This is a genomic window from Mycobacterium sp. 236(2023) (assembly GCF_029623955.1).
GTDB lineage: Bacteria > Actinomycetota > Actinomycetes > Mycobacteriales > Mycobacteriaceae > Mycobacterium.
Map to the genome: position 1 here is coordinate 398,030 of NZ_JARSBP010000001.1, position 55,444 is coordinate 453,473.

At 67.1% G+C, this 55,444-nt stretch carries 60 protein-coding genes and 2 riboswitches (2 of these 62 cut by a window edge); of the genes, 33 read left to right on the plus strand and 27 right to left on the minus strand.

Features of this window, described 5'->3' with window-relative positions; genetic code table 11:
• Window positions 1-694: the 5' portion of a DUF899 domain-containing protein gene (locus P9A17_RS01875; RefSeq protein ID WP_278036896.1), read on the minus strand. Its footprint begins 29 nt before the window's first position; only the first 694 of its 723 coding nucleotides appear in the window; the start codon lies at window positions 692-694; its stop codon lies beyond the left edge, outside the window.
• Window positions 695-771: 77 nt separating this feature from the next.
• Between P9A17_RS01875 and P9A17_RS01880 the strand changes: the two genes are divergently transcribed.
• From P9A17_RS01880 to P9A17_RS01910, 7 genes are read left to right on the plus strand one after another with little or no spacing between them, the layout of a single operon-like run.
• Window positions 772-1,101 (plus strand): metalloregulator ArsR/SmtB family transcription factor, encoded by a 330-nt coding sequence (locus P9A17_RS01880; RefSeq protein WP_278036897.1) that lies wholly within the window; start codon window positions 772-774, stop codon window positions 1,099-1,101.
• Complete coding sequence (locus tag P9A17_RS01885; RefSeq protein ID WP_278036898.1) at window positions 1,098-1,544, plus strand: SRPBCC domain-containing protein; 447 nt, start codon at window positions 1,098-1,100, stop codon at window positions 1,542-1,544. Before P9A17_RS01880 ends, P9A17_RS01885 begins: the two co-directional genes overlap by 4 nt.
• A 47-nt stretch (window positions 1,545-1,591) precedes the next feature.
• Window positions 1,592-2,086 carry a GNAT family N-acetyltransferase gene (locus P9A17_RS01890; RefSeq protein ID WP_278036899.1) on the plus strand — a complete coding sequence of 165 codons (495 nt, stop codon included), beginning with the start codon at window positions 1,592-1,594 and terminating at the stop codon, window positions 2,084-2,086.
• On the plus strand, window positions 2,083-3,021 hold the full coding sequence (locus P9A17_RS01895) for an LLM class flavin-dependent oxidoreductase (RefSeq protein ID WP_278036900.1): 939 nt from the start codon (window positions 2,083-2,085) through the stop codon (window positions 3,019-3,021). Before P9A17_RS01890 ends, P9A17_RS01895 begins: the two co-directional genes overlap by 4 nt.
• Complete coding sequence (locus P9A17_RS01900; RefSeq protein ID WP_278036901.1) at window positions 3,018-4,139, plus strand: LLM class flavin-dependent oxidoreductase; 1,122 nt, start codon at window positions 3,018-3,020, stop codon at window positions 4,137-4,139. The genes P9A17_RS01895 and P9A17_RS01900 overlap by 4 nt, the downstream gene beginning before the upstream one ends.
• A gap of 32 nt (window positions 4,140-4,171) precedes the next feature.
• Complete coding sequence (locus tag P9A17_RS01905; RefSeq protein WP_278036902.1) at window positions 4,172-4,801, plus strand: LLM class flavin-dependent oxidoreductase; 630 nt, start codon at window positions 4,172-4,174, stop codon at window positions 4,799-4,801.
• 10 nt (window positions 4,802-4,811) lie between these two features.
• Window positions 4,812-5,102, plus strand: a complete 291-nt coding sequence (locus tag P9A17_RS01910; RefSeq protein WP_278036903.1) for a hypothetical protein — start codon at window positions 4,812-4,814, stop codon at window positions 5,100-5,102.
• On the opposite strand, the gene P9A17_RS01915 is transcribed toward P9A17_RS01910, so the two are convergent.
• On the minus strand, window positions 5,094-5,828 hold the full coding sequence (locus tag P9A17_RS01915) for an MBL fold metallo-hydrolase (RefSeq protein WP_278036904.1): 735 nt from the start codon (window positions 5,826-5,828) through the stop codon (window positions 5,094-5,096). The genes P9A17_RS01910 and P9A17_RS01915 overlap by 9 nt on opposite strands.
• 23 nt (window positions 5,829-5,851) lie before the next feature.
• Here P9A17_RS01915 and fgd point away from each other — a divergent pair, with 23 nt between their 5' ends.
• Genes fgd through P9A17_RS01935 form a run of 4 tightly spaced genes read left to right on the plus strand, consistent with a single transcriptional unit; the run spans window position 5,852 to window position 11,134 of the window.
• On the plus strand, window positions 5,852-6,862 hold the full coding sequence (gene fgd / locus P9A17_RS01920) for a glucose-6-phosphate dehydrogenase (coenzyme-F420) (RefSeq protein WP_278036905.1): 1,011 nt from the start codon (window positions 5,852-5,854) through the stop codon (window positions 6,860-6,862).
• An 18-nt stretch (window positions 6,863-6,880) separates the two neighbouring features.
• Window positions 6,881-7,861, plus strand: a complete 981-nt coding sequence (locus tag P9A17_RS01925) for an endonuclease/exonuclease/phosphatase family protein (RefSeq protein WP_278036906.1) — start codon at window positions 6,881-6,883, stop codon at window positions 7,859-7,861.
• A gap of 16 nt (window positions 7,862-7,877) precedes the next feature.
• Entirely contained in the window at window positions 7,878-9,971 is a 2,094-nt protein-coding gene (pta, locus tag P9A17_RS01930; protein ID WP_278036907.1) for a phosphate acetyltransferase, read from the plus strand.
• Window positions 9,968-11,134 carry an acetate kinase gene (locus tag P9A17_RS01935; RefSeq protein ID WP_278036908.1) on the plus strand — a complete coding sequence of 389 codons (1,167 nt, stop codon included), beginning with the start codon at window positions 9,968-9,970 and terminating at the stop codon, window positions 11,132-11,134. The genes pta and P9A17_RS01935 overlap by 4 nt, the downstream gene beginning before the upstream one ends.
• Here P9A17_RS01935 and P9A17_RS01940 read toward each other — a convergent pair.
• Complete coding sequence (locus P9A17_RS01940) at window positions 11,054-11,512, minus strand: STAS domain-containing protein (RefSeq protein ID WP_278036909.1); 459 nt, start codon at window positions 11,510-11,512, stop codon at window positions 11,054-11,056. The two genes, P9A17_RS01935 and P9A17_RS01940, sit on opposite strands and share 81 nt — an antisense overlap.
• A gap of 337 nt (window positions 11,513-11,849) precedes the next feature.
• Between P9A17_RS01940 and P9A17_RS01945 the strand changes: the two genes are divergently transcribed.
• From P9A17_RS01945 to P9A17_RS01955, 3 genes are read left to right on the plus strand one after another with little or no spacing between them, the layout of a single operon-like run.
• A complete protein-coding gene (locus P9A17_RS01945) occupies window positions 11,850-12,710 on the plus strand; it encodes an SDR family oxidoreductase (RefSeq protein ID WP_278037012.1) in 861 nt (286 codons plus the stop codon).
• Between the two features lie 13 nt (window positions 12,711-12,723).
• Window positions 12,724-13,794, plus strand: coding sequence for a dihydrodipicolinate reductase (locus P9A17_RS01950; RefSeq protein ID WP_278036910.1), 1,071 nt, complete (start codon window positions 12,724-12,726; stop codon window positions 13,792-13,794).
• 16 nt (window positions 13,795-13,810) lie between these two features.
• Window positions 13,811-14,422, plus strand: coding sequence for a TetR/AcrR family transcriptional regulator (locus tag P9A17_RS01955; RefSeq protein WP_278036911.1), 612 nt, complete (start codon window positions 13,811-13,813; stop codon window positions 14,420-14,422).
• On the opposite strand, the gene P9A17_RS01960 is transcribed toward P9A17_RS01955, so the two are convergent.
• Genes P9A17_RS01960 through glnX form a run of 3 tightly spaced genes read right to left on the minus strand, consistent with a single transcriptional unit; the run spans window position 14,412 to window position 19,047 of the window.
• Entirely contained in the window at window positions 14,412-16,730 is a 2,319-nt protein-coding gene (locus tag P9A17_RS01960; protein ID WP_278036912.1) for a serine/threonine-protein kinase PknG, read from the minus strand. The two genes, P9A17_RS01955 and P9A17_RS01960, sit on opposite strands and share 11 nt — an antisense overlap.
• Window positions 16,730-17,728 (minus strand): glutamate ABC transporter substrate-binding protein, encoded by a 999-nt coding sequence (locus P9A17_RS01965; RefSeq protein ID WP_278036913.1) that lies wholly within the window; start codon window positions 17,726-17,728, stop codon window positions 16,730-16,732. Before P9A17_RS01965 ends, P9A17_RS01960 begins: the two co-directional genes overlap by 1 nt.
• Window positions 17,728-19,047: a protein kinase G-activating protein GlnX gene (gene glnX / locus P9A17_RS01970; protein ID WP_278036914.1), complete on the minus strand. Its 1,320-nt coding sequence runs from the start codon at window positions 19,045-19,047 to the stop codon at window positions 17,728-17,730. The genes P9A17_RS01965 and glnX overlap by 1 nt, the downstream gene beginning before the upstream one ends.
• A gap of 138 nt (window positions 19,048-19,185) precedes the next feature.
• Here glnX and P9A17_RS01975 point away from each other — a divergent pair, with 138 nt between their 5' ends.
• Window positions 19,186-19,677, plus strand: coding sequence for an NUDIX hydrolase (locus P9A17_RS01975; protein WP_278036915.1), 492 nt, complete (start codon window positions 19,186-19,188; stop codon window positions 19,675-19,677).
• Here P9A17_RS01975 and thiE read toward each other — a convergent pair whose 3' ends face one another.
• Window positions 19,678-20,325 carry a thiamine phosphate synthase gene (thiE, locus tag P9A17_RS01980; protein ID WP_278036916.1) on the minus strand — a complete coding sequence of 216 codons (648 nt, stop codon included), beginning with the start codon at window positions 20,323-20,325 and terminating at the stop codon, window positions 19,678-19,680.
• Between the two features lie 35 nt (window positions 20,326-20,360).
• Window positions 20,361-20,469, plus strand: a riboswitch (TPP riboswitch).
• Here thiE and thiO point away from each other — a divergent pair.
• From thiO to P9A17_RS02030, 10 genes are all read left to right on the plus strand, one after another.
• Complete coding sequence (gene thiO, locus P9A17_RS01985; RefSeq protein WP_278036917.1) at window positions 20,461-21,477, plus strand: glycine oxidase ThiO; 1,017 nt, start codon at window positions 20,461-20,463, stop codon at window positions 21,475-21,477. (Overlaps the previous riboswitch by 9 nt.)
• Complete coding sequence (gene thiS / locus P9A17_RS01990; RefSeq protein ID WP_278036918.1) at window positions 21,474-21,671, plus strand: sulfur carrier protein ThiS; 198 nt, start codon at window positions 21,474-21,476, stop codon at window positions 21,669-21,671. Before thiO ends, thiS begins: the two co-directional genes overlap by 4 nt.
• 16 nt (window positions 21,672-21,687) lie before the next feature.
• Window positions 21,688-22,431: a thiazole synthase gene (locus tag P9A17_RS01995; protein WP_278037013.1), complete on the plus strand. Its 744-nt coding sequence runs from the start codon at window positions 21,688-21,690 to the stop codon at window positions 22,429-22,431.
• Entirely contained in the window at window positions 22,431-23,186 is a 756-nt protein-coding gene (locus tag P9A17_RS02000; RefSeq protein ID WP_278036919.1) for an SGNH/GDSL hydrolase family protein, read from the plus strand. Before P9A17_RS01995 ends, P9A17_RS02000 begins: the two co-directional genes overlap by 1 nt.
• Window positions 23,183-24,088, plus strand: coding sequence for an ATP-binding cassette domain-containing protein (locus P9A17_RS02005; RefSeq protein ID WP_278036920.1), 906 nt, complete (start codon window positions 23,183-23,185; stop codon window positions 24,086-24,088). The genes P9A17_RS02000 and P9A17_RS02005 overlap by 4 nt, the downstream gene beginning before the upstream one ends.
• Complete coding sequence (locus P9A17_RS02010) at window positions 24,085-24,840, plus strand: ABC transporter permease (RefSeq protein ID WP_278036921.1); 756 nt, start codon at window positions 24,085-24,087, stop codon at window positions 24,838-24,840. The genes P9A17_RS02005 and P9A17_RS02010 overlap by 4 nt, the downstream gene beginning before the upstream one ends.
• Before the next feature lie 10 nt (window positions 24,841-24,850).
• A complete protein-coding gene (locus P9A17_RS02015) occupies window positions 24,851-26,275 on the plus strand; it encodes an NAD(P)/FAD-dependent oxidoreductase (RefSeq protein WP_278036922.1) in 1,425 nt (474 codons plus the stop codon).
• Window positions 26,272-27,183 (plus strand): alpha/beta fold hydrolase, encoded by a 912-nt coding sequence (locus tag P9A17_RS02020; RefSeq protein WP_278036923.1) that lies wholly within the window; start codon window positions 26,272-26,274, stop codon window positions 27,181-27,183. Before P9A17_RS02015 ends, P9A17_RS02020 begins: the two co-directional genes overlap by 4 nt.
• Window position 27,184: 1 nt before the next feature.
• Entirely contained in the window at window positions 27,185-28,699 is a 1,515-nt protein-coding gene (locus tag P9A17_RS02025; protein ID WP_278037014.1) for a M28 family metallopeptidase, read from the plus strand.
• A 41-nt stretch (window positions 28,700-28,740) separates the two neighbouring features.
• Window positions 28,741-30,162 carry a M28 family metallopeptidase gene (locus tag P9A17_RS02030; RefSeq protein ID WP_278037015.1) on the plus strand — a complete coding sequence of 474 codons (1,422 nt, stop codon included), beginning with the start codon at window positions 28,741-28,743 and terminating at the stop codon, window positions 30,160-30,162.
• Here P9A17_RS02030 and P9A17_RS02035 read toward each other — a convergent pair.
• Both P9A17_RS02035 and P9A17_RS02040 read right to left on the minus strand, forming a co-directional pair.
• Complete coding sequence (locus tag P9A17_RS02035; RefSeq protein ID WP_278036924.1) at window positions 30,116-31,408, minus strand: solute carrier family 23 protein; 1,293 nt, start codon at window positions 31,406-31,408, stop codon at window positions 30,116-30,118. The genes P9A17_RS02030 and P9A17_RS02035 overlap by 47 nt on opposite strands.
• Before the next feature lie 7 nt (window positions 31,409-31,415).
• Window positions 31,416-32,579, minus strand: a complete 1,164-nt coding sequence (locus P9A17_RS02040; RefSeq protein ID WP_278037016.1) for an amino acid permease — start codon at window positions 32,577-32,579, stop codon at window positions 31,416-31,418.
• Between the two features lie 97 nt (window positions 32,580-32,676).
• On the opposite strand from P9A17_RS02040, the gene P9A17_RS02045 reads away from it, so the two are divergent.
• On the plus strand, window positions 32,677-33,903 hold the full coding sequence (locus P9A17_RS02045) for a TetR/AcrR family transcriptional regulator (RefSeq protein WP_278036925.1): 1,227 nt from the start codon (window positions 32,677-32,679) through the stop codon (window positions 33,901-33,903).
• On the opposite strand, the gene P9A17_RS02050 is transcribed toward P9A17_RS02045, so the two are convergent.
• The 6 genes from P9A17_RS02050 to thiC all read right to left on the minus strand — a co-directional run bounded on the left by P9A17_RS02050 (window position 33,870) and on the right by thiC (window position 39,360).
• A complete protein-coding gene (locus P9A17_RS02050) occupies window positions 33,870-34,136 on the minus strand; it encodes a hypothetical protein (protein WP_278036926.1) in 267 nt (88 codons plus the stop codon). The two genes, P9A17_RS02045 and P9A17_RS02050, sit on opposite strands and share 34 nt — an antisense overlap.
• Window positions 34,137-34,145: 9 nt before the next feature.
• A complete protein-coding gene (locus P9A17_RS02055) occupies window positions 34,146-35,633 on the minus strand; it encodes an NAD(P)/FAD-dependent oxidoreductase (RefSeq protein ID WP_278036927.1) in 1,488 nt (495 codons plus the stop codon).
• A gap of 31 nt (window positions 35,634-35,664) precedes the next feature.
• Window positions 35,665-36,390 carry a DUF4190 domain-containing protein gene (locus tag P9A17_RS02060; RefSeq protein ID WP_278036928.1) on the minus strand — a complete coding sequence of 242 codons (726 nt, stop codon included), beginning with the start codon at window positions 36,388-36,390 and terminating at the stop codon, window positions 35,665-35,667.
• Window positions 36,391-36,404: 14 nt separating this feature from the next.
• Window positions 36,405-37,019: an alpha/beta family hydrolase gene (locus P9A17_RS02065; RefSeq protein ID WP_278036929.1), complete on the minus strand. Its 615-nt coding sequence runs from the start codon at window positions 37,017-37,019 to the stop codon at window positions 36,405-36,407.
• A complete protein-coding gene (gene thiD / locus P9A17_RS02070; RefSeq protein ID WP_278036930.1) occupies window positions 37,016-37,849 on the minus strand; it encodes a bifunctional hydroxymethylpyrimidine kinase/phosphomethylpyrimidine kinase in 834 nt (277 codons plus the stop codon). The genes P9A17_RS02065 and thiD overlap by 4 nt, the downstream gene beginning before the upstream one ends.
• Window positions 37,846-39,360: a phosphomethylpyrimidine synthase ThiC gene (gene thiC / locus P9A17_RS02075; RefSeq protein ID WP_278036931.1), complete on the minus strand. Its 1,515-nt coding sequence runs from the start codon at window positions 39,358-39,360 to the stop codon at window positions 37,846-37,848. The genes thiD and thiC overlap by 4 nt, the downstream gene beginning before the upstream one ends.
• Window positions 39,351-39,460: riboswitch (TPP riboswitch) on the minus strand. It overlaps the preceding gene by 10 nt.
• An 82-nt stretch (window positions 39,461-39,542) precedes the next feature.
• Between thiC and P9A17_RS02080 the strand changes: the two genes are divergently transcribed.
• Entirely contained in the window at window positions 39,543-41,297 is a 1,755-nt protein-coding gene (locus P9A17_RS02080) for an MFS transporter (protein ID WP_278036932.1), read from the plus strand.
• On the opposite strand, the gene P9A17_RS02085 is transcribed toward P9A17_RS02080, so the two are convergent.
• Window positions 41,273-41,653, minus strand: coding sequence for a hypothetical protein (locus tag P9A17_RS02085; protein ID WP_278036933.1), 381 nt, complete (start codon window positions 41,651-41,653; stop codon window positions 41,273-41,275). The two genes, P9A17_RS02080 and P9A17_RS02085, sit on opposite strands and share 25 nt — an antisense overlap.
• A gap of 8 nt (window positions 41,654-41,661) precedes the next feature.
• Complete coding sequence (locus tag P9A17_RS02090) at window positions 41,662-43,347, minus strand: HNH endonuclease signature motif containing protein (protein WP_278036934.1); 1,686 nt, start codon at window positions 43,345-43,347, stop codon at window positions 41,662-41,664.
• A 126-nt stretch (window positions 43,348-43,473) separates the two neighbouring features.
• Here P9A17_RS02090 and P9A17_RS02095 point away from each other — a divergent pair, with 126 nt between their 5' ends.
• The gene (locus P9A17_RS02095) at window positions 43,474-44,772 is read left to right on the plus strand and encodes a hypothetical protein (protein WP_278036935.1); all 1,299 of its coding nucleotides are present in this window, start codon (window positions 43,474-43,476) and stop codon (window positions 44,770-44,772) included.
• On the opposite strand, the gene P9A17_RS02100 is transcribed toward P9A17_RS02095, so the two are convergent.
• The 6 genes from P9A17_RS02100 to P9A17_RS02125 are packed head-to-tail and all read right to left on the minus strand — an operon-like array spanning window position 44,740 to window position 48,840.
• Window positions 44,740-45,333, minus strand: coding sequence for a hypothetical protein (locus P9A17_RS02100; RefSeq protein ID WP_278036936.1), 594 nt, complete (start codon window positions 45,331-45,333; stop codon window positions 44,740-44,742). The genes P9A17_RS02095 and P9A17_RS02100 overlap by 33 nt on opposite strands.
• The gene (locus tag P9A17_RS02105; RefSeq protein ID WP_278036937.1) at window positions 45,330-45,893 is read right to left on the minus strand and encodes a hypothetical protein; all 564 of its coding nucleotides are present in this window, start codon (window positions 45,891-45,893) and stop codon (window positions 45,330-45,332) included. Before P9A17_RS02105 ends, P9A17_RS02100 begins: the two co-directional genes overlap by 4 nt.
• Window positions 45,890-46,525 carry a hypothetical protein gene (locus tag P9A17_RS02110; RefSeq protein WP_278036938.1) on the minus strand — a complete coding sequence of 212 codons (636 nt, stop codon included), beginning with the start codon at window positions 46,523-46,525 and terminating at the stop codon, window positions 45,890-45,892. The genes P9A17_RS02105 and P9A17_RS02110 overlap by 4 nt, the downstream gene beginning before the upstream one ends.
• 2 nt (window positions 46,526-46,527) lie before the next feature.
• Window positions 46,528-47,352, minus strand: a complete 825-nt coding sequence (locus P9A17_RS02115; protein ID WP_278036939.1) for an exodeoxyribonuclease III — start codon at window positions 47,350-47,352, stop codon at window positions 46,528-46,530.
• A 4-nt stretch (window positions 47,353-47,356) separates the two neighbouring features.
• Window positions 47,357-48,244 (minus strand): GNAT family N-acetyltransferase, encoded by an 888-nt coding sequence (locus P9A17_RS02120; protein WP_278036940.1) that lies wholly within the window; start codon window positions 48,242-48,244, stop codon window positions 47,357-47,359.
• 2 nt (window positions 48,245-48,246) lie between these two features.
• Window positions 48,247-48,840: a peptide deformylase gene (locus tag P9A17_RS02125; protein ID WP_278036941.1), complete on the minus strand. Its 594-nt coding sequence runs from the start codon at window positions 48,838-48,840 to the stop codon at window positions 48,247-48,249.
• A gap of 151 nt (window positions 48,841-48,991) precedes the next feature.
• Between P9A17_RS02125 and P9A17_RS02130 the strand changes: the two genes are divergently transcribed.
• Genes P9A17_RS02130 through P9A17_RS02150 form a run of 5 tightly spaced genes read left to right on the plus strand, consistent with a single transcriptional unit; the run spans window position 48,992 to window position 52,263 of the window.
• Window positions 48,992-49,300, plus strand: coding sequence for a DUF3263 domain-containing protein (locus P9A17_RS02130; RefSeq protein WP_011778008.1), 309 nt, complete (start codon window positions 48,992-48,994; stop codon window positions 49,298-49,300).
• A gap of 31 nt (window positions 49,301-49,331) precedes the next feature.
• A complete protein-coding gene (locus P9A17_RS02135) occupies window positions 49,332-49,787 on the plus strand; it encodes a LytR C-terminal domain-containing protein (RefSeq protein WP_278036942.1) in 456 nt (151 codons plus the stop codon).
• A 10-nt stretch (window positions 49,788-49,797) separates the two neighbouring features.
• A complete protein-coding gene (locus P9A17_RS02140) occupies window positions 49,798-50,505 on the plus strand; it encodes a superoxide dismutase family protein (RefSeq protein ID WP_278036943.1) in 708 nt (235 codons plus the stop codon).
• The gene (locus P9A17_RS02145; RefSeq protein WP_278036944.1) at window positions 50,486-51,628 is read left to right on the plus strand and encodes a glutamate--cysteine ligase; all 1,143 of its coding nucleotides are present in this window, start codon (window positions 50,486-50,488) and stop codon (window positions 51,626-51,628) included. The genes P9A17_RS02140 and P9A17_RS02145 overlap by 20 nt, the downstream gene beginning before the upstream one ends.
• A 2-nt stretch (window positions 51,629-51,630) precedes the next feature.
• The gene (locus P9A17_RS02150) at window positions 51,631-52,263 is read left to right on the plus strand and encodes an LON peptidase substrate-binding domain-containing protein (protein WP_278036945.1); all 633 of its coding nucleotides are present in this window, start codon (window positions 51,631-51,633) and stop codon (window positions 52,261-52,263) included.
• Here the strand turns inward: P9A17_RS02150 and P9A17_RS02155 are convergent, their stop codons facing one another.
• From P9A17_RS02155 to P9A17_RS02170, 4 genes are all read right to left on the minus strand, one after another.
• Entirely contained in the window at window positions 52,264-52,761 is a 498-nt protein-coding gene (locus P9A17_RS02155) for a hypothetical protein (protein WP_278036946.1), read from the minus strand.
• Window positions 52,762-53,018: 257 nt separating this feature from the next.
• Window positions 53,019-54,383 (minus strand): WXG100 family type VII secretion target, encoded by a 1,365-nt coding sequence (locus P9A17_RS02160; protein ID WP_347403821.1) that lies wholly within the window; start codon window positions 54,381-54,383, stop codon window positions 53,019-53,021.
• Between the two features lie 3 nt (window positions 54,384-54,386).
• Window positions 54,387-54,671 carry a type VII secretion target gene (locus tag P9A17_RS02165; RefSeq protein WP_278037017.1) on the minus strand — a complete coding sequence of 95 codons (285 nt, stop codon included), beginning with the start codon at window positions 54,669-54,671 and terminating at the stop codon, window positions 54,387-54,389.
• 81 nt (window positions 54,672-54,752) lie between these two features.
• On the minus strand, window positions 54,753-55,444 hold the 3' portion of the coding sequence (locus tag P9A17_RS02170) for an SAM-dependent methyltransferase (protein WP_347403822.1). 64 nt of this gene lie beyond the right edge of the window; the window shows 692 of its 756 coding nt (coding positions 65-756); its start codon lies beyond the right edge, outside the window; the stop codon is at window positions 54,753-54,755.

The window sequence follows — 55,444 nt, forward strand, 5'->3', positions numbered from 1 at the left end:
ATGCGGCCGTTTCGTGCGAATCCTCGTAGGAATCACTGTGGCGCCACCACTGATACGGCGCCGTCTGTGGGTGACCGTCGGGAGAGTCTTCCCACGTCTCCTGGCGGCCGAGTGCCGTGATGTCGAGGAAGTTCCACGTGTTGACGAACGCCTCGTCGCCGCGCGCGTCGACGAAGTAGGTGCGGAAGATCTGATCGTCCTGCCGGATGAAGGCGTTGGTGCCGTGCCACTCGTCGACGCCGAAATCGACGTCAAACCAGCCGTGCTCTCCGGGAAGCATTGTGTACCAAGGGTGTTGCCACCCCATCTGGAGTTTCAACCGCGCGATGTCGGACTGCGGCGCGCGCGAGGTGTAGACGAGCGTCGTGTCGCGGGCGTTGAGGTGCGACAGGTTCGGAATGTGATCGGCCATCAGGGAACAGCCCACGCAGCCGTGCTCGGGCCACCCGCTCACCCCCGGATCCATGAACGCCCGGTACACGATGAGCTGACGCAGGCCTGCGAACAGGTCGAGCAGCGAGACCTGGCCGTCGGGTCCGTCGAATCGGTACTCGCGTTCCACAGGGGTCCACGGCATCCGTCGGCGCAGCGCGGCCATGGCATCGCGCGCCTTGGTGAACTCCTTCTCCTTGACCAGCATCTCGGTCAGTGCGGCGTTCCAGTCCTGCGCCGAAACGATGTGAGGCGTTTCCACGGGCAATCCAATCGTTAAACAAACTCGTTGAATATCTGTTCTCCAGCAGAACACGCACCGCGGTTATAGTCAACAGAATGGTTGAAGATCTGCTCGACCGTGCCTACGCGGCCCTCGCTGATCCCACCCGCCGCGGGCTGCTGGAAACCCTGCGCTCGGGGGACGCCCGCATCACCGACCTGGCTGCGCCGCTTCCGATGACCTTCGCGGGAGTGTCTCGGCACATCGGCGTGCTCGAATCCGCGGGCTTGGTGCGACGCGAGGTGCGCGGACGTGAGCACTGGTTGTCGTTGCAACCCGACGGCCTCTCCGAAGCTCAGCGGTGGATCGGTGAGCAGACCGAGTTCTGGTCGAGCCGCGCTGACGCACTGTCGGAGCGGCTGCGCAAGAAGGCGCGCGAGCGATGACCGACGAACCGGTGGTGCGCGTGCGGAGGGTGATGCCGGCGACGCCCGCGGTGGTGTTCGACGAATGGCTGGACCCCGAGGCGCTCGCGGAATGGATGTGCCCGCGTCCGTCGCGATGCGTCGCGATCACGATCGAGCCACACGTGGGCGGCCGGGTCCGGTTCGACGTCGATGACGGCGACAACAGCCCGATCGTGCTGATCACCGGCCAGTTCCTCGACATCGACCGGCCGAACCGGCTGCGGTTCACCTGGAGTCACTCCGGCTGGTCGGACCCGACGGTGCAGAGCATCGTCGAGGTCGGGTTCGAGCCACATGGTGACGATGAGACGCTGATGTCGATCGAGCATTCGCTGCTCCCGGCGGAGGCCTTCGACGACCACGATCACGGTTGGTCGCTCACCGCGGATCAGCTCCGACATCGGATCACGGTGAGCAAATGAGCCGCCCCGGAAATGCCAAGGGCGCACCTGCGTTAAACATGTAGGTGATGTCCGTTTCAGCAGTCGGCGAGTTGCGCTTCGTGGCGGTCGGTCAGGACGATCCGCTGGCCGCGCCGCTGATCGACGAGCTCGCGGTCGAGTACGCCGACCGCTACGGCGGACAGCGCGACCGGGTGCATGCGTGGCTGCGTGGTTATCCGGCCGACGAATTCGCGGCGCCCGGTGGCGGATTGGTGGTGGGGTTGCTCGACGACAGGCCGGTCACCGGCGGCGCCTTCCGCCGGTTCGACGACACCACGGCCGAACTCAAGCGGATCTGGACCGACAGCGGGCATCGGCGTCGCGGGTACGGCCGCGCGCTGGTGGCCCGCCTGGAAGCCGACATCACCGCGCTGGGCTACACGCGGATCTACCTGACAACCGGTGACCGCCAGCCCGAGGCCGAGGCGTTGTACCAGTCGATGGGTTACACCCGTCTCGACGATCCGCTGCCCGCCGAGGGAGAGGTCTACCCGATCGCCTTCCTGAAGGTGCTGCCATGACCGGTCTTCACGTCGGGGTCGCGCTGGAAGGCTACGGATGGCATCCCGAAGCGTGGCGGCAGGCCGATGCGCTTCCGGTGGCCGGCGGCCGCTACTGGTCGGACCTCGTGGCGACCGCCGAGCGGGGACTGCTCGACTTCGTGACGTTCGACGACTCGCTGAGCCCGCAGCGCAGGCGGCGGCCCGACATCGAACCGCGCTGGCTGGCGGGACGTCCCGACGCCGTGCTGCTCGCCGCGCACGTCGCGCCGGCCACCCGCCATATCGGTCTGATCCCGGTGGTGATCGCCACGCACGCCCAGCCGTCCTGCATCGTGAAATCCCTTGCCGCGCTCCATGACGTCTCGAAGGGGCGTGCGGGCTGGCAGGTGAGGATCAGCAGCGCCCCGCACGAAGCCGCTTTATTTGGCCGGCAAGAACACGCAGCCGATCTGTTCGCTGACGCCGCGAACACCGTCGCCGCGGTACGCGAGAGCTGGGACAGCCCCGGCGGTCCACCTGTCGTCACCGCGCTGGCCCACAACCTCGGTGTCTACGAATTCGCCTCCGACAGTGCAGATCTCGTGTTCATCACGCCGAAAGGTGACGAAGCGGTGGGTTCGATCCTCGCCGAGGTGGCCGACGCCGGTGGCCGGCATCTGCAGGTGTACGCCGACATCTACGTCACCTTCGGGGGTGTGGTCGACAAACGCTCCGACGCCGAAGTCTTCGACGGCACACCGAACGAACTCGCCGAGAAGATCAGCCGCTGGCATGAGCTCGGGCTTGCCGGCGTGCGGCTGCGGCCCGCGGTGGCCGCGGCGGACCTTCCCGTCATCGTCGACGAGGTCGTCCCACTACTCCAGCGCGACAACGGCTTCCGCACCAACTACGACCCGGGTGAGACGCTACGTCAGCGACTCGGCCTTGGGCTCGGATTGGAGAGGACCCCATGACCGTCCCGCTGTCCATCCTCGACCTGTCCCCGGTGCCCGCAGGGTCGGATCCCGCCACTGCGCTGCGCAACACCGTGGACCTCGCCCAACACGCCGAGAACTGGGGATACCGACGGTTCTGGGTCGCCGAGCACCACTTCGTCTCGGTGGCCAGTTCATCACCGGCCGTGCTGATCGGTCAGATCGCCGCTTCCACCAGCACGATTCGCGTCGGCGCGGCCGCGGTCCAGCTGGGCCAGACCACCGCCGTCGCCGTCGTGGAGAGCTTCGGCATGCTGGACGCCTTCCATCCCGGCCGCATCGATCTGGGCGTCGGGCGCTCCGGTCAGCGCCGCCGGGAAGCTCAGAAGGAGGGGGAGCGCAAGCGCGAGCCCAAACCCATTCCGCCGTGGCGCGAGGTGGACGGCGTCGTGGTCCCGCCACCGTTCGACATCACCGTGCTCATGCGCAACCCGCGGCTGAAGGCCAAGATGTCGGTGCTGCAGCAACCCGAAGCAGTGGCACCGGATTTCGGCGAGCAAGTCTCCGACATCCTGGCGATGATCGCCGGCACCTATGACATCGACGGCGTCGACGCGCACGCGGTACCCGGGGAAGGTGCAGCGCTGACCCCGTGGGTCTTCGGCAGCAGCAAGGGGCAGAGCGCGCGGGTGGCCGGGGCGAACGGACTGCCGTTTGTCGCGAGCTATCACATCACCCCGGCGACCGCACTCGACGCGATCGACGTCTACCGATCCGAATTCCGGCCCTCGGCAGCGCTTTCCGAACCCCACGTCGTGGTATCCGCCGACGTGGTCGTCGCCGCCGACAGCAGGACCGCCAAGCATCTGGCATCCAGCTACGGACATTGGGTGTACGCGATCCGCGCGGGCGATGGTGCCGTGCCCTACCCGGACCCCGAAACCGTGACGCCCTTGACGCCCGAGCAGGCCGCTCTCGTGAAGGACCGCACCGCAACGCAATTCGTCGGGGACCCCGACGAAGTCGCGCACGGACTGGACAATCTGCGGCGGGTCACCGGCGCCGACGAACTGGTCGTCACATCGGTCACCCACGACCATGCCGACCGTCTGAATTCCCATCGACTGATCGCGCAACGCTGGGGGATCGCGCGTTGACAGGAAGGTCTCACAGTCAGATTCACCTCGGCGTGCAGACGCCGGCAGGTTTCGACGCGGCTGCGCGAGTGACGAGCACCGCCGAACGCGGGCTGTTCGACTTCGTCGTCGCCGATGACTTCGCCGTGCTGGCCGCTCTGGCCGCTATCACGAACAGCATCGGGCTGGTGGCGGCGGTCGACACGACCGGCAGCGCGCCGTTCGACGTCGCACGCCGACTGGCCACCCTCGACCACCTTTCCGAAGGGAGGGCCGGCTGGATGGTGTCCAGCGGGCTCGAGGCGGAGTTCGTCGCCGTGGTGACCGGGTTCTGGGACAGCTGGGCGCCCGGCGCCGTCGTCGCCGATCGCGACAGCGGTCGCTACGTCGACTCCGATCGCATCCAGGTGTTCGAACACCGCGGGCCCCGGTTCGACGTTCGGGGCGTCGCCACCCTGCCGGCGCGGCCGCAGGGACATCCCGTTCTGGTGCGCGGCTTTTCGTTCCTCGAAGCCGGCACCGCAACACCCGACGAGGTCGACCGGGACGAGCACGCCGGCTTCGTGCTGGCGCCGGCAGATCTCGACGGGTTCGTCGACACCGCCGTCCCGCTGCTGCAGCGGCGGGAAAGATTCCGCACCGAGTACGCCGGCGACACGCTGCGGGCCCACTTGGGGTTATAAGCTTGCCGATGTGTCGCAAGCGACCGTGGGTTGGTTGTTGCTGGCCGCTGCCGCACTGACATTCGTGTTCGGCGGCGTCTCCCGCCTCTACATCGGCAGCAGGCGCGACACCAAAGCGGTGCGCGGTATCGTGCACGCGTTCCGCCGCACCGGCATCGCCAGGGTGTTGTTCGGTCGCTTCGAGGACGACATGCTCGACGACGACGAGCTCGACGCGATGATCCTGATGCCGTCGATCGTCGTCGCCTGCGGCCTCGCCCTGACCGCGATCTTCCTGCTGGGCTATCAGACGCTAACGTGACGCGGCTGCTCTAGCTGCCTCCCTGACCGGTCCGCGCCACACCGGACCGTGCCCGGGCAGCAGGACCTCGGTGTCGAGCATCGCCAGCGCCTCCAGGCTGCGCACGCATGCCGCCTCGTCGTGGTTGAACACCGACGGCAACAACTGCGGCCCACGCCGCGGCGCGACGGGGTGATCGGTCACCAGCGCATCGCCGCTGACGAGCACACCGTCCACGAGATAGGAGCAGTGCCCGCCCGTGTGCCCCGGCGTCGGGACGATGGTCGGCCTACCCGGCAGTGCCGCCGCCACGTCGGCGCTCAACGGCGCGGTCGTCGGAATCCCGGCGTGCGTCAGCGCACCGTGGCGCATGATCGACACCGACCACTTCAGCCACTTGGGTTGCCAGGCGTGCATGGCGACGGCCACCGGGGACGCCTGTTCGAGATATTCGCGTTTGGAGTGGCCGACCTCGTCGGCGTGGCAGTAGACCGGCGTGCCGTGTTCGGCGGCGAACCAGATGGCCGTCCCGAAATGGTCGATGTGGGCGTGGGTCAACAGAATTGCGCGAAGGTCGGATGCCGCGAACCCGAGGCTGCGCAACGAGCCGAGGACGTCGTCGCGGCTGCCGGGAAAGCCCGCGTCGATCAGGATCACGCCGTTCCCGTCGGCGACCAGCGTCCAATTCACCAGGTCCGTCTGGGCGAAGTGGACGTGATCGGTGACGGCCGTCAGAACCGGTGCCATGAGGCGAGTGTAGAAACATATCTATGGCTGAACTGAAACTGGGCTACAAGGCGTCGGCGGAGCAGTTCGCGCCCCGCGAACTCGTCGAACTCGCCGTCGCCGCCGAAGAACACGGCATGGACAGCGCCACCGTCAGCGATCACTTCCAGCCCTGGCGGCACGAGGGTGGCCACGCCCCGTTCTCGCTGGCCTGGATGACTGCTGTCGGCGAGCGCACCAAGCGCCTGCAGCTGGGCACCTCGGTGCTGACCCCGACCTTCCGTTACAACCCGGCCGTCATCGCCCAGGCATTCGCGACGATGGGCTGCCTCTACCCTGACCGCATCTTCCTCGGCGTCGGCACTGGTGAGTCGCTCAACGAGATCGCCACCGGCTACGAAGGCGAGTGGCCCGAGTTCAAGGAGCGCTACGCGCGTCTGCGCGAGTCGGTGCGGTTGATGCGCGAACTGTGGCTCGGCGACCGCGTCGACTTCGAGGGCGACTACTACAAGACCAAGGGCGCCTCCATCTACGACGTCCCCGAGGGCGGCATCCCGATCTACATCGCCGCGGGCGGGCCCCAGGTCGCCAAGTACGCCGGCCGCGCAGGTGACGGCTTCATCTGCACGTCCGGCAAGGGCGAAGAGCTCTACAAGGACAAGCTCATCCCCGCGATGCGCGAAGGCGCCGAGGCGGCAGGCAAGAATCCCGACGACGTCGACCGGATGATCGAGATCAAGATCTCCTATGACACCGATCCCGAAGCCGCGCTGGAGAACACCCGGTTCTGGGCGCCGCTGTCGCTGACCGCCGAACAGAAGACCAACATCCACGATCCGCTCGAGATGGAGAAGGCGGCCGATGAACTGCCGATCGAGCAGGTCGCCAAGCGCTGGATCGTCGCGTCGGACCCCGACGAGGCCGTCGCCAAGGTCAAGGATTACGTCGACTGGGGCCTCAACCACCTCGTCTTCCACGCCCCCGGGCACGACCAGCGCCGCTTCCTGGAACTGTTCCAGCGCGACCTGGAACCGAGGCTGCGCAAGCTCGGCTGACGCGCCGGGCACCGCGAGATGATCCGCCTTCTCGCGACGGTGACGGGCTTGGGTGCCCTGGCCGTCGCGGTGACGGGATTCGCAGGCCGGTACCTGCCCATCGCCGGGCATCCCACGCTGATCCTGGCCGCGGCGGCGCCCTACCTGACCGTCGCCGCGCCGGCCGCGATGCTGCTGTTCGTGCTCGGCAGGCGCTGGGCGCTGGCCCTGGTCGCGGTCGCCGTGACGGTGGCACTGCTGTGGGTGTACCTGCCGCGCTACCCGGTTCTCGGCGGCGCACAGCAGGCGGCGGCGGCCGCGGTCGATGTGCGGGTGCTCACCGCCAACCTCGGTATGGGACAAGCGGATCCGACGGCGTTCGTCGCGCTTGCGGGTAATACCGCCGATCTGGTCGCCGTCCAGGAGATGACGCAGGAGGCCGCTGACGGGCTCTCGGCGGCCGGGATGGACACCGTCTTTCCGCACCGGGTCATCGTGCCCGCGCCGATGGCGTCGGGCATCGGCATCTGGAGCCGGTATCCGATCGTGCACTCCGGGAGCATCGACGGGTACGCGATGCCGATGATCGGGACGCGCATCAGGATCCCTGGCGTCCGTGTCGACGCCACCGTGCTGTCGGTGCACCTGGCCGCGCCGTGGCCGATGCCGATCGATGCGTGGCGTTCGGACATCGCGTTGTTCCCCGAGACGCTGCGTGAGATCGGTCGCAGCGCGGGCGCGGGTGCCGTGATCGTCGCAGGCGACTTCAACGCCACCTACGAGATGGCGCCGTTCCGGAGCCTGCTGGAGCCCGGCTACGGCGACGCGGGCGTCGACGCGCGCGCCGGGCTGACCCGCTCCTATCCCGGCCGCGGTTACCGGCCGCCGCTGATCGGGATCGATCACATCCTCACCAAGAACTGCACGGCGTCAGCCGCCGGCACGGTGGTGGTACCGGGTGCCGACCACCGTGGGCTGCTCGCCACGTTGAGCGTGCCGGTGGACATGACCGCGAGTTGACGGCAGGCTTTGAGGCGTGTCTGATGCGCCGAAGCACGCCATCTCCACCGCCATCTATATCGCGTCTCCGGAGGGTGACACCGGAAAGTCGACCATCGCGCTGGGGATCCTGCACCGGCTCGCGGCGACCGTCGCCAAGGTCGGCGTGTTCCGTCCCATCACCCGCGACGACGGCGAGAGCCGCGACTACATCCTGGAGTTGCTGCTCGATCACACGACGGCAGGCCTGCCCTACGAGGACTGTGTCGGCGTCACCTATCAACAGCTCCACGACGACCCGGACGCCGCGCTCGGTGAGATCGTGGACCGTTTCCACCGGGTCGCCGATCAGTGCGACGCGGTGCTGGTGGTCGGCAGTGACTACACCGACGTGGCCGCACCCAGCGAGCTGTCGGTCAATGCCCGCATCGCGGCGAATCTCGGCGCTCCGGTCGTGCTCGCCGTCAAGGCCAAGGGGCGCAGCCCCGAGCAGGTCGCCCAGGTGGCCGAAGTCTGCGTCGACGAGATCGCGGCGCAGCACGCCCACACCGCGGCGGTCGTGGCCAACCGCTGCGACCCCGCGCAGCTCGACGAGGTGTGCAAAGCGCTGAAGGCGGTCGTGCCGCACAGTTACGTGCTGCCCGAGGAGCCGCTGCTGGTGGCGCCGTCGGTCGCCGAACTGCAGGTCGCCGTCGAAGGCAGCGTGGTGCAAGGCGATCCGGCGCTGCTGCACCGCGAGGTCCTCGACGTCCTGGTGGCGGGGATGACGGCCGAACACGTCCTCGAACGGCTGACCGAGGGCGTCGCCGTGGTCACGCCGGGTGATCGGTCGGACGTGGTGCTGGCGGTGCTCAGTGCCCATGCCGCGGAAGGCTTTCCGTCGCTGTCCGGGGTGATCCTCAACGGTGGCCTGACGCTGCATCCGGCCATCGACTCGCTGGTTTCGGGGCTCGGGCTGCGCCTGCCGATCATCGAGACCCGGTTCGGCACGTTCGAGACCGCGAGCCGCGTCGCCGGCACCCGCGGCCGGGTGACATCGACGTCGCACCGCAAGATCGACACCGCGCTGGCGCTGATGGACACCCACGTGGACTCGGCAGAGCTGTTGGCGCATTTGGCTATTCCGATCCCGTCGGTGGTCACCCCGCAGATGTTCACCTATCAGCTGCTCGACCAGGCCCGCGCCGACCGTAGGCGGATCGTGCTGCCCGAGGGCAACGACGACCGGATCCTGAAGGCGGCGGGCAGGTTGCTGCAGCGCTCGGTCGCCGACCTGACGATCCTCGGCGACGAGGCGCAGGTCAGGGCTCGCGCAGCCGAACTCGGCGTCGACCTGGCGAGTGCTGCGGTGCTCGACCCGCAGACCAGCGAGCTGTGTGACCAGTTCGCCGAGCAGTACGCCGAACTGCGCAAGCACAAGGGCGTGACGGTCGAGCAGGCCCGCGAGATCATCCACGACGTCTCGTATTTCGGGACCATGCTGGTGCACAACGACATGGTCGACGGCATGGTGTCCGGGGCGCGGCACACCACGGCGCACACGGTCCGGCCTGCGTTCGAGATCATCAAGACGCTGCCCGACGTCAACACGGTGTCGAGCATCTTCCTGATGTGCCTGGCGCACGAGGTGCTGGCCTACGGTGACTGCGCGATCGTGCCCGATCCGACCGCCGAGCAGCTGGCGGACATCGCGATCTCGTCGGCCCGCACCGCGGCGCAGTTCGGGATCTCGCCGAAGGTGGCGATGCTGTCGTATTCGACCGGTACGTCCGGAACCGGCGCTGACGTCGACAAGGTCAGGCAGGCAACCGAACTCGTCCGCACCCGGGAACCCGATCTGCTCGTCGAGGGGCCGATCCAGTACGACGCCGCAGTGGAGCCGTCGGTCGCCGCGACGAAGATGCCCGACTCCGAGGTGGCCGGGCACGCGACGGTGTTGATCTTCCCGGACCTCAACACGGGCAACAACACCTACAAGGCGGTGCAGCGCAGCGCCGGGGCCATCGCCATCGGGCCGGTGCTGCAGGGACTGAACAAACCGGTCAACGACCTGTCACGCGGCGCGCTCGTCGAGGACATCGTCAACACCGTGGCCATCACGGCCATTCAGGCGCAGGGTATTTCGCGATGACGCGGTCGGTGCTGGTGCTGAACTCCGGCTCCTCCTCGGTGAAATATGCGGTGATGGAGCCGGATTCGGGCCGTCTGGTCGCCGACGGCATCGTCGAACGGATCGGTGACTCGGATCCCGACGCCGTCGCGGACCACGCCGCCGCAATGGACGTCGTGTTCGACTCGCTGGCCGCCGACGGACACCGGCTCGACGACCTCGGGCTGGTCGCCGTCGGCCATCGGGTCGTCCACGGCGGGCCCGATCTGTACCGTCCGACCGTCGTCGACGACGCGACGATCGCGGTGCTGGAGAAGCTGTCTCCGCTTGCGCCGCTGCACAATCCGCCGGCTATCCTGGGTATCGAAGTGGCCCGCAAGGCGCTGCCCGACCTACCGCACATCGCGGTGTTCGACACCGCTTTCTTCCACAATCTGCCCGCCGCCGCGGCGACATACGCCATCGACTCCGACGTGGCGGCCGACTGGCACGTCCGCCGGTACGGATTCCACGGGACATCGCATCAGTACGTCAGTGAGCAGGCGGCGGCATTCCTCGGGGCGCCGCTGGAATCGCTGAACCAGATCGTGCTGCACCTGGGCAACGGCGCATCCGCATCGGCCATCGCAGGCGGAAAGCCCGTCGAGACCTCGATGGGTCTCACGCCGATGGAGGGGCTGGTGATGGGAACCCGTTCGGGCGACGTGGATCCGGGCCTCATCTTCTATCTGTGGCGTGAAGCGGGCATGAGCGTCGACGACATCGAGTCGATGCTCAACCGGCGCTCCGGAGTTCGGGGACTCGGTGGCGAGATCGACTTCAGGGAGCTGCACCGGCGCATCGAATCCGGCGACTCTGCAGCGCAATTGGCCTATGAGGTGTACATCCACCGACTGCGCAAGTACATCGGCGCCTACCTCGCGGTGCTCGGCCACGCCGACGTCATCACGTTCACGGCCGGCGTCGGCGAGAACGATGCGACCGTGCGGCATGACGCACTGTCGGGACTGGCGGCCTTCGGCATCGAGATCGACGAGGGCCTCAACATCAGCCCCGACAAGGACGCGCGGCGCATCTCGCCGGAGGGTGCGCGGACGACGGTGCTAGTGGTGCCCACCGATGAGGAGCTTGCGATTGCTCGGGCGTGTGCGGGAGTACTTGGCGCTGGGCTCGGCGACGGGTAGCTCGCGATTCGGGTCGCAGATCCTGAGCAGTCGGCGTACGTGCGGCCCGGCGAGGAGCGACCAGCGCACGCCGCGGCGGGCGCAGACGACGTTGATATTGGACAGCGCGGCAAACCCCGAGGCGGCGAAGAACTCGACGGTCTGCAGGTCCACGATCAGCTTGCGGGCGGCACCCAGGCGCTTCTCGATGTAACCGGCCAGGGCCATGCTGTTGGTGGCATCGATGTCGCCGTGGATGGTCACCAGGACGGTGGACGGCGGCAGCTCGCAGGCGGAGAACGTGGCGCGATGGTGCTCTTCGCGCAGTTCGAAAGAGAGCGGGTCCGGCCGGAACACCCGCTGAGTACTGGGTGCGGGCAGTGGTTCGGATAGGGACAAGAGCGGGCCTCCCTCGAACGAGAAGAGATGAGCCGACGTGTTTTTCATGCTGCGGATGTGAGGTCAGGGGATCGGGCCCTAGATGCTCAAAGCTGCGCCGATGACGTCACCGTGTGTAGTGGGGTAACAGTACTACGGAATTCGTGGGTTGACCATAACTTGATCGAAATCCCCATCGTGTGCTTTTACCTGCAGTTTTGCCGATGAGCTCGGCGCAGTGCAGCACGGATCGGGCCTGCGCCGTCAATATAGCGACCGCCAGCAACGGAATTCGTCGTTGCTGACGCTCGCGATAAATAATTACACGTGTAATGTTTTGACTGTGCTCAACACAGAGATGATGTTGGACGGCAAGGTTGCGATCGTCACCGGAACGAGCAGGGGGGTGGGCGTCGGCATCGCCCACGAACTGCTGCGCGCCGGGGCCACCGTCATCGGCTGCTCGCGGTCGGCAATGCCGGCGATTCCGGGCGCCGACGTCCACGACGGCTGGCTGGAGCGGTCCGCGCAGCTGGTGTGCGATCAGGGTGACATGCACGCCATCGACGCAATGGTCACCGAGGTTGCGAAAACGTATGGGCGAGTAGACATCCTGGTCAACAATGCCGGCGGCACCGTTCCGACGCCACACGTCGAGGACGTACCCGCGCTTGTCTCCCGCATCCAGGGGGCGCCCGCCGCCGACGACGATCTGGAACGCACGATGCTGTTCCACGCGTTCGCTATTCAGATGAATCTGATCAGCCCGCTGTGGTTCGCCATCCGCGCCTACCGGCAGATGCAGACCCAGGACGGCACCGGATGCATCATCAACGTCTCCAGCGGGGCCGGTCATCCCGCCGGATCGCCCACCCTGGTGTCCTATGGCGCCGCCAAGTCCGGCCTGAACCACCTGACCCGGTCCCTGGCCGAGGAGTGGGGCCCGCGGGTGCGCGTGAACTGTGTCGCGCTCGGCCCCACGATCACCGAAAACTTCCGATCCTTCGTCCTGCCGAAGGATGACCCAACCGGCGCAACATATTTCGACGCGGTTCCACTCAAGCGCGGTGGCGAGCCCGCCGAGGTAGGCCGCACCTGTGTGTTCCTCGCCTCGGGGGAGGCGGACTTCATCAACGGCACCACGATCGAGATCGACGGCGGGATGATGCCCGGCGTGCTCTACGAGGCGGGCCTCAAGACGATCACCGACCTACTGTGAGGATCACCCACTGATGCGCAGGATCGTCCAGTTCTCCACCGGCAACGTCGGTGTGCACGCGCTGCGCACCATCATCGAGCGGCCGGACCTCGAACTCGTCGGGCTCCATGCGAACAGCCCCGACAAGATCGGGCGTGACGCCGCCGAGCTGTGCGGGTTGCCCGACCTTGTCGGCGTCACCGCGACCGACGACGTCGATGCCCTCGTCGCGTTACAGGCCGACTGCGTGGTCTACATGTCGCAGGCCGAGACCCGCCCGATGGAGGCGCTCGACGAGATCTGCCGTTTCCTGCGGGCCGGTACGAACGTCGTCGGCACGTCGTTCGTCTGGATGGTGGCCCCCGACCAGGCCGACGACTGGCTTCGTCGACCGCTCGAAGCGGCCTGTAGACAAGGAAATTCGACGCTCTACATCAACGGCATCGACCCCGGGTTCTCCGGGGACACGCTCGTGTACACGGCGCTGAGCCTCGCCGTCCGCGCCACCGCGGTGACGGTGCAGGAGATCTTCGACTACGGCACCTACGACGACGCGGAGTTCACCGGCGTGAGCTTCGGCTTCGGCGCGAGCCCCGACCACACCCCGATTCTGTTCAGTCCGGGGGTGCTGGCGTCGATGTGGGGTGCCCAGGTGCGCAGCCTCGCCGACGATCTGGGCATCGAACTCGACGAGGTCCGCGAGCGACACGAGAAGTGGGTGACTCCGGAGACGATCGACTGCACGATGATGCGGGTCGACCCCGGTCGTGTCGCCGCCGTCAAGTTCGGGGTCGACGGTCTGGTGGACGGGCGCCCGGTGATCACGATGGAGCACGTCAACAGGCTCACCGTGGCCGCGGCCCCGGACTGGCCGTTCCCACCCGACGGTCACCCTGGCGTGCACCGGGTGATCGTCGACGGAAGCCCCGGCATCGAGATCAACACCCACGTCGGCACATCCGGCATCGACCACAACCAGGGTGGCGTTATCGCGACGGCGGCGCGGGCGATTAATGTCGTGGAAGCGGTGTGCAGTGCGGATGAGGGGATCCTCGCTGCGCACGATCTGCGCGGCCTCGACCATGTGCGAGGCCTGATGTGGTAACAGGGGAGGCTTCATCATGACTGCACCGCGCCGTCCGGCGACCGGGGCACAACCGCGCGCTGAGCGCACCCGCAACGCGGTGATCGACGAGACGGTGCGCTGCGTCCTCGAGGACGGGTTCGCTCCGCCCAGCGTCCGGCGCATCACCGACCGGGCCGGCGTGACATGGGGGGTGGTGCAATACCACTTCGGCGATCTCGACGGGCTGCTGATGGCGGTCGTCGACACCGGATTTCTCGAACTGTTGGCATCGCTGGACGGGATGGAGCCCGCGATGGACGGACTCGACACGCGCGAGCGGGTGAAATTCTTTGTCAACGCTGTGTGGCAGGCATTTTCGAGCCCGACGTCGCGCGCCGCCCTGGAGATCCTGATCTCGACCCGGGGTGCCCGGACCGAGACGCTCAACGCACATCTGGTCGATCTGATGGCCCAGCTGACCGCACTCGGCCGTCAGCTCGGTGAGGGGCTGTCCGCCTCACACGCGACGCGGGTCGGCATCCTGATCTGGAATACGTTGCGCGGCATCGTGGCAGCCCAGATGGTATGGCCCGAACCCATGGACACCTCGCAAGACCTGGAGACGCTCGTCGACGTCGTCAGCGCCTACATCGAGGTCAGAACGTAGACATCGGGCGCACGCTGTTGGCCAGGTCGACCAGCGCGTAGCGGTGCGCCTGCGTGGGCGCCACGCGGGCGAGGCTGCGCAGGGATGCTTCGACGCCGAGCTGCAATCCGTGCTCGGTGAACGGAAATCCCAGGATGTGGTTGGTGCTGGCGGAGTTGTCTGCCAACCAGTCCATTGCGGTGCCGAGCACCAGCGCGCGGATCTGCAGCACCCGAGGCTCGGTGTCGGGCAGCGCCTCGACGCGCCGGGCGGCGTTGCGGATGTGCTGCTCGGTGATCTCGCTGCTCGAGCGTCCCGACAGCAGTGTCACCGCGCTCGTCAGCCGCGCGGTCGTGAAATGCCTTGAGGTGGCCGGTACTTCGTCGAGCGTACGGACCGCGGCGTCGCGGTCACCGTCGGCCGACTGCGTCCTGGCCAGGCCGAAACCGGCGGAGATCACGCCGTGGTCGGTCGACCACACCGTGTCGTAGAACTTGTGCTCGTCGGGCGAGCCCGCCAACTCGGCGGTCGCCGCGAGCGCGATCTTGGGGGCCAGCTCGCCGGGCAGTGTATCCAGCACCTCGGTGAAATGCTTTGTTGCCGAATCATAGTCGGCGGTGAGCAGTTCGGAGACGGCGCGGAACCAGACCAGCCGCCACTGCCAGCCGACCCGCTCGGCGAGGTCGTCGAGCTTGCGCGTGGCCTTGGCGACATCACCCAGGTCGAGCAGGGCGCGCACCTCCATCAGCGGCAGCTCGACGGACTCGCTGAGGTCGACCCCTTCGGAGTCCAGCGCCCCGTGTCGGGCCGCCCGCAACGAATCCAGCGTCTGCACAGGCTGACTCAGCAGCGTCGCGGACAGCACGGTAGCGCCGATGTCGGTCGGGTCGACGAGTGGGACCTGCAGCGCCTTGACGATCTCCTGGGCCGTCAGCTTCTCCGAGTGCACCTGGCCGTCGAGGTAGACGTCGGTGTGCGCGACCAGCAGGTCCACCCCGAACGTCGATCGCGACGGGCTGAACGTCGTCGACAGGCCGGGCCGTGGCACCCGGGTGTCCTTGGCGACCACCTCGCGCAGCACGCCCATCAACTGGCTGGACATCTCTTCAGCGGTCTGGAAGCGGCGCTTCGGGTCGGGGTCAGTGGCGCGGCGGAGCAGCCTTGCGAACGAGTCGTACTCGGCGAGAACGGGATTGTCCTCCGGCAGGCCGTCGGCGTAGCGGCCCTTCTTGGTGGGGAGGCGCATCGTCAGCGCCGCCAGCGTGCGTCCGACGGTGTAGATGTCGGTGGCCACCGTCGGCCCGGTCCGCACGATCTCGGGCGCCTGATAGCCCGGTGTCCCGTACAGATAGCCGAACGAGTTGATTCGCGACACAGCACCGAGGTCGATGATCTTGAGCTGATCCTCGGTGACCATGATGTTCTCGGGCTTGAGGTCGTTGTAGACCAACCCGAGGGAATGCAGATAGCCCAGGGCGGGCAGGATTTCGAGCATGAAGCCGATGGCCTCGGCGGTGGGCAGCCGGATCTGCGAGCTGTGCTTGAGCAGCGTGGCCTGCTTGAGCGACTGCCCGCCCACGTACTCCATCACGATGTAGCCGACGGGGTTCCCGTGCTTGTCGTCGTGCTCGACGAAGTTGTAGATCTTGACGATCCCGGGGTGGGTCACCTCGGCGAGAAACTGCCGCTCGGCCATCGCGATGGCCTGCGCTTCGGCGTCACCGGAATGGACGAGGCCTTTGAGGACGACGGGCCGGTCGTTGACGTTCTTGTCGAACGCCAGGTACACCCATCCGAGGCCGCCGTGGGCGATGCAACCCTTGATCTCGTACTGGTCGGCGACGATGTCACCGACGTTGAGTTGCGGCAGAAAGGAATACGCGCTGCCGCAGTGCGGGCACCAGCCTTCCGACAGCGCCGGACCGTCTTTCGTCGAACGCCCGACCGGCCTTCCGCAGTTCCAGCAGAACCGCTTCGATTCCGTCACCACCGGATCGGTCATCAACGCGGTCAACGGGTCTCGCGCGTGCACCCGCGGAATCTCGACCAGGCCGCCGCCGAGACGCCGCGTCGGCGACACCTGGCGCGTCATCGCCGTCGTGTTGTCCTGCGGCTCGGTGTCACCGGTGTGCAGCAGCGCGTCGCTGTCATCATCGTCGTCGTCGAAGAAGTTTGGCCGGAACACCGCCTGCGTGGCCATCGGCCGCACCGTCGACACGGAGTCCTCCGAGAGCTCGGCAAGCTCCGCGAACCCCGCGGGCTGGGTGCCGGGGTCTTCCTCGGTGTCGACGGCGGGGTCGAGATCCGTCGGTTCGGTCGGCTCGGTCATCAGTCCGAGTACCTCGCGACGGGAGGCGCGGGCGCAGGACCCAGCACCGTCAACCACTTGCGGTACAACGTGTTCCAGGTGCCGTCCTGCCGGATGCGCGCCAGAGTGCCGTTGACGAAGCGGACCAGACCGGTGTTCTCCAGGTTGACGCCGATGCCGTAGGGCTCCTCGTTCATCGACGGACCGACGATCTGCAGGTACGGATCCTGTGACACCAGCCCGGCCAGGATCGAGTCGTCGGTGCTGACCGCGTCGACCTGCCGCTGCTGCAAAGCGACCAGGCAGTCGGCCCACGTGACGACGCCGACGATGAGCGGCGGCGGGGTGATCTGCTGGATGCGCTCCAGGGACGTGGTGCCCTTCGCGACGCACACCCGCTTGCCCGAAAGATCAGACGACTGCGAGATGTTGGAGTCGCGCGGCGCCAGGATCCGCTGGTTGGCGATCAGGTACGCCGTCGAGAAGTTCACCTTCTCTTTGCGCTCGCAGGTGATCGTCATGGTCTTGACGACGACATCGACCTGGTTGTTCTGCAGCGCCTCGATGCGGTCGGCCGACGACAGGATCCGGTACTCGACCTGTGACGGGGTGCCGAAGATGTCGCGGGCGATCTCACCGGCGATGTCCACGTCGAAACCGGTGATCTCGCCGGTGATCGGGTCGCGGAAGCTGAACAGGTTGCTGCCGATGTCGAGCCCGACGATGAGCCTGCCGCGGGCCTTGATATTGGCCACCGCCGCTTCGGCTTCCTTCTCGGTGTCGAACGGCCGCAGGCTGGCCCGCGGATCGCAGTCGTCGTCGGCTGCGGTGGGCGGACGCGCGGATTCCGGGGGCAGTTCGTCCATCCCCGCGGGCGTCGGCGGAGCGAGCGTCACGGTGGGTCCGGGCACCACGGGGGCCGACTGCGCGCACCCCGTCAGCACCGCCAGCGTCGCGAGCAGCGCACCCACCTTCTTAACGCCCATCACCTGTTGTCTCTTCTTCGCGCAAGCGCTCATCACCTGTACTCACTAAGCCTCGGCCAGATGCCCAGCGCCACCGCGATGGCCGCAGCGACAGACAGCAGCGCTGCGCCGACCGTCGCCCCGGACAGCACCCGCCGGGCGTTGACGATGTCGTTGCGCAACTGGGTGCGGCTCTGCTCGATGCCCTTTGTGAGCGCCTCGTCGAGCTTGCCGAACGCCGGCGTCGCATCGTCCTCGCCGGTGCCGAGCGCCACCTGCGTCGCCGCCTGGTAGTTGCCGACGGCGATGTAGGCCGTGATCCGGTCGTCGGCGGCGCGCCACCGGTCCAACAAGGCCCCGGCGTCGGTCAGATCGGCCTTGTCGATCGAGTCGTCACGTTCCACGTAACGGGCCAGCTGCTGCTTCATCTCGTCGATGCGCTGGTAGAAGGACTGCTTTCGCACATCCTCGTCGCCTCGACGGATCAGTGACAAGGTCTCGTCGGCACGGGCCTGCTGCGCCGTGATCGCCAGCGTGGTCACGGTTTTCAGCGATTCGGCCGCCGTCTCCTTGGCGCTGCGGCTGTCGGTGGTCGAGATGATCAGCGCGGTGCCCACCCAGATCAGCATGATCAGCACTGCCAGTCCACCCGCAACGAAGCCGATGTTGACCCGCCGTCGGGTCCTCTTGGCCAGCCATCGGTTGGCGAACACCCCGAACAGAAGCGTCGCGGTCACGACGAGGATCACTGGCGTCGGAATCCGGGTCGACGCCGTCGTCTCGACGTCGACCCGCGCGGAAGTCTCCTCGTAGAGGCGCTGCGCGTCGGGCAGGATCTGCTGCTGCATCATCGCGGACGCTTCCGACAGGTACGACGAGCCGACCGGATTGCCCGCGCGGTTGTTGGTGCGGGCCGTCTCGACCAGACCGGTGTACACGGCGAGCCGGGCGTTGATCCGGCCCAGCAGCTGGACCAGCGGTTCCTCCGTCAGCCCGCTGGAGGCTCTGGTCACCGCCACCGAGGCGTCGGTGATGGCCTGCTCGTAGCGCTGGCGCACCGCACGCGGCTCGGCGCCCGCGATGAAGGCGGTGGCCGCGGCGGCATCGGCCACCGACAGCGTGGTGTAGAGCTGGCCGGCCGCGAACGCCAGCGGCTCGGTGTGGTTGAGCACGGTGGTCAGCGCCTGCTGGCGGTCGTTGATGGTCGTCGACGTCGCGAAAGCGCTGGCGATCACGAGCGCGGCGAGCACCATGCCGATGCTCAGGATGCGCCCGGGTGTCGTCCACAGGAACCACCAGCGCGGATGCGTCGGCGTGGTGGGTGACCGCGACGCGAGAGGTTCAGTCGAGGGGTGCGCCAACTCCACAGTCACGTCTGCGGGGACCTCATCCTGGTCTCGATTTTTAACGACGGTCGTTGAAGAACTATATAAAAGAATTCTAAGAGCAACTGGCGCGACGCGTGCGAATTCAGGTGCCACGAATTCGCCGGAGTTCCCTATCCTGAACGCGTGCGAGGCGACGGTGACGGCTGGGTGGTGTCGGCCACAGGTGCCGCCTACTGGGGACGGCACGGCGCCGCCGGCCTCCTGTTACGCGCCCCCGGGCCCGACGGATCGGCCGCGGTGCTGCTCCAGCACCGGGCGCCGTGGAGTCATCAGGGCGGAACGTGGGGACTGCCCGGCGGAGCTCGCGACAGCCACGAGACAGTCGAACAGGCCGCAGTCCGCGAGGCCCACGAAGAAGCCGGGTTGGCGGCCGATCAGCTGACGGTGCGGACCACGGTCGTCACGGCCGAGAACTCCGGGTGGACGTACACGACCGTCATCGCCGACGCCATCGAGCAACTCGACACCGTGCCCAACCGGGAGAGCGCGGAGCTGCGCTGGGTCCCCGAGGCCGAGGTCGCCGACCTGCCGCTGCACCCCGGCTTCGCCGCCAGCTGGGACCGGCTCCGCGAGGTCACGGCGTCGATCCCGCTACAGGTCAACCCGCAGGGCTGATCAAACCTCGGAGCCGAGCATTGCCGACAGCTGCTCTGCCGCGGCCTTCGGATCATCTGCCGCGGTGATCGCCCGCACCACGACCACCCGCCGCGCCCCGGCCTCGAGCACCTCGGGCAGCCGCTCGGCATCGATCCCGCCGATCGCGAACCACGGCTTGTCGGTGTTCAGCGCGGCCGCCGCCCGAACCAGGTCCAGGCCAGGCGCGGTCCGGCCCGGCTTCGTGGGCGTCGGCCAGCACGGCCCGACACAGAAGTAGTCGACGTCTTCGGCAACGGCGGCGTTGACCTGCGCGACGTCGTGTGTCGACCGGCCCACCACCCGCCTCCCGACGATTTCGCGGGCCACCGTCAGCGGCAGATCGTCCTGCCCCAGGTGCAGTACGTCGGCTTTGGCTGCCAGCGCGATGTCGGCGCGATCGTTGACCGCCATCAGCGCGCCGTGCCGGTGCGCCGCGTCGGCGAGGATCTCCAGCGCCTCGAGCTCCTGGAGCGCCTCCAGCGGTCCGAACTTCTGTTCCCCAGGCGACCCCTTGTCCCGCAGCTGGATGATGCCGACACCGCCCGACAGCGCCGCGTCGGCGAATTCGGCGAGGTCGCCGCGCTCGCGGCGGGCATCGGTGCACAGGTAGAGGCGGGGTTCAAACACACTCGAACGCTAGCGTCGCCGCCACGTAGGCTGGTAGGCGACCACACGGGAGTCCCGGGTACGGGGACTGAGAGTGAGCCGCCGGCTCTTACCGTCACACCTGATCCGGGTCATGCCGGCGAAGGGAGCGAACACATGCCCAGACTGGCCGTCATCGGTGGCGGCGTGATCGGTCTTTCCGTCGCACGCCGTGCCGCCCAGGACGGCTGGACCGTGCGCGTGCACCGCACCGCCGAACATGGCGCGTCATGGGTCGCGGGCGGGATGCTGGCTCCGCACAGCGAGGGCTGGCCCGGCGAGGAAGCCCTGCTCACCATCGGCCTGCAGTCCCTGACGCTGTGGCACGACTCCTTCCTGGTCAGCCTGCCCGCCGAAGTCGTCACCGCACGCGAGTCGCTCGTGGTGGCCGTCGACGCGGCCGATGCCGCCGACCTGAAGACGGTCGGAGCCTGGCTGTCGGCGCAGGGGCACCCGGTCGCGATGACGACGGCCGCCCGCGATGTGGAACCGCTTCTGGCGCAAGGTATCCGGCACGGTTTCGTCGCCGAGACCGAGCTGGCCGTCGACAACCGGGCCGTCGTAGGGGCCCTGGCGGCCCAGTGCGAGGACGCCGGTGTCGAGTGGGCGCCGCCCGTCGGCTCGCTGGCCGAGACCGCCGACGCGGACACCGTGGTGCTCGCCAACGGCATCGACGCGCCGGCACTGTGGCCGGGTCTGCCGGTGCGTCCGGTCAAGGGCGAGGTGCTGCGGCTGCGGTGGCGCCGCGGCTGTCTTCCGGTCCCGCAGCGCGTGGTCCGGGCCCGGGTGCGGGGACGGCAGGTATACGTGGTGCCGCGCGCCGACGGCGTCGTCGTCGGAGCGACGCAGTACGAACACGGTCGGGACACCGCGCCGAGCGTCAGCGGGGTGCGCGATCTCCTGGACGACGCAAGTGCGGTGATGCCGGGTCTCGGTGAGTACGAATTCGCCGAGGCCGCGGCGGGTCTGCGCCCGATGACACCCGACAATCTCCCGTTGGTCGGCCGGCTCGACGAGCGCACACTGGTGGCCGCCGGGCACGGACGTTCGGGATTTCTGCTCGCGCCGTGGACAGTCGAGACGATCGCGGCCGAGCTGGAAGTAGCAATGAGTGAGGTGAAGGTCGCCAGATGAAAGTCACAGTGAACGACGAGGCCGTCGAGGTGGACGACCGCACGACGGTCGCGAAGCTGCTCGAGGGCCTCGGCTTCCCCGAGAAGGGGATCGCGGTCGCGGTGGACTGGTCGGTGATCCCGCGCTCGCAGTGGGACACCGCGTTGACAGACGGAGCGAAGATCGAAGTGGTGACGGCGGTGCAGGGTGGCTGACTTCGGTACCGGCAAGCTGAGCATCGCGGGTCGCGAGTTCGGGTCGCGGCTCGTTCTGGGCACCGGTGGCGCCGCCAACCTCTCGGTGCTGGAGGCCGCTCTGGTCGCTTCGGAGACCGAGCTGACCACGGTGGCGATGCGGCGCGTCGACGCCGAGGGCGGCACCGGCGTCCTCGATCTGCTGACCCGGCTCGGCATCACCCCGCTGCCGAACACGGCGGGGTGCCGCGGCGCAGCCGAAGCCGTCATGACGGCTCAGCTGGCGCGCGAGGCACTGCAGACGAACTGGGTCAAGCTCGAGGTGATCGCCGACGAACGCACCCTGCTGCCCGACGCCGTCGAATTGGTCAGGGCCGCAGAACAACTGGTCGACGACGGATTCGTGGTGCTGCCCTACACCAATGATGATCCGGTGCTGGCGCGTCGCCTCGAGGCGACGGGTTGCGCCGCCGTCATGCCGCTGGGTTCGCCGATCGGCACCGGCCTGGGGATCTCCAACCCGCACAACATCGAGATGATCGTCGAGCAGGCCGGCGTGCCTGTCATCCTCGACGCGGGCATCGGCACCGCGAGTGACGCCGCGCTGGCTATGGAATTGGGCTGCGACGCCGTACTGCTGGCCACCGCGGTCACCCGGGCATCGGATCCGCCTGCGATGGCGGCCGCGATGTCTGCGGCAGTCCGCGCCGGCTACCTGGCCCGCCGGGCCGGCCGCATTCCCAAGAGGTTCTGGGCCCAGGCGAGCAGCCCCAGCATCTGATGAAACGCTATGTGGCGCTGGGCAGCTCGATGGCAGCCGGACCGGGGATCACGCCACGGGTGCCGGATTCGCCGCGCGCGGCGGGGCGGTCGGCACGTAACTATTCGCATCTCGTCGCGCATGAGCTCGGGCTCGACCTGGTCGATGTCACGTATTCCGGCGCGACGACGGCCCACGTGCTCGCCGAATCCCAGCGCGGGGCGCCACCTCAGGTCGACGCACTCGACGGCAGCGAGCATCTGGTCACAGTGACGATCGGCGGCAACGACGCGGGTTATGTGCCGATGCTGTTCGCGGCAGGCCTGCCCACGCCGGCGCGCTGGATCCCGTTGTTCGGCGGCCGGATCCGCGAATTGCTCGACCCGTCGGCGCGTTACGTCGCACTCGCGGAGGCCGGCACCGCCCTGGTGGACGTGGGCCGCGAGATCCGGCGCCGCGCACCGCAAGCCACCGTCCTGTTCGTCGATTATCTGCGGTTGCTGCCCGAATCCGGCGCTGTGCCTCCGTACCGCGATGCCGATCTGGCCCTCGGCAGGCACATGGCCGCGACACTGGAACAGCTCACCGCCGACGCGGCCCGGGTGACCGGTTGCGGGCTCGTGCGTGCCGGCGAAGCGAGTCGCGCACACCATGCCTGGTCGGCGGAGCCGTGGACCACCCGCTTCGGCTTCCCGATTCCGCGGCGCCCCGCGCCGTTGCATCCCAACGCCGCAGGTATGCGGGCCGTCGCCGACCTGGTGGTGGCGGCGACGTGATCGAACTCGACTCCCTGACAAAGCATTACGGGTCGACGAGAGCCGTCGACGGACTGACCTGCACCATCGAGCCCGGCGTCGTCACCGGTTTCCTGGGTCCCAACGGTGCCGGCAAGACCACCACGATGCGGATGGTCCTCGGCCTCGACCACCCCACGTCGGGCACCGCGACCATCGACGGCAAGACCTACCGTCAGTTGTCCGAACCGTTGCGCGCCGTGGGTGCGCTGCTCGACGCCCGGCAGGTCCACCCGAACCGCACGGTGCGCAACCATCTGCGCTGGATCGCCGCGACCAACCGCATCGACGAGCACCGCGTCGACACCGTGCTGGACATGGTCGGGCTCACCGCGGTCGCCGGGTCCCGGGCGGGCACGTTGTCGCTGGGCATGAGCCAGCGGCTGGGCATCGCCGGCGCGCTGATCGGCGATCCGCCCGTGCTGCTGTTCGACGAACCGGTGAACGGCCTTGACCCTGAAGGAATCCATTGGGCGCGGACGCTGATGCGGACGTTGGCGGCAGAGGGGCGCACCGTGCTGGTGTCGAGCCATCTGCTCTCGGAGATGGCCAACACCGCCGACCGGCTCGTCGTCATCGGCAAGGGGAAGCTGATCGCGTCGACGACGGTGACGGAGTTCATCGGACGCTCCGGCGGCGCCGTCGTACGCGTCCGTAGCCCGCGCCTGGGCGAGCTGTCCGCGGCGTTGACCGTGGCGGGGCTGACGGTGCAGGAAGACGATGCGGCACTGACATTGCGGAACACGACGACCGACGCGGTCGGTGACATCGCCGCGGCGCACTCCATCCCGCTGCACGAGCTCGCTGTTCAACAGGTCTCGCTCGAACAGGCCTACCTGGCCTCGACGGACGACGCCACCGAGTATCGGGGGAGGACGCAATGATCGCCGCCGGTGCGATCGTGAACGCCGAGCGCATCAAGCTGATGACGCTGCGGTCCCCGCTGTGGTCGGCGGCGGCCGTCGCGGTGCTGAGCTTCGGCCTGGCCGCGCTGCAGGCTTCCGTCGCCTACGGATACGACCGCATGACCGTGGCCTCCGCCTGTCTGGGGGTCGCCGTGTTCGGCATCCCGGTACTGATGATCGTGGCGGCGATGACCCTGACCGGGGAGTATCGCAGCGGCCTGATCGCCACCACCTTCATGGCCACCCCGCGTCGGACGTCGGTTTTGTTCGCCAAAGCTCTTGTCGCCGCGGTGTTCTCAGTGCTCTTCGCGGTGGTCATGGTGTTCGGATCGGTAATGGTGGCACGCCTGGTCGCAGAGCCGGGTGTCGGGGCGGGTCTGACGGTGGTGGCCACGGTGCGTTTCGCCGCAGCGCTGTCGCTGTACGCCGCGCTGGCTGCCGTCCTCGGGGTGGGCGTCGCGGCGCTCCTGCGGCACACCGCGGGAGCCGTCACGGTTCTGCTCTTGTGGCCGCTGCTCGTCGAGCCGTTGCTGGGCAATCTGCCCGGCCGCGGTTGGGAGATCGGCCCGTTTCTGCCGTTCGCCAACGTCTTCAGGTTCCTCGAGGTGCAGTGGCTGTTTCCCGAGTATGTGATGCACTGGGGCGCTCCGGGTTCGCTGGGCTACTTCGCCGCGGTGGTCGCCGTCATCTTCGTCGCGGCAGTTGTCACGGTGAACCGCCGCGACGCCTAGCATGGCAGCGATGACCGCACCGGACGCGATCGTGGTGGGCTCCGGCCCCAACGGACTCGCGGCCGCCGTCACCTTGGCGCAGGCCGGGCTGTCGGTCACCGTGCTGGAAGCCGACGAGGTGATCGGCGGCGGTGCGCGGACAGCCGAGCTGACCATCCCCGGCCTCAAACACGACACCTGCTCGGCGGTGCACCCCTTCGCGGTGGCCTCGCCGTTCCTGGCCCGCCTTCCGCTTCACGAGTTCGGACTGACCTGGCGGTTCACTGACATCGACCTTGTGCACCCGCTGGACGACGGCACGGCGGGCGTGCTGAAGACCTCGCTGGAGGAGACCGCGGCCGGTTTCGGTGTGGACGGGCCGCGCTGGCGGGCCGTGTTCGAACCCCTGGTGCGGTCGTTCGACACCGTGGTGTCCGACGTGCTCGGCCCGTTGATCCGCATCCCGGATCATCCGATCGCGATGTTGCGGTTGGGTATTCGTGCCGGGTTGCCCGCCGCGGTGCTGGCCCGGGCGTTCCGTACCGAGCAGGCGCGCGCGATCTTCGCAGGCTGCGCCGCGCACATCTGGCGGCCCCTCAACCGTCTCGCGTTGGCATCGGTCGGCACGGTCATGATCGCCGGCGGGCACCGGCACGGCTGGCCTGTCGCCGAGGGCGGTTCGGGCGCGATCACCGGTGCGCTGGCCGGGCTGGCCCGATCGCTGGGCGTGGTGATCGAAACCGGGGTCCGCGTCACGTCGCTGACGCAACTGCCGCCCAGCCGCATCGCGATCTTCGACACCGGACCGGCCGCCTTCGCCGACATCGCCGGTGACCGTCTGCCGCCGAGGCGGGCGAAGGCCTACCGCCGATTCCGGTACGGACCCGCCGCGTTCAAACTCGATCTCGCTGTGCAGGAGGGTATTCCGTGGCTTTCGGAGGCCGCCCGCAGGTCGGGCACCGTGCACCTCGGCGGGACCGCGGCACAGATCGGCGACTCCGAACGCGCGATCACCCGGGGCGTCATGCCGTCCCGCCCGTTCATGCTGATCGGTCAGCAGTACCTGGCCGATCCGCAGCGGTCGGTCGGTGACATCCACCCGGTATGGCTGTATGCGCATGTGCCGCACGGGTATACGGGCGACGCCACCCCCACGCTGCTGGACCAGATCGAGCGGTACGCGCCCGGGTTCCGGGACCGGATCATCGCCACCCACGTCACCACGCCGCGTGAGCTGGCGGCCCGCAACCCGAATTACGTCGGAGGCGACATCGTCGGCGGCCGCAACGATCTGCGCGGGCTTGCTGCCCGCCCGGTCCTCGCGTTGGACAACTACGCCACCGGGATCCCGGGAATGTATCTGTGCTCGGCCTCGACGCCCCCGGGCGCGGGAACGCACGGCATGTGCGGGCATCTGGCCGCCCGACGCGCGCTGACCGGTTTGGAGGAACCATGAGCGAGCCACACATCCTGACGCTGAAGCTGCCCCATCTCGACGTGGCCGCCCTGTCGTGGGGTCCGCCCGAAGGGCGGCTTGCGTTGTGCCTGCACGGTTTTCCGGACAGCGCGTGGGGTTGGCGAAAGCTGGCGCCACTGCTGGCCGAGCGCGGCTTCCGCGTCGTCGCGCCGTTCACCCGCGGGTACGCACCGACGGGACCCGCCGCCGACGGCGACTACCACATCGGCGCGCTGATGTACGACGCGCTGGCCGTACACCGGGAACTCGGGGCACCCGCCGACGCGGTGCTCATCGGGCACGACTGGGGCGCGTTCACGTCGAATGCGATCGCCGCCTATCCGGAATCGCCTTTTGCCGAACATATTTCGATCGCGGTGCCGCCCGTGGGTGCGATCAACCGCACGCGGACGTCGATCGCAGGTCAGCTGAAGATGATGCCGCGTCAGCTCCGCAACAGCTGGTACATCCTGTTCTTCCAGCTGCCGGGGCTGCCAGAGCGGCTGCTGCCCAGGGTCATCCCGAGGCTCTGGCAGGACTGGGGCCCATCGGGATATGACACCGACACCGAACTCGAGGACGCGCTGGCCGCACTGCCGAGTCCCGCCCATCGTCGCGCGGCGGTCGGCTACTACCGCGCGATGGTCCGCCCGTCGCGCCCCGCGCCGCGCTACGCGGACCTCCACAAGTGGTGCTTCGAACTGCCGCAGGTGCCGATCCTGCACCTGCAGGGCGAGCAGGACGGCGCGATGCAGGCCGCGTATTCCGACCGGATCATCGACGTGCTCGCGCCGGGCAGCCGGGTGGTGCCGATTCCGTCGGCCGGACACTTCCTCCAGATCGAACGACCGCAGGTCGCCGCCGACGCGATTCTGGAGTACCTCGGTGCCCGTGAGCGGCCGCGCTAACGTGGTGGGCGTGACCCGCAGAAGACTCGTCGCCGTGCTGGCCGCCGCTTCGCTGGTGATCGGCGGCTGTGGTCGCGAACCGGGTCCGGTGCCCGCGCCGGAGCCGCACCCCGACCCGACGGCCGCCACCGAGTTCGCCGACGGTCTGGCGAAGTCGGTCACCGGGGAAGCCATGATGGCGCACCTGACGAAGCTGCAGGAGATCGCCGACGCCAACGGTGGCAACCGTGCCCTCGGGGAGCCCGGCTACGACGCCAGCATCGACTATGTCGCCGATGCATTGCGGGACAAGGGATTCGACGTCGACACCCCTGAGTTCGAGGTCAAGATTCCATGGGCGGACGAACCGTCGCTGACCGTTTCGGGACGCAAGGTCGACGCCAAACCGATGCAGTACACCATCGGTACTCCCGACGGCGGGGTGTCCGGCCCGATCGCCGTCGCCCGGTCCGAGGACACCCCGGGTTGCACAGCGGGCGACTACGACGGCCTTCCGGTCGACAGCGCGGTCGTGCTCGTCGACCGCGGGTCGTGCCCGTTCGGTCAGAAGCAGGCGGTGGCGGCCGAGCGTGGCGCGGTTGCTCTGATCGTGGTGAACAACCAAGAGGGTGCCGAGATGTCCGGAGGCACCCTCGGCGACAACACCGACGTCAAGATCCCCGTCGTCAGCATCTCCAAGGCCTCGGGCGAACAACTGCGCGGCCAGTCGGGCGCTCCTGCGACGCTCAGTCTCAACGCGGGAGTGCGCATCGAACAGACCCGCAACATCATCGCTCAGACGAAGACCGGCTCCACCCAGGACGTCGTCATGGTCGGGGCGCACCTGGACAGCGTCGCCGAAGGCCCCGGCATCAACGACAACGGATCGGGTGTGGCGGCGGTGCTGGAAACCGCTCTGCAACTGGGCAGCTCGCCGGAGGTGGCCAATGCGGTGCGCTTCGGGTTCTGGGGGGCCGAGGAAACCGGTCTGCTGGGATCCAACGACTACGTCCGATCGCTGGACGTCGACGCGTTGCGGGACATCGCGCTCTACCTGAACTTCGACATGCTCGGTTCCCCCAACCCGGGGTACTTCACCTATGACGGAGACCAGTCCGAAGCTCCGGACCCCCGGCGCCCGGTGCCCCGGGTGCCCGAGGGTTCGGCAGGTATCGAGCGGACGCTGATGGGATATCTCGACAGGGCGGGCAAGCCGGGCCAGGACACCTCGTTCGACGGAAGATCCGACTACGATGGCTTCACGCAGGCGGGAGTCCCTGCGGGAGGGTTGTTCTCGGGAGCGGAGGAGAAGATGTCCGCTGAACAAGCCGACCTGTGGGGTGGGGAAGCCGACCAGCCGTTCGACCCGAACTATCACAAGGCCTCCGACACCCTCGACCACATCGACGAACCAGCGCTGCAGATCCACGGAAGCGGCGTCGCGTACGCGGTCGCGCTGTACGCGCAGGATCAGCGTGGCCGCAACGGGATTCCGCTGCGGGAAGACCGCACCCGCCACCAGCTCACCACGCCGTGAGCGCCCGCACGTTGGCCGCTGCGCTCGTCGCGGTGTGCGCCCTGGTCGTATCGTGCTCGCAGAACACCCCTGCTCCCGCCGCCGGGGAGGCGGGGCCGGGCCTGGCCGACAAGGTCACCATCGACGGTGTCTACGCACACCTGGTGAAGCTTCAGGAGATCGCCGACGCCAACGACGGAAACCGGGCCGACGGCTCGCCCGGCTATCAGGCCAGCGTGGACTATGTCGCACAGCTGCTGCGGGACAAAGGTTTCGACGTCGAGACACCGGAGTTCGAACGGCTCTCCGGTTCCCAGGGTGGGAGGCCGGTACTGACCGTCGCCGGCCGCACCTTCCGGGTGGAGCAGGCGTCGCTGATGATCACGACACCGCCGGGCGGGATCAAGGCCGTCACGTTGCGCCCGCGCCGGCCCGCCGGATGCACGGCAGCCGACTACGGAGACATGGCGATGGACAAGGCCATCGCCATCGTCGACGATACGGGCTGCTCGATCGTCGACAAGCAACGCGTCGCCGTCGGTGAGGGTGCCGTCGGAATGCTCGTGGTCAGTCAGGCCACGCCGTCGAGGCCGGTGGGTGCTCCGCCGACGCTGTTCTCGCCGGGCTACTACAACGACCTGAAGGTGCCCGTCGGCATCATCGACCCGACGGCGGACGCCGCGCTGCGCCGCACCGAAGCACCCGTCACGCTGGTGCTCGACAACAAACCAATCATGACGAAGTCGCGAAACGTCATTGCGCAGACCAAGACCGGTGACCCCAAGAACGTCGTCGTCGTCGGTGCCCACCTCGACAGCGTGCAGTCGGGTGCGGGGATCAACGACAACGGCTCCGGCGTGGCCACGGTGCTGGAGACCGCGCTGCAACTCGGCGGCGAGCCGCAGACCACGAACGCGGTGCGTTTCGCGTTCTGGGGCGCCGAGGAAGTGTCGATGGACGGCTCCAAGAAATATCTGCGTTCGCTGAGCGAGGACCAGCTCGACGACATCGCGCTCTACCTCAACTTCGACATGCTCGGCTCACCCAACGCGGGCTTCTTCACCGACGACGGAGACCAGTCGACGCAGACGGGAACGGTGGTGCCGGCACCCGAAGGCTCCGCCGGGATCGAGCGGTTGCTGGCGGGGCGCCTCAGCATGGTCGGCGTGCGGCCGGCCGACATCCCGTTGCAGCGCACCACCGACTACGGACCGTTTCTGGCGGCGGGCATCCCGGTCGGCGGTCTGACGACGGGGTCCTCACAACGCAAAACCGATGTGCAGGCCAGGCTTTGGGGCGGCAAGGCGGGGGAGCCGTTCGACCCGAACTATCACACGCGCCGGGACAACATCGACAATATCGACCGGGACGCCCTCGGCATCATGGCATCGTCGGCGGCCTTCGCGATCGGTACCTACGCGGAGTCGATCGACGGCGTCAACGGGGTGCCTGCACGTGATCAGCGGGACCGGCGAACGCCTTAGTTCCACCCGTCCTGAAGCCCAGCAGTCGCATGCCGTGGTAGATGACGAGCGCGGCGATGGATCCGAGCGCAATGCCGGTGAACGTGAGACTTCCTGCGCTCCAAGTGAAGTCGGCGATGCCGATGATCAGCGGGATCGCGGCCGTCATCTGGTTGATGGGTTTGCCGAAGTCGACGTGGTTGGTGAGCCAGATCCGCACCCCCAGGATGCCGACCAGGCCGTAGAGCACGACCGTCGCGCCGCCCAGCACGCCGCCCGGGATGGCCGCGATCGCCGCACCGACCTTGGGGCACAACGACAGAACGAGAGCCACCGCCGCGGCGATCCAGTACGGCGCGGTCGAGTACACGCGCGTCGCCGCCATCACGCCGATGTTCTCCGCGTACGTCGTCGTCGCCGAACCGCCGCCGAATCCGGCCAGCGTCGTCGCGACCCCGTCGGCGGCCAGCGCACGACCCATCAGCGGATCCACATCGGTGCGCGTCATCTGGCCGACGGACTTGACGTGCCCGATGTTCTCGGCGATCAACGCGATGACCGCGGGCAAGAACAGCGGTAGCACCGACAGCGAGAACGTCGGCGTCTGGAATTCGGGCAGCCCGATCCACGGCGCCGCGGCAATTCCCGAGGTGTCGACATCGCCGAGGATCAGCGCCAGCACATAGCCCGCGACGACGGCGAGGAAAATCGCGAGCCGCCCGATCATGCCGCGGAAGAACGCGAGCACGGCGACCATCAGGACCAGCGTCACGATGCCGAGCACCGGGCCCGTCTCGAAGTTCTGCTTCGCGACGGGCGCCAGATTGAAACCGATCAGCGCGACGATGGCGCCCGTCACGACCGGCGGCAGCGTCACGTCGATCCAGTGGGTGCCGACGAAATGCACGACGCCGCCCACAATGATGAGCAGCACGCCGACCGCGATGATGCCGCCGAGCGCACTGCCGGTGCCCGCCGACGCGGTGGCTGCGGTGATCGGCGCGATCACCGAGAAGCTCGACCCCAGATAGCTGGGCAGCCGGTTACCCGTGATCAGCAGGAACAGGATGGTGCCGACACCGGAGAACAGCAGCGTGGTGGCCGGGGGAAAGCCCGTGAGCACCGGAACCAGGAAGGTGGCGCCGAACATCGCGACGACGTGCTGGGCGCCCAGGCCTACCGTGCGTGACCAGCTCAACCGCTCGTCGGGTGCGACGACGAAGCCCGGCTCGGCCTTCGATTCAACAAGCTTCCAGGTGAACGCCATTGCCCGACTACACACCATGACGCTGAATGCCGCTAGTCCAGAACGCGATCACACCGAGCGCCACCACGGCGGCGCCGGCGATCACCGAGGACGGCGGCAGCGTGAAAGCCAGTGTGAGACAACCGATCAGGCCGACTGCCGGAACAATGCGGCAGCCCAACGTCCAAGCGGACGCGTTGGCGATCGCGTAGTACAGCAGCACCCCGAACGACGAGAACCCGATCGCGCCGCGCACGTCCACGACCGCGGCGACGACCGCCACCACGACACCGACGGCGAGCTCGGCGTGGTGCGGCGTCGCGTGGCGCGGATGCACGGCGGCCAGCGTGCGCGGCAGGTAGCCGTCGCGTGCCATCGCCAGCGTGGTGCGGGACACCCCGAGCAGCAGCGCCAGCAGGGCGCCCAGCGCCGCGACGGCCGCGCCGACGCTGACGAAGGGACTCAGCCCCGGGAACCCCGCCGCGCGCACGGCGTCCGACAACGGCGCGGTGGCCGCGGCCAGACCCGCGCTGCCCAGTTGCGCCAGCACCGTCACCGCGACCGCCGCGTACACGACCAGCGCGATGGCGAGCGCCAGAGCGACGGCCCGGGGGATCGTCCTCGCCGGATCGCGGACCTCCTCGCCGAGCGTGGCGATGCGCGCGTACCCGGCGAACGCGAAGAACAGCAGGCCCGCCGCCTGCAGGACCCCGTACACCGTCACGTCGTCGCCCAGCGCGAGCCTGGACACCTCAGCGCCCCCCGAACCGAGGATCACGACCACGACGACTGCCAGCAGCGCGAGCACCAGCGCGACGATGACGCGCGTCAGCGCCGCCGACCGTTGCACACCGGCGTAGCCGACGGCCGTCAGTGCGACCACGGCTCCGACCGCCACCGCGTTGGCATGCGCCGGCCACACATAGAAACCGACGGTCAGGGCCATCGCCGCACACGACGCGGACTTCCCGACGACGAAACTCCACCCGGCCGCATGGCCCCAGAACGGTCCGAGCCGCTCGCGACCGTAGACGTACGTGCCGCCGGACTGCGGATTCCGCGCAGCCAGCCGGGCCGACGACATCGCATTGCAGACCGCGACGAGGGCGGCGACGGCCAGCCCGATGAGCATCCCGGTGCCCGCGGCGCCCGCGGCGGGTGCCAGCGCGACGAAGATTCCCGCCCCGATCATGGACCCGAGGCCGAGTGTGACGGTGTCGAACAATCCGAGACGACGACGTAACACCGACTCGTCGGGCAGGCCCACCGCGCCACGATATCGTGGGTCGGTGGCGCATTCCGCCGGTGATGACCGCATCCGACGTCGGCCGAAGGACCGAAAGGCACAGATCGCGCGCGCCTCGGCCGAGGCGTTCAGTGAGCTGGGGTATCACGGCGTCAGCATGGAGATGATCGCGTCGCGGGTCGGGATCTCCGCGGCGGCGCTCTACCGCCACTACTCCAGCAAGTACGAGCTGTTCCGCGATGCGGTGCTCGCGCTCGGGCAGCAGCTCGTCGACGCCACGGCCGACATCGACGGTGACGAACCGCAGGTGGTGATCGACCACCTGGTAGCCGCGCTCGCCGACATCGCGCTGGCCAACCGTAACTCGGGCGGGCTGTACCGCTGGGAAGGCCGGTACCTGCTTGGCGACGACCAGGCGGCGCTTCTCGACCAGCTCCGCACCGTGCACGGCCGCATCCACCGGCCGCTGATGGAGCTGCGGCCCGATCTGACCGCCCGGCAGCGCTCGACACTGTCGACGGCGGTGCTGTCCATCCTCGGCAGCATCGTCGACCACCGCGCGAAACTGCCCGCGGCGCAGGTGCACCGGGTGCTCGCGCAGTTGTCGACCGCGGTGCTCGCCGCCGAGCTGCCCGATGACCCGCCCGAGCACCCCGCCGATGCGGAGCCGGCGCGGCCGGCCGTCGAATCCTCGAAATACGAAGCGCTGCTGACCGAATCGATGCGGCTGTTCTACCTCAACGGGTACCGGGACACCAGCATGGAGGAGATCGCGACGGCTGTCGGCATGCCGACTTCGGGGATCTACAAGTACTTCTCGGGCAAGAGCGACATCCTGGCTGCGATCTTCCGGCGCGCCTCCGATCGGGTATCGGCCGAACTGGCAGGCATCGTCGCGACGGTGCCCGACCCCGAGGAGGCGTTGGCCGCCGTTCTCGACGCCTACGTGGCGCGGTCGTTCGACCAGCCCGAGATGGACTGTGTGTACTACTGCGAGCGGCTCAACATGTCGCCCGCCGATCAGCGCATCGTCCGCGACGTGCAGCGCTCGACGGTCGAGTCGTGGGTCGACCTGGTGGTCGCGGTGCGGCCGGAGTGGAGCCCCGGGGAAGCGCGGTTCGCCGTCCACGCCGCGATGGCCCTGGTCATCGACCTCGGTCGACTGGTGCAGTACGCCACCACCGAGGAGGCCAGACAGACCGTGCAGCGGTTGGTCGAGGTGACGCTGCTGGGCGGCTACCGGTTGCGGGCGACGCTTCCCGCCATGTAGAGCAGGTACAGGACGAGTCCGACGAGCGCGAACTTGCGCGTCTTGGGCGATGCGATGCCCAGGCCGACGGCGGTCTCGATCGCTCCGTCGATGTAGACGTGCTGGCGCGTGTTGGTCGGGAAGGCCGACTTGGTGACACCCTCGTAGACCTGCGGGACGACGAAGTGGGACAGGCCGGTTCCGGCGAGGGCGAGACCGGCAACCGTGGCGGCACGCGAGTTTTCGTTGGGCACAGCCGGATCCTAGACGATGGTGTAGTCGCTGATCGGGAAGGCCGTGGCTTCACGGATCGCGTTCTTGGTCGACATGGGTCGCAGCAGCGTCGGTTCGCCCGCCGGGTTGTAGTAGTAGGAGCGTGCGGTCGCGCAGCTGCCGTTGATGAACAGCGAGTCGCCGAGCAGCTCCGTCATGCGGTCCAGGTACTTGGTGTTGGCTTCCTCGGTGATCTCGAAAGTGGTTGCGCCGCGGCGCTTCACCTCGCCGAACAGGCGATCCATGTGCCGCATCTGGTATTCCATCGTGTTGAAGAAGTTCAGCCCGAGGAAGGCGTAGGGGCTAGCCAGCGACAGGTAGTTCGGGAAGTACGGCATCGACACACCCTGGTAGGCCTGGAACCTGGTCTCGCGCCACCACTTTCCGAGGTTGCGGCCCTCGCGGCCGATGACCTCGATGGCGGGGAAGTTGGCTTCCCAGAGGTCGAATCCGGTGGCGAGCACCAGCGTGTCGATCGTGTTCTTCACGCCGTCATTGCCGACGATGCCGTCGGATTCGATCCGAGCGATGCCGTTGTCCTGAAGGTGGACATGCGGTTTGGTGAAAGCGCGGTAATAGCCGTTCGAGAACGTCGGGCGCTTGCAGCCAAAGTCGTAGTCCGGAGTGAGACGGTCGCGCAACTGCTTGTCGCGGATCGTCGCGAAGCGGTGCATCTTGGCCAGATCGCTGGCCCCGATGTTGAAACGGCCGCGGGTCTGCCGGTTGTGCAGGACCGCCACCGACACCATCAGCTCGTAGATGGTGTCCGTGACCGCGCGAATTATGCGCTGTGTCAACGGAATCCGGGCGAACAGCCGCTTGGCGCGCTCGGAGAACCGGAAATCGACCTTGGGGACCACCCAGATCGGCGTGCGCTGATAGACGGTCAGGTCGGCGACCTTCTTCGCGAGCTCCGGGATGAGCTGCACGGCCGTCGCGCCGGTGCCGATGATGGCGACCTTCTCGCCGGTAGGGTCGTAGGAGTCGTCCCAGGCGGTGGTGTGGACGACGCGTCCCTCGAACTCGGTGATGCCGGGAATGTCGGGCATGTGCGGCTGCGACAGGAATCCCGTCGCGGTCAGCAGGTACCGAGCCTCGAGCGTCGTGCCGTCGGCGAGCCCGACCCGCCAGACTTTGGCGTCCTCATCCCAGCGCGCCCCGTCGACGGTCACGTTGAACCGGATGTGGCGGCGCACGTCGTACTTGTCGGCGACGTCGTCGGCGTACTGCTTGATCTCGTTGCCGGTGGAGAACAGCCGCGACCAGTTCGGGTTCGGCTCGAAGAAGTACGAATACGTGGTGGTCGGGACGTCGACCGCCAACCCTGGATAGTGGTTGACGTACCACGTGCCGCCGAGGTCGTCCTCGCGGTCGAGGATCACGAACTTCTCGATGCCCATCCGCTTGAGCTGGATGGCGGCGCCGATTCCTGCAAACCCGGCCCCCACGATGACCGCGTCGAAATGCTCCGAAGCCATGCGAGAACGGTACCCCAGGTACCGGGAAGTCTTAGCCGCGGATGGAGCCGGTGCGCGGCGGGTCGAGGGTCGCGATGCAGGTCACGACGCGGTCGCCGTTGGCCCAGGTCTCGGCGGTGGGATAGAGGACGTAGAGCTGCACCGACTCGTCCAGCATCGACTGCGGCGAGTAACTGGCCAGTTCGGGACTGCATTTCTCGTGGTAGGCCTCCACCTCGGCTTGGCCCGGGAAGTCGCCGTCGGGCATCGTCAGAACGGCGAACACCTCGCCGGCGTGAGATTCCTCGCAGCTGATCGTCTTCACGGTCAGCACCCGCTCTCCGTCGGGGATCTCGGCGAGGCAGTCACCGACCTTGACGTCGGTCGCTGTGACGCGGTCGCTGCCCACGGCGACGACGATGAAGATCAGCAGGCCGATGATCCAGACCACCGACAGCGCAATGCCCGCGATCGCCATGCCACGGCCGCTCTGGTAGTCCTTGGCCTTGATCAGGCCGATCACACCGCAGACGAGGCTGATCAGGACGCCACCGATGACGCCGAAGATCAGCGAGACGATCGCCCACCAGTTGGTCCGCTTCGCCGGCGCGAACTGGGGTTGCCCGTACGAGTCCTGGTAGGGCTGCGGAGGTGGCGGAGGATAGGCGGGCTGGCCATAGGCGGGCTGGTTGTACGCCGGCTGCCCATAGGGCTGCTGACCGTACGGCGGCGGGGGCGGCGGAGACGGCGGCCCGGGAGGCGGCGGAGGTACGGTCACGCAGCGACGATAGCTCAGCGCAGCTGCCGAAGCGCCGCATCGACCGCGAGCGCCGGTACGTCGAGTTTCTTGGATCCGAGGTCGTGACGCGCGCCGGTCACCTCGACGATCTCGGTGGCTGCGCCGACGAGGGCGGCCGCCGGCCGGATTTCGTCGAGCGTGCCGAATGGATCCGCGGTGCCGTGGGTGAACACGGTGGGCACCGTGATGCACGGAAGATGCTCGGTGCGGGCGCGTTCGGGCTTGCCGGGTGGATGCAGCGGATAGGAGAACAGCGTCAGGACGTCGAGCTCCAGGCCGTCTGCAACGGCCATCGACGTCATCCGGCCGCCGTAGGAATGTCCGCCGGCGATGACGGGACCGTCGGCGAGGGTGCGCACGGCGGCGACGGCCTCGACGATGCCGGCCATGTCGGTGGCCGACGACCCGGACGGCGGGCCCTTGGGGCGGCGGCGTCGGTAGGGCAGGTTGTAGCGGACCGCGAGCCAGCCGCGGCGCGCCCACTCGTCGCAGAGGGCCTTCAACATCGGCGATTCTCGGCTGCCGCCCGCGCCGTGGGTCAGGGCGACAACGCCTGCGGGGGTGCCGTCGGGTTCGTGCGCGACGCCGGCGATCTCCTCAAGGGTCATGTGCTCAATCTGAACAGAGCATTGACCGGCCCGTGGCCGTGACCCAGCGGATAGGCGGCGCGCAGGCATTCGGTCACCCAGGACTTGCCGAACGCGACGGCGTCGGGAACCGGGTAGCCGTGGGCCAGCGCGCAGGCTGTGGCGGCGGCCAGGGTGTCGCCCGCGCCGTGGTCGTGGCCGGTGTCGATGCGGGTGGTGTCGAACTCGTGGAAGTCCGTGCCGTCGAAGAGCAGGTCGGGACTGGTCGACGACGATCGCAGATGACCGCCCTTGACCAAGGCCCACTGCGGGCCGAGCCCGTGCAGCTTTCTGGCGGCCTCACGCTGAGTCTGCTCGTCGACGACGTCGACCCCGACGAGCAGTCGCACTTCGTCGAGGTTGGGTGTGACGAGGGTGGCCAGTGGGAAAAGCTTGTCGCGCAGCGCATCCAGGGCGCTGGGGTGCAGCAGGGGATCGCCGTGCATGGAGGCGCAGACCGGGTCGACGACGAGGGGGGTGTCGGTGAGGCCCTGGGTCACCCAGGTGTCGGCGATCGTCTCGATGATTGCCGACGAGGCAAGCATGCCGGTCTTGGCGGCCTGCAGGCCGATGTCGGAGGCGACGGCTTCGATCTGGCCGGCGACGATGTCGCGTGGCATCTCGTGAAAGCCTTTGACGCCCACCGAGTTCTGCACGGTGACGGCGGTGACGGCGACGAGTCCGTGCAGGCCGAGCATCGCAAAGGTGCGCATGTCGGCCTGGATTCCGGCACCCCCGCCGGAGTCCGACCCGGCGATCGTCATGACGCGCAGCGGTGGCTCACCAGGAGGGGTCAGTGGCAGAAAGGTCATGTCGTCACCATCGGTAGCTGGATCTTGCCCGCCATTGCTTCCTGCACATCGTGGCTGATCCGCATCGAACAGAACTTCGGGCCGCACATCGAACAGAAGTGGGCGGACTTGGCGGGTTCGGCGGGCAGGGTCTCGTCGTGGAACTCTCGAGCAGTGTCGGGGTCCAGCGACAGGTGAAACTGGTCTTCCCACCGAAACTCGAAGCGTGCCTTGGAAAGTGCGTCATCTCGGAGCTGAGCGCCGGGATGGCCCTTGGCAAGGTCGGCGGCGTGGGCGGCGATCTTGTAGGCGATCACTCCGTCCTTGACGTCCTTGCGGTTGGGCAGCCCGAGATGTTCCTTCGGGGTGACGTAGCAGAGCATCGCGGTGCCGGCCTGGGCGATGATCGCGGCGCCGATCGCCGAGGTGATGTGGTCGTAGGCGGGCGCGATGTCGGTGGCCAGCGGGCCCAGTGTGTAGAAGGGAGCTTCCTCGCAGAGTTCCTCTTCGAGCCGGACGTTCTCGACGATCTTGTGCATCGGCACGTGGCCTGGACCCTCGATCATCACCTGTACGCCATGGGATTTGGCGACCGAGGTGAGCTCACCGAGAGTGCGCAGTTCGGCGAACTGGGCGGCGTCGTTGGCATCGGCGATCGAGCCGGGGCGCAGGCCGTCACCGAGGGAGAACGTGACATCGTAGCGGGCGAGGATTTCGCACAGCTCGTCGAAGTTGGTGTACAGGAACGATTCTCGGCTGTGGGCCAGGCACCAGGCGGCCATGATCGAGCCGCCGCGGCTCACGATCCCCGTCACCCGGTTCACGGTCAGCGGGATGTGATCGATCAGCACGCCGGCGTGCACCGTCATGTAGTCGACGCCCTGTTCGCACTGCTCGATAATGGTGTCGCGGTAGGCATCCCACGTGAGTTTCACCGGGTCGCCGTTGACCTTCTCCAGGGCTTGATACAGCGGCACCGTCCCTACCGGGACCGGTGAGTTACGCAGGATCCACTCGCGAGTCTGGTGGATGTCGCGGCCGGTGGACAGATCCATGATGGTGTCGGCGCCCCAGCGCGTCGCCCACACCATCTTGTCGACCTCCTCGGCGATCGACGAGCTGACAGCCGAATTGCCGATATTGGCATTGACTTTCACTGCGAAGGCTTTGCCGATGACCATCGGCTCGGCTTCCGGGTGGTTGTGGTTGGCGGGGATCACCGCACGACCCCGGGCGACTTCGTCGCGCACCAGTTCAGCTGCGACACCTTCGCGTTCGGCGATGAAGGACATCTCGGCGGTGATCTCACCGGTGCGGGCCCGCTGCAACTGGGTGCCGCGGTCGCGCGTGACGGAACGGCGGGGCAGGCCCGCCTCGAGGTCGATGACGGCATCGTGGTCGGTGTACGGCCCCGAGGTGTCGTAGAGGTCCAGGTGCTCGCCGTTGCTGAGTTGGACGCGGCGGAACGGTACGCCATTGCGGTAGATCTTCGTGCTGCCCGCGATTGGACCCGTCGATACGTCATGCATCATGCGTTTCTCCCTACGCCGGCATTACCCGGTCAGGTTCGTACGGTCGACGGGCCTACCCGTCCTCTCAGCGCGCTTGGTGCGCGCTCCCGCGTGTTGACGTTTGTCACGCTAGCAGGTCTCGAATTGCCCACGGAAGATTTGTATAGCTAATATATGTTCTTTGTGGGCGAGGTGAGCAGACGATGACGACAGAGATCCAGACCGATGCCGCTGCGGTGGAGACCACGCGGCGCCGACGTCGTATCGACGCCGACCACCCGCACTACAAGTGGATCGTCCTGTCGAACACGACACTGGGCACGCTGCTCGCGACGGTGAACGCGTCGATCGTGCTCATCTCGCTTCCCGCCATCTTCCGCGGCATCGGGCTGAACCCGCTGGCTCCGTCGAACATCAGCTACCTGCTGTGGATGCTGATGGGCTATCTCGTGGTGACGGCCGTGTTGGTCGTGCCGTTCGGGCGCCTCGGCGACATGTTCGGCCGGGTGCGGATCTACAACATCGGCTTCGCGGTGTTCACCTTCGCGGCGATCGCCCTGTCCTTCGACCCGTTCCACCTCGACGGCGGCGCCATCTGGCTGATCGCGTGGCGGGTGGTCCAGGGGGTCGGCGGAGCGATGCTGATGGCGTCGTCGTCGGCGATCCTCACCGATGCGTTCCCGGCCAACCAGCGGGGTATGGCGCTGGGCGTCAACATGGTCGCCGCGGTGGCAGGCTCGTTCCTGGGCCTGCTCATCGGTGGCGTCCTGTCCGAGTGGCATTGGCAGGCGATCTTCTGGGTCGGGGTGCCGATCGGGCTGGCGGGAACCATCTGGAGTCTGCGCTCGCTGCTCGAGATCGGTGTGCGGACACCGGGCAAGCTCGACTGGGCCGGCACGCTGACCTTCGGCATCGGGCTCACTGTCCTGTTGATCGGCATCACCTACGGCATTCAGCCCTACGGGGAGTCGACGACCGGCTGGGCCAACCCGTGGGTCCTCGGATCGATCGCGGCGGGCCTGCTGCTGCTCGTGGTCTTCTGCTTCGTCGAACTGCGGGTGGCACAGCCGATGGTGAATATCAGGCTGTTCCGCTCGGCATCGTTCGGTATGGGCAACATCGCCGGCCTGATGTCGTCGATGGGCCGCGGCGGCCTGCAGTTCATGCTGATCATCTGGTTGCAGGGCATCTGGCTTCCGTTGCGCGGCTACGACTTCGAATCGACTCCGCTGTGGGCGGCGATCTACATGCTGCCGATCACCGTGGGCTTCCTGATCGCCGGGCCGATCGCGGGATGGCTGTCCGACCGGTACGGGGCGCGGCCTCTGACTGTCGGCGGTATGGGCTTGATGGCGGCGTCGTTCATCGCGTTGGTGATGATCCCGGTGGACTTCGACTATTGGGTGTTCGCGCTGCTGATCTTCCTCAACGGCGTGGGTGGCGGCATCTTCACCGCACCCAACACTGCGGCCATCATGTCGAGTGTCCCGGCGGCTGAGCGCGGCGCCGCGTCCGGTGTGCGCGCGACGTTCTTCAACGCAGGCTCGTCGCTGTCGATCGGCATCTTCTTCTCTCTGATGATCATCGGGCTGGCAAATACGCTGCCAGGCACGTTGAGCAGCGGCCTTCAGGCGCAAGGGGTTTCGTCCGACGTCGCGCAGCAGGTGGCCGACCTGCCGCCGGTCGGCAGTCTGTTCGCCGCGTTCCTCGGCTATAACCCGATCGCCGAACTCTTGGAGCCCTATCACGCTCTCCAGCAGCCCGGCGTCAACGCAGAGGTACTCACCGGCCAGACGTTCTTCCCGCACTTGATCATCGAGCCCTTCCATTCGGGGTTGGTCGTGGTGTTCGTCGCCGCGGCCGTCATGATGGTGATCGGACTGATCGCCTCCCTGTTCAATCCGGGCCGCTACGCCGAGGACGTGGAGCAGAGTCAGAACAGCGCCCCTCGGAGGTAGAAGTCCTCCAGCTTCCTGGTGATGATCGAACCCACGGGAAGTTGGGCGGCTATCTCCAGATTGTCGTCGGCAACGTCCTCGGCCCATGCGACCGGCCACCCTCCATCACCGAGGCTGGTCTCGAAGGCGAGAATCACGTCTTCTCTGTTCATTTCGGTTTCGACGACCATCGCGGTGGTGGTGGCCCGATGCGACGCCGCCCCGGCGAAACCGCGCCCGCACCCGCAAGGCCCCTCCGGGTTGCGCAGGTCGCGGTCGCACGGTTCCTGGATCCACACCAACTCCCGCTCGACGCAGAAGTGGTAGTCGCCGGGGTGCGTCCCCTGCGTATGGCCGGTGGCCACAAGGATTTTCACAATTTCTCCTAGAAGGGTGGTGGGTCGTCGGGGTCGACGGTGGACGCAGTGGGCAGTGGCGTTGCCGACTGCGGTTCGAGGGCACGTTCGATGTGGTTGAGCCGGCGCTCGGTGGCGATATAGGCGGCACGGTTTTCGGCCCGGGTCTGTTGGCGGGCGGGCATCCTGGGATGCCGGCCCTGCCGGGTCGGTGACAACGGTTGGCTGGTTCTCGGTGGCGGCGCGGGCGGCGTCGTGATGTTCCAGTCCGGGAAGAGCAGGGTGCTCAACGGCTTGGTGGTGTAGGTCAATCCGGCGGGCGTCGTGACGGTGACCGTGCCGTCAGGCTGCTGTCGATCCTTCCAGCCCGGCACGAACGTCTTCACCAAATGGTGCAGGCGGCAATAGCTTTTGGCGTTAGACGGGTGTGTGGCTCCGGTGGGCCACGGCACGGTGTGGTCGATATCGGTATGTACGGCGGGCTTGTTGCAGCCCGGGAACCGACAGGTCAGGTCGCGCGCATGAACGAACCGCTGCAATGCGGCGGACGCCCGGTACTGCGGTTCGGCGGTGAGAGTGGTCGGGTCGATGACCCGAATTCGGGTGCCGCGGATGATCAGTTCGGCCAGCAGCGGGGCCGGCACGATTGCACCCTTGAAGCTCGGGATGAGCGCTGCCTTGAACCGCGGCGGGGGAGTGGGGTGCTCTGGCGCCGGCTCGGGCTCGCTAACGAGCTCTGCCGATGGTGTCGATTCCAGCTCGGCTGCGGCAGGCTCGACATCCGCGCCGCCTGCCGCTGAAGGCTCCGGCCGGGGCGTGGACGTCGGCCTGTTCCGTGGCTTCGGTGCACGTTCAGGATCCTCGCCGTGGCACTCGGGATCGGGATCGGCGTACAGGGAATCTTGTTCCGCGATCACGTGAATCACGATCGAGGAGGCGTGACCGTCGTCGACTTTGGCTTTGCAGTCCGCATCGGGGCACTGGCACGCCAGAAAGAAGGACCCCTTCCCGAATGCTGCACCGACCGCATCGGCACGTCGTTGATCCATCGTCCGAGGGTCCTGCCGGCACGGGCCGCCGATCATGGCGACGAGCCGTTGGTGCATCAGCGCCGCATCGACCACGCTGACGCGGCCGTGCACGCTGACGGTGCCGCCGGCGGCGTCTTCCCGATCTCCGATAGCGAAGTAGCGGCCGCGCATCGCGGTTCGGGTGCGCCGCACTGCGTCCGGGTCATGACGGTCGACCCACACGTCGATCGCCTTCTCCAAGCCGTGCTGCGAGAGCTTTCCCCACGCCGGGGCCCGCTCGGCAATCTCAGTGTCAATGGCAGGCAAGGCCGACTTGGTGACGAGGAACGTGCGCCACGCGATGGTGGTGATCATTGCGCTGGTGATCTGCCCGTCGAGAAACCGTGCTCCGACCTTCGGTAGCCGATCCCTCAGGGTGACTGCCAGATCCAGCAGCCCTACCGCTTTGCCGTGAGTCACGGTCAGCGCGCACGACACCACAGAGGCGGCGGCGTCGGTATCGTCGATGGCGTCCCGTTCGCGGAGTTCACCGGAGTGCGCTCGGCGCTGCAACTCCGCGATCGCAGCCAGCTTGCGCGCCTCCGCCGCGGCGGACGCGGCGGCCCACCCACTGATCGCCTCGGCCAAGGCCGCGTCGCTGGCTGCTGCCAGCGCGGCGGGCTCGGGAAGCAATCTATCGCACATGTGTTCGAGTCTAGGTGTGGACACCGACGAGCGTCATCGGTGACAACTGCGTCCTGGGGATAGATTTCGATATCGCGCAAATCTGTGGATAACTCCGGAGATAAAGTCGTCAGCAAGGGGGTGCCGATGCTGACGATCGCGCGGCGGACAGCCGGTCTGTGGTGGCGGACCTGGCCATGGCTGGTGGCCATCTACCTCGTCGGCTGGATCATCCGGTACTGGGTGCTCCAGCTCGCGATCGCGATCGGGATCGACCACGGCAGCATGTGGGGAAGTCTGGTGCTCGCCGTCGTGCCGATGGCCCGACTTCTCACCTACCTCGCGATGTTTCTCGTGATCCGCTCGGCGACAACGGGTCTGCAACATGTCGACACCGCTCCGGCCGTGCCCCGCGGCCCTGTCGACATCACGCTGACGGCTGTCATGCCCTTCCTGGTCATCTACACCGCGTGGAAGCTCGTCGTCGAGGACTATTACGTCTACTACTCCACCGTCAGCATCACGACGGTCTACGAAGGCACTCAGGATCAGGTGTCGGCAGTCGTGAACAACATCATCGGCCCCTCCGTCTGGGTCGTCATTGCCATCGCCTTCACCTTGCGGCAGTTGATCACTCGATTCCGCGAACAACTGCCCCGGTGGACGATGGTGCTCGGCGTCTACTTCGAGATCGTGTGGCTCTTCCTGACGATCCAGGCGTCCTTCGCCGTGCTGTTCGGCACGCCGGAGTGGATTGCGCAGCGCCGGATCGTGGTGTGGTGGAGTGACACTCGGGAGGAACTCTTCTCCCACCTCTCCGGGCTGGGCCTGTGGTGGGATCTCGTCAGCGGTGTGCTCGGGCTGCTGCTGCCTGCCGCGGGTCTGGCGCTGGCCTGGATCGCCATCGCCAGCGCCGTGTACGGAACACCATTCGAGCCGACCTGGCAGGGTGGCCGACAGACGTTTCTGGGACACCGGGGAGACGCTGCCGCAGCCCGGGCGATCGCCCGGGGGCGTCGCACCGTCGCGCCGCGCTGGCAGCGCGTCCCATCCGGCATCCAAACGCGCGTGATCGAGTTCCTGCGAGGCCAATTGGGCCGGTTCGCGTCGCTGGCGGACGCGTCACGGCTGATTCTTCACGGCGGACTGGTGCCCATCTCGTTTTTCATCCTGGCCTACACCGTGCTGGTGCTGGCGGCCCCCAGCGGTGCCTATTTCGACCCGACCGTCACCGACGGCTGGCTCTTCCGTGGTGTCGCTCTGGTACTCGGGCCGCACGAGTGGCAGTGGTGGCAGGCCTACGACGACACGATCCGCGTGGTCATCGGCGCACTCGTCGAACCGATCCGGATCTGCCTGGTCGCGGCGACGTTCTGGTACTGCGTCGATCAGGTCCGCTCACACCACGAAACCTCAGCTCGTCTGGAACCGCAGCACGACCGGTGACTCGTCGAAAGTCTCGTAGACAGGCGCATTCTCGGGCGGCTCGTCCGTCGGCGGCGCGTCGCCCGGTTGCAGCAAGACGTCCACCGACGTGATCACCGCATCCTGGGGGACGTACATCGCCACGAGCAGCGGACCGTCCTCGTCGCAGAAGGTCGAGAGGTTCTCGTCGATGCTGAAACGGACCACCTGGGTCGTGGTCGCCGCCATCGTCCACCGACGCGGGCCATCGACCATCGACGTCAGACAGAATCGGAACCCCTCAGGAAGCCCACTGGGGGCACCGTCACGTTCGCGGTCGATGACATACGCCAGGAGTCTGCTGTTCTCCGGCGGATCCTCGGGGATCAGGGGCGGATAATCCAGCGGTGGGATCGTCACTTCGGACATGCGCCACTGCGCGCCATTGACATCGGCGTAATCGCCCAGTGCGACAGTCTGTTCCGGACGTTGCGGTGCGGTCTTGCGTGACCAGGCCGGGTATGTCACAGAGGCGGAGATCGCCGCCACGGCCACCACGATCACCAGAAAAGCCCAGCGGTTACGTCGAAGCCACGCCGTCATCCCTCGGCCACCTCGGTCAGGTCGACCGTCGCCTCGGCGTCGGCCGGCACCTCCAGCGGAACCGAGACTTGCGAATCCAGCGGCGCGACTTGAGGATTACCGTAGGTGTCCACCGCCTTGTTGTAGGCCAGCAGCTCCGCCTGCCTCGGGAGGGTGGGAATTTCGAAGGCCACGACGCTGTGATCGGGTAGACCCGGCGCAACCCGGGTCGGGAACCCGTCGAGCGGGGCCTCGAACGTGCGTCCGTCGGCAAGCAGCTTGAATGCCGGTGACTCGACCGACAGCAACGACTCGTACGTCAGGCCGATCACCAGCCACGCGCCGCTGGTTGACATCACCACGGGGACACCGTCATTGGAGAACGTGATCTCGCGCGCCAATCGGACCTCGTGCACCGTCACCGCCAGGTTGCGGCCCTCGACACGCTCCCCGACCACACCGTCCACCGCGATCGGGGCCCAGGATTGCAGTTTGGTCGGCAGGTTCGCCCACAGCCACGCCGTCAGCGCCAGCATGGCCACGGCGAGGGCGATACGGAGCGCAGGCGCAGCAATCTTCACTCGTACACCGCCGGCGTCAGTGTCAGGCTTCCGTAGCCGTCCTTGTCCCCGCCCCAACTCTCCACGATCCGAAACGTGGAGATGAACTCCGACATCTGCGGCATCCGCATGCTGATCTCCGGGCGGTCAGCCAGATCCGCTGCGGGCACCGCCCAGATCAACCGGAACTCGTTGGTGAAGCCGGGTTCGAGCGCGGGCATCGGCTGTCCGTCGCGGAGCCGCACCGCACCCTTGAACGATGCCGGTATACCGTGAATGCTGATCACGTCCTGGGTCTTCTCGAATTCGCCGCCCTTACAGTCGCTTTCGGTGCCGATCACCGGGAACGCGTTGGGCAGCGCGACAGAGCGATCGGTGACGCTCTCTATCGTCACATCGACGACGAGGTACCGGCAGGCCTGATCCAGGTCTCGCATCCCGGGAACCGAGGCGCGGACCTCCGCGGAATGGGGCGTGATGCGTAGGGGGCCGTCATCGTATGTCTGCCCGAGTGAAACCGGCGTGACGCGCTCGACAGCGTCGAGGCCGCCGAAGGCGGCGGTGGTGACGAGGACCACGACAACGCCAATCCAGGTGAGCCGATTCAGGGACAACTGGGCCCACACGGATTTCGGCGGAGGCGGCGTCGTCATGGCTAAGTCCCCGTGGCCAGATCGACGACGACCGGAGCGTGGTCGCTGGGGGAGCCGACTCGCGCTTTGCCCGTCTTTCGCTCGTCGCGAGCGATCTCGGCGTGCGTGACGCGGGACGCCAGCGCGGCGGAGCCGAGGATGAAGTCGATGCGCATCCCGCGATTCTTCGGGAACCGCAGCTGGGTGTAATCCCAATAAGTGAAGGTTCCGGGACCCGGCGTGAAAGGCCGTACCACGTCGGTGAATCCGGCGTCGACGACAGCGTTGAAGGCTGCGCGTTCGGGTTCGGTGACGTGGGTGCTCTCCTGAAACAGGGAGATGTCCCAGACGTCGTCGTCGATCGGGGCGATATTCCAGTCCCCGACGAGGGCGATCGGAGCCGACGGGTCGGCGGAAACCCATGATGCGGCGGTGTTTCGAAGCGCAGCAAGCCATTCCAGCTTGTAGGCATAGTGCGCGGAACCGACCGTGCGGCCATTGGGAATGTACAGACTCCACACCCGGACCCCACCGCACGTCGCTCCCAACGCACGCGCTTCGGCGGCCCCCGCCACGGCGGGTTTGTCACTCCACGAGGGCTGGCCGGCGAAGCCCACCTCGACATCGTCGATGCCGACCCGGGACGCGATCGCCACCCCGTTCCACTGGCTGAAGCCGCAGTGCACCACGTCATAACCCAGCGCCGCGAACGGCATCGTCGGGAACTGGTCGTCGGAGCACTTCGTCTCCTGCATCGCCAGAACGTCCACATCCGCACGTTCCAGCCAGTCCGTCACGCGGTCCACCCGGGCGCGGATGGAGTTGACGTTCCAGGTCGCCAGGCGCATGGCTTCAGAGTAGGTCTTCGGCCCGGACATAGCGTGAGCGATGGTGAACCTCGAACCCCATCGACTCATATAGCGCACGGGCAGCCGTGTTCTCGGCGACAACCTGGACGTAGGCGCGCGTCGCACCTCGTCCGTAAGCCCACGTCAACAGCCCCGCACACAGTTTCCGGGCGAGGCCCCGCCGGCGCGCGCTCTCCGTCACGTGCACGGCGGACAATCCGGCCCATCGGGTGCCGTCGGGGGCTTGAGTCACGGCAACACGCCCGACGGCGGCATCGGCCAACTGTCCGAACCCGACCTCACCGTCGACCACGGCCGTCAGGACGTCGACCGGAACCTCGCGTTCGTACAGCGCGAGCCACATCGGGTCGGGGGCCGGTGCCACCGGAACCTCCACCGAAGGCTCCACATCCGTTGCCATGATCAGGTTTTCGGCATCAAACGCCACACCGTCCGGCAGGCGCATCAGCCGGTCGGGAACCGACACCAACGCTTCCAGCCCGCGCGCGGAATACCAGTCGAGCACCCTCGCGACTTCGGCGAACGATGAATACCGCACCGGGACAGCGGAATTCGCCCTCCTCGTGATGCCACGCCCGGCGCGCAGGAACCAGCCGTTCACCCATTCGTGCTCGACGCCGGGCCACGCCAGCGCGGCGGCGTGCTCGACATTGCGGATCTCACCGGTACGCACCGGCATCTCCGGCACGACACGGACTGCCAGCACGTCCTCGCGCGCCACGGCGACCACGTCGCCCCGCCGGGTGCGGATCCGCACCACCGGATCGGTCTCCACGACATGGCCGACCACGTCGGTCATCGGACGCGCCTCGTCGGCCGGCAGCCGGTAACGCAGGCTGACACGCGTCCCGACCTCAGGCAGCTCGGACACGACTAGTGGCCGAACGGATCGGGATCCTCGCCGGGCATCCAGGACAGGCCGGGCACACCCCAGCCGTGGCTCTTGACCGTCTTCTTGGCGCTGCGCGCATTGCGACCGATCAGCCGGTCGAGGTACAGGAAACCGTCGAGATGTCCGGTCTCGTGCTGCAGCATCCGGGCGAACAGGTCGTTGCCCTCAAGGGTGATCGGCGTCCCGTCGGCGTCCAACCCCGTCACACGCGCCCAGTCGGCGCGACCCGTCGGGAACGACTCGCCGGGCACCGACAGGCAGCCCTCGTCGTCGTCATCGGGATCCGGCATCGTCTCGGGCACCTCGGAGGTCTCCAGCACCGGATTGACGACAACGCCGCGCCTGCGCACGGTCTTCTTACGCGCGTCGGCGCAGTCGTAGACAAAGACCCGCTTGTTGACGCCGATCTGGTTGGCAGCCAGCCCAACCCCGTTGGCGGCGTCCATCGTGTCGTAGAGATCGGTGATGAGATCCGCCAGATCAGCGGGCAACGAACCGTCGTCCCCGACGGGGATCGGCTCGGTGGCGGTGTGCAGGACGGGATCTCCCACGATGCGGATCGGTCGTACGGCCATGCCGGGAAGCTTAGGCGGCGCTGCCCACGCCCTTGTTTTGGCCGCCGACTCGCGGCGATTGATGACCACGCGCGTGATCCAACCGTGATTGAATACTCGCCGAAACCACATCTATGTCATTTCGATTTCTCAGAAGGGTCCAAGTAGCGATATGGACGGCGCCATCGCACGGGCTGAGCGTTCTGGGGACGACACCGAGCCCACCGACGGTCTGACCCGTCGCGAGCACGACATCTTGGCCTTCGAGCGGCAGTGGTGGAAATACGCGGGCTCCAAGGAAGACGCCATCAAAGAGCTCTTCTCGATGTCGGCGACGCGCTACTACCAGGTGCTCAACGCACTGGTGGACCGGCCCGAAGCGCTCGCGGCCGATCCGATGCTGGTGAAGCGTCTGCGCCGGCTGCGTGCCAGCAGGCAGAAGGCCCGCGCAGCCCGACGCCTCGGCTTCGACGTCACTTAAGGCAACCGGGCCCGCGATACAGTAGGCGCCGATGAACCAGCGAGAACCCTCGGGACTGCCCCTCCGTGCCATCGTCATGGTGCTGCTGTTCCTCGGCGTCGTGTTCCTGCTCGTCGGATTCCAAGCCCTCAGCAGTTCCGACGACGAACAGTCCTCGGCCACCTCGACGACCGTCACCACGACGACCACCACCTCGACGACACCCGAGGCGCCGCCCAGGCCGCCGGTGCGCGTGTTCAACATCTCCACCACCGAAGGCGCCGCCGAGACGATCGCCACCAGGTTGCGTGACGACAAATGGGACGTCACCGAAACCGGCAACCTCGAGATCCCCGACGTGACCGTGACGACGGTGTACTTCGGCGAGACCGAAGGGGAACAGCAGGCCGCCGAAGAGGTGGGCCGATTGCTCGAAGCACCGGTTGCGCCGCGGGTGCCGCAACTCATAGAGCAGCCGCCGGGAGTGGTCGTACTCGTCACCGGCTAGGCTCTTGCTCATGCTCAGGTCCGTCGCTGCCGCCACATTGTTTGCAGTGCCCGCACTTGCGTTGAGTGCGTGTACTCCTCCGGGAGATGTGCCATCGGATACACCCGGCACCACACCCCCGGTGTGGACCGGATCGCCGTCACCGTCGGCAGGACCCGACGAGCACGGTTCGGGGCACAGCGAGGAGACCAGTGGGGGCGGCCAGACGCTGACCGCCGAGCTGAACCTCGCCAACGGCAGCACGGTCGCCAACGCGGAGATCGTCTTCTCCGACGGCTACGCCACCATCACCGTCGAGACCACCGCCGCCGGCGAGCTGGCTCCGGGATTCCACGGCCTGCACATCCATTCGGTCGGCAAGTGCGAACCGAACTCCGTCGCGCCCACCGGCGGCGCGCCCGCCAACTTCAACTCCGCGGGTGGGCACTTCCAGGTCTCCGGTCACAGCGGCCACCCGGCCAGCGGCGACCTGTCCTCACTGCAGGTGCGCGAGGACGGCTCCGCGAAGCTGGTGACCACCACCGACGCCTTCACCGCCGCGGATCTGATGAACGGCGGCGGGACCGCGATCGTCATCCACGAGAAGGCCGACAACTTCGCCAACATCCCCCCGGAGCGCTACCAGCAGGTCGACGGTGCTCCGCCACCGGATCAGACCACCCTGGCGACCGGCGACGCCGGAGCACGGGTGGCCTGCGGTGTCATCACTGGGTCCTGATCCACGGGCAGATAGCCGGATCGATTTCGCCGGGTCGGTTCGGCCGACCCTCGGTGTCGAGTGGGAGTTCGCCCTCGTCGACGCCGATACCCGCGACCTGAGCAACGAAGCCGCGTCGGTCATCGCCGAGATCGGCGAGAACCCGCGCGTCCACAAGGAACTGCTGCGCAACACCGTCGAGGTTGTGACTGGTATCTGCGAGAACTCGGGTGAGGCGATGGACGACCTCGCCGCCACATTGCGGCCGGTGCGGGACATCGTGCGCGAGCGCGGCATGGAGTTGTTCTGCGCGGGCACCCACCCGTTCGCGGACTGGTCGGCCCAACAGCTCACCGATGCCCCGCGCTACGCGGAGCTGATCAAGCGGACGCAGTGGTGGGGACGCCAGATGACGATCTGGGGCGTGCACGTGCACGTCGGAGTGTCGTCGGCGCACAAGGTGATGCCCATCATCACCTCACTGCTGCACCAGTATCCGCACCTGCTGGCGCTGTCGGCGTCATCGCCCTTCTGGGACGGTGAGGACACCGGCTATGCCAGCAACCGGGCCATGATGTTCCAGCAGCTTCCGACGGCCGGTCTGCCGTTCCACTTCCAGGAATGGCGCGAATGGGAAGGCTTCGTCAGCGACCAGAAGAAGACCGGCATCATCGACCACATGAACGAGATCCGCTGGGACATAAGGCCTTCGCCGCATCTCGGAACCATCGAGGTCAGGATCTTCGACGGCGTGTCCAACCTGCACGAGCTCTCGGCGCTCGTCGCGCTGACCCACTGCCTCATCGTCGACCTGGACCGCCGGATCGACGCCGGTGAATCACTGCCGGTGATGCCGCCGTGGCATGTGCAGGAGAACAAATGGCGCGCAGCGCGTTACGGGATGGACGCCATCATCATTCTCGACGCCGACAGCAATGAGCGGTTGGTCACCGAGGACCTCGACGACCTCCTTGAGCGGCTACAACCCGTCGCGAAGCGGTTGAAGTGTGTCGACGAGCTCGCCCGGATCCCGGACATCGTCCGTGACGGTGCGTCTTATCAGCGTCAGCGCCGGGTCGCCGAGGAACACGACGGGGATCTGCGGGCCGTGGTCGATGCCCTGGTCGGCGAGTTGGAGCTCTGAGGATGCCGACCGTGCCGATGTTCCCGCTTGAGGTGGCGATGCTGCCCGGCGAGGAACTGCCACTGCGGATCTTCGAGCCGAGATACTCGGCGCTGGTACAGGATTGCCTGGCCACCGAGGACCCGGTGTTCGGCGTCGTCCTCATCGAAGCCGGCCGTGAAGTCGGTGGTGGCGATTCGCGCAGTGACGTCGGTGTACTGGCCCGGATCGTCGAACACGCCGACATGGGGTCCGGTAGATACAGGCTGAAATGCGTTCTGGGGGAGCGGATCCGGATCCTCGAATGGTTGCCCGACAACCCGTACCCGCGGGCCGTGATCGAGGTGTGGCCCGACGAACCTGGCGAGGCCGTCGATGTGTCTGCCATCCGCGACATCGAGGACCGGATGGTGGGCCTGTTCGAGAGGATCGCGACAGCGCGCGGGGCTCAGGTCAACGCCCGCGACATCGTCTCGGGTGCCGATGAGTCGGGTGAAGCGTCGAAGTGGTTGTACGCGTTGACGGCTCGGCTGCCGATGGGGCAGGCGGACCGATACTCGATTCTGGCGGCGCCGTCCGCCGCAGCCCGCGTGGCGGCACTGTCCGAGGCAGTCGACACCGTCATCGCGATGGTGGAGTTCCAGCTCTCGGAGTAATCATTCCGGTGCGAACTGCCCGTTGCGGAGGCGGTCCAGCGCGCGGCCGTCGGTGAGTTCGTCGCGATTCTCGGGGTGCTTCCAGTAGTGGCGCACCATCCAATACAGGGCTGGGCCGCTGTCGCCGTAGCGGTCGGCGTTGCTGACGACGATCGGCTTGGAATCGTTGGTAAGCAGGACGATTGGGTTTCTCGTCTTCTTGTCCGTCGTATCGGTGATGTCGACCAGTTCATCCCACTTCACGGTACGTACCCCAAAAATATCGGCGTGCTGGACACCGTCGGGACCAATTCGTATCTGGCCGGGTTCGCGAGTGCGGACCATGCCGATCAAGCTGATTGCCGAAATCACCAACAGCGCACCCATGAGGTACCGGGTCACAGTGCCGCCGAGCAGCTCTCGAACTTCTTCCTTCCCAGTATGTGCGATGTACAGCGAAGTGCTGAGGGTCGCACTCGCAAGGCCGAGCCCATAGGTGACCAATATCAGCGGATTCACGCGAACGATCGTTCCATGAGAACCACATTCGGCGAATCGCCGTGTTGAGAGATGTACGGTTATGACCAGGGCCGCCAAGAAGAATCCACATGCCGTCGCGAGGCCGCCCATAATGATCGAGCCAACTAGCGAACCTTGTTGAAACGACCCAATTGCTTTCGTGAGACAGTAGCCGATCGCTATCACGAAGACGGCGACGCCGAACCACGTCGCCTTCGGGAGACTCTCGCTCCAGTTTGGTGGCGGCTGGACGCTTTCTAGTTCCCGCAAAGCACCTCTCCGACCTTGGTTCCTGCTTCTTTCATCAGCTCACCCACGGCTACCGAACCGATAATCGCTAATCCCGCCGTCGTGCCCGGAAATGGTATCGGTGCTCCTAACGCGGCTCCGCCCGCTCCACCAAGTGCATTACCTGTCAGCCCGAAAGTGCCTGCGAAGACTGAAACGCACTTGTCGGCGGGGGTCGATGCTCTGAGGAAGTCGTACATCGCCGACATGGTGCCGAGTGCCGCGCCACCGTACTTTGCACCCGCCCCTATTTTCTCAACGTTATCCATGGAAAGCATCGGGATCCTGCCGCCATCTGCGATATGCGCCTCGAGACCGGTGAGTACGTCGCCGACTCGGTCCGGCACCGTCGTCAACAGTGGGCTATTCGGTGGAATTACGACTTGTCGGTTGCCGGGCAGATTGATGTGTCCGGTCGCAACACCTTCTGGTGTGCGGTCAACGACATACTGAGTGCCGTCGGCCCAGTTCATGATCGTCTTCTCGTAGCCACCCAGAGTCCGGGTGGACGTCGTCCAGGAAATGAGTTCGCCGTTGGCGTCGAAGTGTTCTTCCTCGACCATGTCCGGGACACCCCGGTCGTGGTCGGGCTCGTACTCGGTGATCCGCATCTTGCTGCCGTCCTGCATGATCAGCGTCTTTTCGAAGTGGCCGTCCTTGTTGTAGCCCGATTGTGTCTCGCGCACGGTCGTTGCCATCTCCTCGCCACGAATAGTCGCCTGCTGCAACAGGCCAGCTGGATGTCGGGGGCTCGGAACATCATCGGGCGGGCGTGGAGCGTTCGTCGGCATCATGCCCGGCAGACCGGCTGTTGCAGGCGGGGTGAATCCGAACGGTTTCGCAGCAGCCATCAGACTGTCGGCGGTCGAGTCGTCGGCGTCACCGACGGCCACCAGGAGATCGTTGATCGCAGTCTGTTCACTCACAACGAGTTTCATCAGCTCGTCGATCTGACCGGCGGTCTGCGCACCCGGGTCGATCAGCACAACCCAGCCTTCGGAGACGTTGAGGGGCCCAGCGTCGATCTCGTCAGCCTTGTCCAGCAGAGCTTTTCGGGTGGAGCCGATTATCTCGGCCGCGTTGTCCAACGCATCACCGATCGCGGAGGTGTAATCGCTGAAGCTCTTGGTCGACTGGTGGGCGCGGTCGAACATTCCTGTCGCGGCGTCATGGGCAGCTCCAGACCACGCCCGCGTCTCCGGCATCTCCTGCACCGAAGTGCTGAGCCGCCCCACTGACCGCTCGACTGACTGTCCCGCAGTCTTCACCGCCGGACCGGTGAACGTGAGGGCGTCGGGATTCCAGCTTTCGAGGCGAGAGCGAGACGGCAGCACGAGTCAGAAGATGCCCTTGAAGTTCCCGGCCAGGGCGTCGTCCGTCACCTCGTAGGAATCGCCGGTACCCCGAACAGCGGTGCCCATTTTCGCGACGTTGTCGGCGATCGCCTTCGCCTGCTCGCCGACGTGGGTACCGACAAGCCGCGCGGCCCACTGCGTCGTGGATCCGGGGAGCCCGTCGGCGGCTGCAGACACGGTGGTGCCGACGTTGGCCTCGGCGATCGACGCCGACGTGGTGTCCACCTGACCTGCGAACGCCCGCAAAAGGTCCGGATTGACCATCAATGACATAAAACTCGACGTTACCGGGGCTTGAGCAGGTGTCAGGACACAAACTTCAAGCGGGGGATCCGCACACAGATTGAGTCAGAGTTTGCGACCGGCGACGAACACGCTGTCCCCGGTGGCCGGTGCACGGTGGTACCGGGTGATCAGCTCTGCGGCCGGAGTCGTCTTGACCTCCCAATGCCGTTCACACAGCCAGCACGACACGTCCACCGGAGCGTGCGGCTGAGACTCCACCGCGATACGGCTGCCGCGCGCACTGTAGAGCTCCACCTTCTCGAGCAGATGGTTCATCGATTGAGCGTCAAGGTCATTGACCAGACCCTCGCTCGCCCAAGCCGTCGGTTCGGTGTAGTCGAAACCCACCGCCGTCAACGCCTTCGGCCAGTCTTCGCGAGCCTCTTCCAGGGCGACCGGGACGCGCCTCGCGGACGGAGTCACACCGGACTTCTCGATGACCTGCTGTTTGAACTCCAGCACGTGCGGCTCGTCTACCTCGTAGATAACGGTGTCGTCGAGCCAGGGCAGCCGCCACGCCCGGGTATCGAGTCCGGGGGCGAGGATCACGACCTGCGAGACACCGGCAGAACTCGCGGCGACAAAGAACTCGTCGAACCACTTCGTGCGCGCGGCGGCATAGTGCTGTTGCTCTGCCGACTCCTCCGTCGTCGACCCGGAGCCGACGGGCCCCGCCGCGTCGACGAGAAGCTGCGCGTAGGGATCGGTGAACAACGGAAACCGGGACAGACTCTCCTTGGCGCGGGACATGGCAG

What these genes read in the sequence shown, in the direction of transcription:
- P9A17_RS01925 (WP_278036906.1), top strand. Translation starts at nt 6,881, where the DNA reads ATGATCCGCCTTCTCGCGACGGTGACGGGCTTGGGTGCCCTGGCCGTC.
- P9A17_RS02040 (WP_278037016.1), bottom strand. Translation starts at nt 32,579, where the DNA reads ATGATCGGGGCGGGAATCTTCGTCGCGCTGGCACCCGCCGCGGGCGCC.
- P9A17_RS02035 (WP_278036924.1), bottom strand. Translation starts at nt 31,408, where the DNA reads ATGGCGTTCACCTGGAAGCTTGTTGAATCGAAGGCCGAGCCGGGCTTC.
- P9A17_RS02010 (WP_278036921.1), top strand. Translation starts at nt 24,085, where the DNA reads ATGATCGCCGCCGGTGCGATCGTGAACGCCGAGCGCATCAAGCTGATG.
- thiC (WP_278036931.1), bottom strand. Translation starts at nt 39,360, where the DNA reads ATGATGCATGACGTATCGACGGGTCCAATCGCGGGCAGCACGAAGATC.
- fgd (WP_278036905.1), top strand. Translation starts at nt 5,852, where the DNA reads ATGGCTGAACTGAAACTGGGCTACAAGGCGTCGGCGGAGCAGTTCGCG.
- P9A17_RS02080 (WP_278036932.1), top strand. Translation starts at nt 39,543, where the DNA reads ATGACGACAGAGATCCAGACCGATGCCGCTGCGGTGGAGACCACGCGG.
- P9A17_RS01895 (WP_278036900.1), top strand. Translation starts at nt 2,083, where the DNA reads ATGACCGGTCTTCACGTCGGGGTCGCGCTGGAAGGCTACGGATGGCAT.
- P9A17_RS01945 (WP_278037012.1), top strand. Translation starts at nt 11,850, where the DNA reads ATGATGTTGGACGGCAAGGTTGCGATCGTCACCGGAACGAGCAGGGGG.
- thiS (WP_278036918.1), top strand. Translation starts at nt 21,474, where the DNA reads ATGAAAGTCACAGTGAACGACGAGGCCGTCGAGGTGGACGACCGCACG.
- P9A17_RS01900 (WP_278036901.1), top strand. Translation starts at nt 3,018, where the DNA reads ATGACCGTCCCGCTGTCCATCCTCGACCTGTCCCCGGTGCCCGCAGGG.
- P9A17_RS02125 (WP_278036941.1), bottom strand. Translation starts at nt 48,840, where the DNA reads ATGGCCGTACGACCGATCCGCATCGTGGGAGATCCCGTCCTGCACACC.
- P9A17_RS01915 (WP_278036904.1), bottom strand. Translation starts at nt 5,828, where the DNA reads ATGGCACCGGTTCTGACGGCCGTCACCGATCACGTCCACTTCGCCCAG.
- P9A17_RS02115 (WP_278036939.1), bottom strand. Translation starts at nt 47,352, where the DNA reads ATGCGCCTGGCGACCTGGAACGTCAACTCCATCCGCGCCCGGGTGGAC.
- P9A17_RS02135 (WP_278036942.1), top strand. Translation starts at nt 49,332, where the DNA reads ATGAACCAGCGAGAACCCTCGGGACTGCCCCTCCGTGCCATCGTCATG.
- thiO (WP_278036917.1), top strand. Translation starts at nt 20,461, where the DNA reads ATGCCCAGACTGGCCGTCATCGGTGGCGGCGTGATCGGTCTTTCCGTC.
- P9A17_RS01935 (WP_278036908.1), top strand. Translation starts at nt 9,968, where the DNA reads ATGACGCGGTCGGTGCTGGTGCTGAACTCCGGCTCCTCCTCGGTGAAA.
- P9A17_RS01960 (WP_278036912.1), bottom strand. Translation starts at nt 16,730, where the DNA reads ATGACCGAGCCGACCGAACCGACGGATCTCGACCCCGCCGTCGACACC.
- P9A17_RS02095 (WP_278036935.1), top strand. Translation starts at nt 43,474, where the DNA reads ATGCTGACGATCGCGCGGCGGACAGCCGGTCTGTGGTGGCGGACCTGG.
- P9A17_RS01950 (WP_278036910.1), top strand. Translation starts at nt 12,724, where the DNA reads ATGCGCAGGATCGTCCAGTTCTCCACCGGCAACGTCGGTGTGCACGCG.
- P9A17_RS02065 (WP_278036929.1), bottom strand. Translation starts at nt 37,019, where the DNA reads ATGACCCTTGAGGAGATCGCCGGCGTCGCGCACGAACCCGACGGCACC.
- P9A17_RS02090 (WP_278036934.1), bottom strand. Translation starts at nt 43,347, where the DNA reads ATGTGCGATAGATTGCTTCCCGAGCCCGCCGCGCTGGCAGCAGCCAGC.
- P9A17_RS01880 (WP_278036897.1), top strand. Translation starts at nt 772, where the DNA reads ATGGTTGAAGATCTGCTCGACCGTGCCTACGCGGCCCTCGCTGATCCC.
- P9A17_RS02020 (WP_278036923.1), top strand. Translation starts at nt 26,272, where the DNA reads ATGAGCGAGCCACACATCCTGACGCTGAAGCTGCCCCATCTCGACGTG.
- P9A17_RS02055 (WP_278036927.1), bottom strand. Translation starts at nt 35,633, where the DNA reads ATGGCTTCGGAGCATTTCGACGCGGTCATCGTGGGGGCCGGGTTTGCA.
- P9A17_RS01885 (WP_278036898.1), top strand. Translation starts at nt 1,098, where the DNA reads ATGACCGACGAACCGGTGGTGCGCGTGCGGAGGGTGATGCCGGCGACG.
- P9A17_RS01955 (WP_278036911.1), top strand. Translation starts at nt 13,811, where the DNA reads ATGACTGCACCGCGCCGTCCGGCGACCGGGGCACAACCGCGCGCTGAG.
- P9A17_RS02110 (WP_278036938.1), bottom strand. Translation starts at nt 46,525, where the DNA reads ATGACGACGCCGCCTCCGCCGAAATCCGTGTGGGCCCAGTTGTCCCTG.
- P9A17_RS02150 (WP_278036945.1), top strand. Translation starts at nt 51,631, where the DNA reads ATGCCGACCGTGCCGATGTTCCCGCTTGAGGTGGCGATGCTGCCCGGC.
- thiD (WP_278036930.1), bottom strand. Translation starts at nt 37,849, where the DNA reads ATGACCTTTCTGCCACTGACCCCTCCTGGTGAGCCACCGCTGCGCGTC.
- P9A17_RS02130 (WP_011778008.1), top strand. Translation starts at nt 48,992, where the DNA reads ATGGACGGCGCCATCGCACGGGCTGAGCGTTCTGGGGACGACACCGAG.
- P9A17_RS01890 (WP_278036899.1), top strand. Translation starts at nt 1,592, where the DNA reads ATGTCCGTTTCAGCAGTCGGCGAGTTGCGCTTCGTGGCGGTCGGTCAG.
- P9A17_RS02100 (WP_278036936.1), bottom strand. Translation starts at nt 45,333, where the DNA reads ATGACGGCGTGGCTTCGACGTAACCGCTGGGCTTTTCTGGTGATCGTG.
- P9A17_RS01965 (WP_278036913.1), bottom strand. Translation starts at nt 17,728, where the DNA reads ATGAGCGCTTGCGCGAAGAAGAGACAACAGGTGATGGGCGTTAAGAAG.
- P9A17_RS02015 (WP_278036922.1), top strand. Translation starts at nt 24,851, where the DNA reads ATGACCGCACCGGACGCGATCGTGGTGGGCTCCGGCCCCAACGGACTC.
- P9A17_RS02000 (WP_278036919.1), top strand. Translation starts at nt 22,431, where the DNA reads ATGAAACGCTATGTGGCGCTGGGCAGCTCGATGGCAGCCGGACCGGGG.
- P9A17_RS02140 (WP_278036943.1), top strand. Translation starts at nt 49,798, where the DNA reads ATGCTCAGGTCCGTCGCTGCCGCCACATTGTTTGCAGTGCCCGCACTT.